The 47,940-nt window shown below is 38.4% G+C and carries 46 protein-coding genes (1 of these 46 only partly in view); 12 read left to right on the forward strand and 34 right to left on the reverse strand.

Going from position 1 to position 47,940, the window contains the following annotated elements; translation table 11 throughout:
- Window positions 1-923 carry the 5' portion of a diaminopimelate decarboxylase gene (lysA, locus tag KIV10_RS08990; RefSeq protein ID WP_214113174.1) on the reverse strand. The gene continues 283 nt to the left of window position 1, outside the view, so only the first 923 of its 1,206 coding nucleotides appear in the window; it begins with the start codon at window positions 921-923; the stop codon falls past the left edge of the window.
- 225 nt (window positions 924-1,148) lie between these two features.
- Here lysA and sucC point away from each other — a divergent pair, with 225 nt between their 5' ends.
- Both sucC and KIV10_RS09000 read left to right on the forward strand, forming a co-directional pair.
- Window positions 1,149-2,339, forward strand: a complete 1,191-nt coding sequence (gene sucC, locus KIV10_RS08995; protein WP_214113175.1) for an ADP-forming succinate--CoA ligase subunit beta — start codon at window positions 1,149-1,151, stop codon at window positions 2,337-2,339.
- Between the two features lie 381 nt (window positions 2,340-2,720).
- Window positions 2,721-3,119, forward strand: coding sequence for a tellurite resistance TerB family protein (locus KIV10_RS09000; RefSeq protein ID WP_214113176.1), 399 nt, complete (start codon window positions 2,721-2,723; stop codon window positions 3,117-3,119).
- Here KIV10_RS09000 and KIV10_RS09005 read toward each other — a convergent pair.
- On the reverse strand, window positions 3,116-4,390 hold the full coding sequence (locus tag KIV10_RS09005) for a DUF2254 domain-containing protein (RefSeq protein WP_214113177.1): 1,275 nt from the start codon (window positions 4,388-4,390) through the stop codon (window positions 3,116-3,118). The genes KIV10_RS09000 and KIV10_RS09005 overlap by 4 nt on opposite strands.
- Window positions 4,391-4,519: 129 nt before the next feature.
- On the opposite strand from KIV10_RS09005, the gene KIV10_RS09010 reads away from it, so the two are divergent.
- The gene (locus tag KIV10_RS09010) at window positions 4,520-4,957 is read left to right on the forward strand and encodes an Hsp20/alpha crystallin family protein (protein WP_214113178.1); all 438 of its coding nucleotides are present in this window, start codon (window positions 4,520-4,522) and stop codon (window positions 4,955-4,957) included.
- 65 nt (window positions 4,958-5,022) lie between these two features.
- Here KIV10_RS09010 and rluF read toward each other — a convergent pair whose 3' ends face one another.
- Window positions 5,023-5,895: a 23S rRNA pseudouridine(2604) synthase RluF gene (gene rluF, locus KIV10_RS09015; RefSeq protein WP_246516239.1), complete on the reverse strand. Its 873-nt coding sequence runs from the start codon at window positions 5,893-5,895 to the stop codon at window positions 5,023-5,025.
- Window positions 5,896-5,971: 76 nt separating this feature from the next.
- Between rluF and KIV10_RS09020 the strand changes: the two genes are divergently transcribed.
- A complete protein-coding gene (locus tag KIV10_RS09020) occupies window positions 5,972-7,501 on the forward strand; it encodes a GH3 family domain-containing protein (protein ID WP_214113179.1) in 1,530 nt (509 codons plus the stop codon).
- Here KIV10_RS09020 and KIV10_RS09025 read toward each other — a convergent pair whose 3' ends face one another.
- From KIV10_RS09025 to rimO, 7 genes are all read right to left on the reverse strand, one after another.
- Window positions 7,502-8,104 (reverse strand): hypothetical protein, encoded by a 603-nt coding sequence (locus tag KIV10_RS09025; protein ID WP_214113180.1) that lies wholly within the window; start codon window positions 8,102-8,104, stop codon window positions 7,502-7,504.
- Window positions 8,105-8,238: 134 nt separating this feature from the next.
- Window positions 8,239-10,236: an excinuclease ABC subunit UvrB gene (uvrB, locus tag KIV10_RS09030; protein ID WP_246516240.1), complete on the reverse strand. Its 1,998-nt coding sequence runs from the start codon at window positions 10,234-10,236 to the stop codon at window positions 8,239-8,241.
- Window positions 10,237-10,357: 121 nt separating this feature from the next.
- Window positions 10,358-10,651 (reverse strand): putative quinol monooxygenase, encoded by a 294-nt coding sequence (locus tag KIV10_RS09035; protein WP_214113181.1) that lies wholly within the window; start codon window positions 10,649-10,651, stop codon window positions 10,358-10,360.
- Window positions 10,652-10,859: 208 nt separating this feature from the next.
- On the reverse strand, window positions 10,860-12,029 hold the full coding sequence (locus KIV10_RS09040) for a glycosyltransferase (protein WP_317194713.1): 1,170 nt from the start codon (window positions 12,027-12,029) through the stop codon (window positions 10,860-10,862).
- 80 nt (window positions 12,030-12,109) lie between these two features.
- Entirely contained in the window at window positions 12,110-12,403 is a 294-nt protein-coding gene (locus tag KIV10_RS09045) for a hypothetical protein (protein WP_214113182.1), read from the reverse strand.
- Window positions 12,403-12,627, reverse strand: coding sequence for an addiction module protein (locus tag KIV10_RS09050; RefSeq protein ID WP_214113183.1), 225 nt, complete (start codon window positions 12,625-12,627; stop codon window positions 12,403-12,405). Before KIV10_RS09050 ends, KIV10_RS09045 begins: the two co-directional genes overlap by 1 nt.
- Window positions 12,628-12,662: 35 nt before the next feature.
- On the reverse strand, window positions 12,663-13,967 hold the full coding sequence (gene rimO / locus KIV10_RS09055; protein WP_214113184.1) for a 30S ribosomal protein S12 methylthiotransferase RimO: 1,305 nt from the start codon (window positions 13,965-13,967) through the stop codon (window positions 12,663-12,665).
- A gap of 204 nt (window positions 13,968-14,171) precedes the next feature.
- On the opposite strand from rimO, the gene KIV10_RS09060 reads away from it, so the two are divergent.
- Complete coding sequence (locus KIV10_RS09060; protein ID WP_214113185.1) at window positions 14,172-16,070, forward strand: S9 family peptidase; 1,899 nt, start codon at window positions 14,172-14,174, stop codon at window positions 16,068-16,070.
- Window positions 16,071-16,180: 110 nt separating this feature from the next.
- Here KIV10_RS09060 and ftsY read toward each other — a convergent pair whose 3' ends face one another.
- The 12 genes from ftsY to KIV10_RS09120 all read right to left on the reverse strand — a co-directional run bounded on the left by ftsY (window position 16,181) and on the right by KIV10_RS09120 (window position 26,758).
- Window positions 16,181-17,134 carry a signal recognition particle-docking protein FtsY gene (gene ftsY / locus KIV10_RS09065; protein WP_214113186.1) on the reverse strand — a complete coding sequence of 318 codons (954 nt, stop codon included), beginning with the start codon at window positions 17,132-17,134 and terminating at the stop codon, window positions 16,181-16,183.
- A 128-nt stretch (window positions 17,135-17,262) separates the two neighbouring features.
- The gene (locus KIV10_RS09070; protein ID WP_214113187.1) at window positions 17,263-17,415 is read right to left on the reverse strand and encodes a DUF4295 domain-containing protein; all 153 of its coding nucleotides are present in this window, start codon (window positions 17,413-17,415) and stop codon (window positions 17,263-17,265) included.
- Window positions 17,416-17,424: 9 nt separating this feature from the next.
- Window positions 17,425-17,607, reverse strand: coding sequence for a 50S ribosomal protein L33 (gene rpmG / locus KIV10_RS09075; RefSeq protein WP_045081706.1), 183 nt, complete (start codon window positions 17,605-17,607; stop codon window positions 17,425-17,427).
- A 26-nt stretch (window positions 17,608-17,633) separates the two neighbouring features.
- Window positions 17,634-17,873 carry a 50S ribosomal protein L28 gene (rpmB, locus tag KIV10_RS09080; RefSeq protein WP_214113188.1) on the reverse strand — a complete coding sequence of 80 codons (240 nt, stop codon included), beginning with the start codon at window positions 17,871-17,873 and terminating at the stop codon, window positions 17,634-17,636.
- 78 nt (window positions 17,874-17,951) lie between these two features.
- Entirely contained in the window at window positions 17,952-19,199 is a 1,248-nt protein-coding gene (locus KIV10_RS09085; RefSeq protein WP_214113189.1) for a CinA family nicotinamide mononucleotide deamidase-related protein, read from the reverse strand.
- Window positions 19,199-19,540: an Hpt domain-containing protein gene (locus KIV10_RS09090; protein WP_214113190.1), complete on the reverse strand. Its 342-nt coding sequence runs from the start codon at window positions 19,538-19,540 to the stop codon at window positions 19,199-19,201. The genes KIV10_RS09085 and KIV10_RS09090 overlap by 1 nt, the downstream gene beginning before the upstream one ends.
- Window positions 19,541-20,152 (reverse strand): fumarylacetoacetate hydrolase family protein, encoded by a 612-nt coding sequence (locus KIV10_RS09095; protein ID WP_214113191.1) that lies wholly within the window; start codon window positions 20,150-20,152, stop codon window positions 19,541-19,543.
- Window positions 20,153-20,163: 11 nt separating this feature from the next.
- Complete coding sequence (locus KIV10_RS09100; RefSeq protein WP_214113192.1) at window positions 20,164-20,937, reverse strand: 3'-5' exonuclease; 774 nt, start codon at window positions 20,935-20,937, stop codon at window positions 20,164-20,166.
- Between the two features lie 100 nt (window positions 20,938-21,037).
- The gene (locus KIV10_RS09105) at window positions 21,038-22,357 is read right to left on the reverse strand and encodes a dihydrolipoamide acetyltransferase family protein (RefSeq protein ID WP_214113193.1); all 1,320 of its coding nucleotides are present in this window, start codon (window positions 22,355-22,357) and stop codon (window positions 21,038-21,040) included.
- Window positions 22,358-22,437: 80 nt separating this feature from the next.
- Complete coding sequence (locus KIV10_RS09110; protein WP_214113194.1) at window positions 22,438-23,559, reverse strand: glycosyltransferase family 2 protein; 1,122 nt, start codon at window positions 23,557-23,559, stop codon at window positions 22,438-22,440.
- A 3-nt stretch (window positions 23,560-23,562) separates the two neighbouring features.
- Window positions 23,563-24,180 carry a recombination mediator RecR gene (gene recR, locus KIV10_RS09115; protein WP_214113195.1) on the reverse strand — a complete coding sequence of 206 codons (618 nt, stop codon included), beginning with the start codon at window positions 24,178-24,180 and terminating at the stop codon, window positions 23,563-23,565.
- An 85-nt stretch (window positions 24,181-24,265) separates the two neighbouring features.
- Window positions 24,266-26,758, reverse strand: a complete 2,493-nt coding sequence (locus KIV10_RS09120) for a T9SS type A sorting domain-containing protein (protein ID WP_214113196.1) — start codon at window positions 26,756-26,758, stop codon at window positions 24,266-24,268.
- 129 nt (window positions 26,759-26,887) lie between these two features.
- Here KIV10_RS09120 and KIV10_RS09125 point away from each other — a divergent pair, with 129 nt between their 5' ends.
- Complete coding sequence (locus KIV10_RS09125) at window positions 26,888-28,369, forward strand: sodium:solute symporter (RefSeq protein ID WP_214113197.1); 1,482 nt, start codon at window positions 26,888-26,890, stop codon at window positions 28,367-28,369.
- On the opposite strand, the gene KIV10_RS09130 is transcribed toward KIV10_RS09125, so the two are convergent.
- The 4 genes from KIV10_RS09130 to KIV10_RS09145 form a co-directional block, all read right to left on the reverse strand.
- Window positions 28,322-28,681: a CoA-binding protein gene (locus KIV10_RS09130; RefSeq protein WP_214113198.1), complete on the reverse strand. Its 360-nt coding sequence runs from the start codon at window positions 28,679-28,681 to the stop codon at window positions 28,322-28,324. The two genes, KIV10_RS09125 and KIV10_RS09130, sit on opposite strands and share 48 nt — an antisense overlap.
- A 325-nt stretch (window positions 28,682-29,006) precedes the next feature.
- Entirely contained in the window at window positions 29,007-30,014 is a 1,008-nt protein-coding gene (locus KIV10_RS09135) for a 3-oxoacyl-ACP synthase III family protein (protein ID WP_214113199.1), read from the reverse strand.
- Window positions 30,015-30,284: 270 nt separating this feature from the next.
- The gene (locus tag KIV10_RS09140) at window positions 30,285-31,592 is read right to left on the reverse strand and encodes an ABC1 kinase family protein (protein WP_214113226.1); all 1,308 of its coding nucleotides are present in this window, start codon (window positions 31,590-31,592) and stop codon (window positions 30,285-30,287) included.
- Complete coding sequence (locus tag KIV10_RS09145) at window positions 31,592-32,266, reverse strand: TetR/AcrR family transcriptional regulator (protein WP_214113200.1); 675 nt, start codon at window positions 32,264-32,266, stop codon at window positions 31,592-31,594. Before KIV10_RS09145 ends, KIV10_RS09140 begins: the two co-directional genes overlap by 1 nt.
- A gap of 257 nt (window positions 32,267-32,523) precedes the next feature.
- Here KIV10_RS09145 and htpG point away from each other — a divergent pair, with 257 nt between their 5' ends.
- Window positions 32,524-34,416, forward strand: a complete 1,893-nt coding sequence (gene htpG, locus KIV10_RS09150) for a molecular chaperone HtpG (RefSeq protein ID WP_214113201.1) — start codon at window positions 32,524-32,526, stop codon at window positions 34,414-34,416.
- A 93-nt stretch (window positions 34,417-34,509) separates the two neighbouring features.
- Window positions 34,510-34,881: a DoxX family protein gene (locus KIV10_RS09155; protein ID WP_214113202.1), complete on the forward strand. Its 372-nt coding sequence runs from the start codon at window positions 34,510-34,512 to the stop codon at window positions 34,879-34,881.
- On the opposite strand, the gene KIV10_RS09160 is transcribed toward KIV10_RS09155, so the two are convergent.
- Window positions 34,861-35,640 (reverse strand): S1/P1 nuclease, encoded by a 780-nt coding sequence (locus KIV10_RS09160; RefSeq protein WP_214113203.1) that lies wholly within the window; start codon window positions 35,638-35,640, stop codon window positions 34,861-34,863. The genes KIV10_RS09155 and KIV10_RS09160 overlap by 21 nt on opposite strands.
- Window positions 35,641-35,847: 207 nt before the next feature.
- Here KIV10_RS09160 and KIV10_RS13945 point away from each other — a divergent pair, with 207 nt between their 5' ends.
- From KIV10_RS13945 to KIV10_RS09175, 4 genes are all read left to right on the forward strand, one after another.
- Complete coding sequence (locus KIV10_RS13945; RefSeq protein WP_246516241.1) at window positions 35,848-36,252, forward strand: alpha/beta fold hydrolase; 405 nt, start codon at window positions 35,848-35,850, stop codon at window positions 36,250-36,252.
- 26 nt (window positions 36,253-36,278) lie between these two features.
- Window positions 36,279-36,785, forward strand: coding sequence for an alpha/beta hydrolase family protein (locus tag KIV10_RS13950; RefSeq protein ID WP_246516242.1), 507 nt, complete (start codon window positions 36,279-36,281; stop codon window positions 36,783-36,785).
- An 81-nt stretch (window positions 36,786-36,866) separates the two neighbouring features.
- Window positions 36,867-38,204: a DUF819 family protein gene (locus tag KIV10_RS09170; RefSeq protein ID WP_214113204.1), complete on the forward strand. Its 1,338-nt coding sequence runs from the start codon at window positions 36,867-36,869 to the stop codon at window positions 38,202-38,204.
- Between the two features lie 81 nt (window positions 38,205-38,285).
- Entirely contained in the window at window positions 38,286-38,999 is a 714-nt protein-coding gene (locus KIV10_RS09175) for a DUF4369 domain-containing protein (protein ID WP_214113205.1), read from the forward strand.
- Here the strand turns inward: KIV10_RS09175 and KIV10_RS09180 are convergent.
- From KIV10_RS09180 to KIV10_RS09210, 7 genes are all read right to left on the reverse strand, one after another.
- Window positions 38,986-39,252 carry a hypothetical protein gene (locus tag KIV10_RS09180; protein ID WP_214113206.1) on the reverse strand — a complete coding sequence of 89 codons (267 nt, stop codon included), beginning with the start codon at window positions 39,250-39,252 and terminating at the stop codon, window positions 38,986-38,988. The two genes, KIV10_RS09175 and KIV10_RS09180, sit on opposite strands and share 14 nt — an antisense overlap.
- Before the next feature lie 68 nt (window positions 39,253-39,320).
- The gene (locus KIV10_RS09185; protein WP_214113207.1) at window positions 39,321-40,295 is read right to left on the reverse strand and encodes a type I phosphomannose isomerase catalytic subunit; all 975 of its coding nucleotides are present in this window, start codon (window positions 40,293-40,295) and stop codon (window positions 39,321-39,323) included.
- Window positions 40,292-40,702 (reverse strand): 6-pyruvoyl trahydropterin synthase family protein, encoded by a 411-nt coding sequence (locus tag KIV10_RS09190; protein WP_214113208.1) that lies wholly within the window; start codon window positions 40,700-40,702, stop codon window positions 40,292-40,294. Before KIV10_RS09190 ends, KIV10_RS09185 begins: the two co-directional genes overlap by 4 nt.
- Entirely contained in the window at window positions 40,699-41,217 is a 519-nt protein-coding gene (gene idi / locus KIV10_RS09195) for an isopentenyl-diphosphate Delta-isomerase (RefSeq protein ID WP_214113227.1), read from the reverse strand. The genes KIV10_RS09190 and idi overlap by 4 nt, the downstream gene beginning before the upstream one ends.
- Window positions 41,218-41,321: 104 nt before the next feature.
- The gene (locus KIV10_RS09200) at window positions 41,322-43,259 is read right to left on the reverse strand and encodes an OmpA family protein (protein ID WP_214113209.1); all 1,938 of its coding nucleotides are present in this window, start codon (window positions 43,257-43,259) and stop codon (window positions 41,322-41,324) included.
- Window positions 43,260-43,272: 13 nt separating this feature from the next.
- On the reverse strand, window positions 43,273-44,226 hold the full coding sequence (locus tag KIV10_RS09205) for a PorP/SprF family type IX secretion system membrane protein (RefSeq protein ID WP_214113210.1): 954 nt from the start codon (window positions 44,224-44,226) through the stop codon (window positions 43,273-43,275).
- A 54-nt stretch (window positions 44,227-44,280) separates the two neighbouring features.
- Window positions 44,281-47,937 (reverse strand): Ig-like domain-containing protein, encoded by a 3,657-nt coding sequence (locus KIV10_RS09210; RefSeq protein ID WP_407650176.1) that lies wholly within the window; start codon window positions 47,935-47,937, stop codon window positions 44,281-44,283.
- Window positions 47,938-47,940 lie beyond the last annotated feature (3 nt).

Consider the following 47,940-nt stretch of genomic DNA (forward strand, 5'->3'; position numbering starts at 1 on the left):
ATCTCGTGTTGTGATCCGTAAAGCATCGGCCTTATTAAATGGTTGAATCCACTATCTACTTGGGCAAAAACGGTTGAAGTAGTTTGCTTGATTACATTTACTTTTACGAGAAATTTTCCCGCCTCACTGACCAAAAATTTTCCGGGCTCAAATGCCAAGGTCAATTTTTTTCCGTAGTTTTTACAAAAATCATTAAAACGCTTGCCGAGCTTTTTCCCTAATTCTTCCACATTCGTTTCAATGTCACCTTCTTTATAGGGCACTTTAAAACCGCTTCCGAAGTCTATAAATTCAAGATTTTCAAAATTTTCGGCAGCATTGAAAAGTATTTCCGAAGCGTAAAGAAAAACATCAACATCAAGGATATCACTTCCGGTGTGCATATGTATTCCGTTGATATTCATACCTGTATTTTCCACGATTCTTTTCAGCAAAGGCATTTGGTGAATTGAAATTCCAAATTTACTATCAATGTGCCCCACCGAAATATTGGTATTTCCGCCAGCCATAACGTGCGGATTTATGCGAATGCATACGGGAGTATTGGGATGTTTAGTTCCAAATTGTTCCAATATGGAAAGATTGTCAATATTTATTTGAACACCCAGTTTTGAAGCTTCTTCAATTTCTTCCATTGAGATTCCGTTGGGCGTAAAAATTATATCCTCAGGCTTTGCGCCGGCCTCAAGGCCCAATTTCACTTCCTGTATTGAAACGGTGTCGAGGCCGCTGCCCATTTTCACAAGCAATTTTAGCACTGAAATATTTGAAAGCGCCTTTACCGCATAGTTGATCTTTAAATTTTCGACCTTTTCAAAAGCACCCTTCAATCGTTTATATTGTTTTTCAATTTTAGCGGCATCATAAACATAAACTGGACTTCCAAATTCCTGTGCAATTGCAAGAAGATCTTGATTTTTCATTTTTGAAGATTATTATTTTTAGTTATAACTGGCAAAAATAGGCAGGAACAAATAACATTAAATACTATTTCCCTTTTTTTTAATGGTTTTATAATTTATGCCTCTTAAGAAGATTATTAAAATGGAATGCCCACAGAAATAATTAGCCAATTCCTATAACATTTATTATTTTTGTTCTCCATAAACAAGTCGGCCTTTTGAATAGGAAGGTTTAAAATAGCTACTATGAATTTACACGAATATCAGGGAAAAGAAATATTAAACAGTTTTGGCGTTGAGATACAACGCGGTATCGTTGCAACTACGCCAGAAGAGGCAGTTGAGGCCGCAAAAAAATTGACTGAACAAACCGGTACAAGCTGGCACGTAATAAAAGCACAAGTTCACGCCGGTGGTCGCGGTAAAGGCGGTGGTGTAAAACTGGCAAAAAACATAAAGGAGGTCGAGGAAATTTCTGGGAATATAATTGGAATGAACCTTGTTACCCCACAAACTTCAAAAGAAGGAAAAAAAGTACACCAAGTATTGATCGCTGAGGACGTTTACTACCCTGGCGATAGCGAGCCGGAAGAATATTACATGAGTGTTCTTTTAAACAGAAGTACAGGTAGAAACATGATTATGTATTCTACCGAAGGTGGCATGGATATTGAAACTGTTGCTGAAGAAACTCCACATTTAATTTTTACCGAAGAAGTTGATCCAGCTACAGGATTATTGGGTTTTCAAGCCAGAAGAATTGCTTTCAACCTTGGCCTAAGCGGAAAAGCTTTTAAGGAAATGACCAAATTTGTCACCGCGCTTTATAAGGCATACTCAGAATCTGATTCTTCTTTATTCGAAATTAATCCAGTTCTTAAAACAAGTGATGATAAGATAATTGCGGTTGACGCAAAAGTATCCTTGGACGACAATGCACTATATCGCCATAAAGATTATGCTGAAATGCGCGATAAGCGCGAAGAAAATCCAGTAGAGGTTGAAGCAAAGGAAAAAGGTCTTAATTATGTAGATCTTGATGGAAATGTAGGCTGTATGGTAAATGGTGCCGGACTTGCTATGGCAACCATGGATTTGATCAAGCAAGCTGGCGGTGAACCTGCCAATTTCCTTGATGTGGGCGGTACGGCAGATGCCGAGCGCGTTGAAGCTGCATTCAAATTGATTTTGAAAGATCCAAACGTAAAAGCAATATTGGTTAATATTTTTGGCGGAATCGTTCGTTGTGATCGTGTAGCCCAAGGTATTGTGGATGCGTACAAAAATATGGGTACTGTAAATGTTCCAATCATAGTTCGTTTGCAAGGTACCAATGCAGATATTGCAAAAAAATTAATTGATGATAGTGGACTGGACGTTCAGAGCGCTATTGAATTTCAGGAAGCGGCAGATAAAGTGCAGCAAGTATTGAAATAAATACGTCAAACTTTTATAAAAAAGCCATTTGAAAATATCAAATGGCTTTTTTTATAATTGAAATTTTGTAGGAAAAATCTTTTTTTAGGAAGGATTTTCCCTCTAAAAAAAAGGGGTTTTTCCCCTCAAAGAAAGGGGGTTTTTCCGAAGGACTTATTTGGAACGATTTTATACATTTGGAATCTAACCAATTAGTTATGAAACTTTTAAAATTTGCCGTATTGTTTTTGATTTTACTGGCATATGCAATTGCCAACATTTAAAAATTATTTTTTCAAATTCTCTTTAAAATATCGTAGCCCCCTCCTCCTTTATTTCTACCTTACTATTTCTTTGTTATTACCATTTTTTCTGTTGGCCATTTTTTTCTAAAATTGCATTATGAACAAAACAAACCACCTTAATCTGTTAAGTGATTTGATTCAAATGGCGAATGCTGATGGAAAAATCACCAGTGCAGAATACGATTTCCTGAAAAAAATCGCAAAAAGACTTTTTATTCCAGAAATAGAAATGGATAAGCTATTTATAAGTCCACATCCTTCCTCCATTCCAAAAAACGAACTAGAGCGTATAACACACTTTTATAAATTGGTTCTCGTGATGAATGTTGATTTGGAAACACACGAAAATGAAGTACAATTGCTTCGTAATTTCGGACTAAAAATGGGAATCAGACCAACTGTAATTGACCGAATTCTTATTGAAATGGTGAAGCACGAAAACTATATTATTCCATCAGAAACATTAGTACAAATTTTTAAAACCTATTATAACTAACTTTCAAGCCCAAGGTTCTTTATCTTCTTTTCATCCGCTTCGGTGTCAAATTCCATGGTATCTAGAAGCGTTTTCAATTCTCTTTTAACGGAGTCTTTATATGTTTCATTTTTACAAGTGATTTCCATTAAATAGTTGAGCATCCATAAAAGTTTCTGAACCACAATTGGGTCGTGCTTACAGTAAGTCCGCAGGGAAGCCATTGAATTGTAGATTAATTCATCAAAATGAATGACCGCCAATTTAATATAGGCAGTACCATCAAAAGCAATGATTCCCGAATCGGATTTTTCCATCCGTAATGCAAATAATTCTGTCAAATAATCTATAGCATTGATTGCCGTTCCCGGATCATTGATTCCTGGCGACATTGCTTTTACCGCGATTTCAGTAATCTGTTTAAAGGCTAACACATAATTATCGCCAATATATTCCCCGCGAGCAAAATTCATATTTGAAAAAATATCTTCCAAAACTTCATCACTCAGGGGTTTTTCAGATTTTAAAATATGTTTTCGCTTAAGCACAAAAAGTCCTTTCGGTATTGTTATGTAAAGCTTCGTGTTGTGTTCTTTACATATTTTAGAAATATTGTCCAGCGAAATATTTTGAAAATATCCTCCTTCTTTGGGCGCATAGCCTACCCAATCTGTTGTATCGGGAAAACTGATAGCTTTTGTCTCCTTTTCTGAATCGATTACAGATTGAAGTCTATCGATAGCTTTATGGTAAATTACATCCATAATATTGTTAATCTGGATACTCTGCGAAATATTATGAATAAAGAATATAAATGCTGAAAGACAAACGATGGTAAATATCACCGCCAAAAGCACCGATAAACCCGGTAGTGTGTATTTTTCTTGGCTGGGTTCAATAGAGAAAAGTGTAAAAATATTGTAAACTATGGTCGCTAAATATAAACCAAGAATTATTTGATGCCGCTTGTTTGAAATCAATCCTGGTAAAAGTCTTGGTGAAAAATTGCTGGAGGCCTGACTTAAAAGCAGCATAACCATAGAAAAACTGAAAACCATCATCGATATCAGTCCACCAATGCACGCACTCAAAACATTAAGAGCTGTATCGCCATCTTGAATAAGCATGAGCGGAAAAAATTCAATTAAATATCTGGAAATGCCCGATTTCTCCCAAATAATCATCACGAGCGCCAAGGCGAAGCCCACCAGCGTCATCAAAGCGGGATAAAAAGCAATCTTATTTTTGATTATGGTGAAAAAGGTTGAAAACCTGAGAAAAATTTTTTTCATAAATTATCTTTTACCGTCAAAATGACTATAAATTTTGTGAATTTAGTGACAAAAAGTCTGATTATTTCGATTGGAATTGTAATTGCCAATAAATTAGAAAATAAATAAAACTTTAAAAAATATAAATATATGAAGACGCTAAACAACATGCACTGGTTGCCAAATATATTTGACAATCTTTATTTTGAAAATAGGCTGGATGCGCCTAAGAATTATGAAACATTTAGCACTCCGAAAGTAAATATTTTTGAGAATTTGGCGAATTTTGTATTACAAATTGCAATTCCGGGATTTGAAAAAAATATGTTTTCAATTGAAGTTGAAGAAGATACACTGAAAATTTCAACTAAACTGAAAAATGAAAATTCGGAAACCGAAAATAACAATGGAAAAGAAAAATTCCTGAGAAAAGAATTTTCTTGCGGAGATTTCAAGAGATCTTTTAAATTGCCCGAGAACGTGAACGGCGAAAATATCACAGCAGATTATGTAAATGGTATTTTGAAAATCACGCTTCCAAAAAAAGAAGAGAAAAAAGAATTTAAGAAAATGGTTGAGATTTCATAATTGAAATTTAATTTGGTTAGTTAGTTGAAAATGGCCGCGTACTACTCAATCGGTACGCGGTTTTTTTATTCCCTTCCCCTTCTTCTTTTTCCCTCAGTCTTTCTTAGTGTATTATTTTTTAAATCAGTTCTTTTTTCAGTTCGTTTAACCTCTGTGGATTTCTCGAATTTCTGATATGTCTTTGGCTGATTATCGCTGTCCGCAACGGATGCTTTTAAAATTTTTAATTCATTTTCCGTAAGATTGCGCCATTCTCCCACTGGTAAATTTCCCAGCTCCAGATTCATAATTCGTATTCGCTTAAGCGCTACTACCTCATAACCCAAATATTCGCACATCCTCCTAATTTGCCTATTCAACCCTTGGACCAATACGATTCGAAATTCAAATCGGCTTATTCTTTCTACCTCGCAACGTTTGGTTATTGTATCGAGGATTGGGATGCCGGACCCCATACGTTTTACAAAGTCGTCCGTCACGTGCCGGTCAACTTTCACAATATATTCTTTTTCGTGTTTATTCCCAGCACGTAAAATTTTGTTCACAATATCGCCTTCATTTGTAAGCAACAGTAGGCCTTCACTGGGTTTATCCAACCTGCCAATGGGGAAAATCCGCTCAGGATGGTTTACAAAATCAATAACATTGTCATCAAATCGAGTATCGGTAGTACAGGTAATTCCCACAGGCTTATTCAACATAATGTACACCTGTGTATCATTTTCGGTTATCAGTTTTCCATCAACCCGCACCTCATCCCCGGGCATAACCCTATCGCCCAGACCACTTTTGTTTCCGTTCACCGTAACCCGGCCTTTTTCAATTAAAGAATCTGCCTCGCGACGCGAACAATAACCGCTATCGCTTATCGCCTTATTCAACCGTGTGGAATCTGGATGGTTCATTTTTCTTGTAAAGATACTTCTACCTATTGACATATGAAAAAGGTTAAATTTCCACTAAACCTTTTCTGCAAATTTTCTAAAAGTAGTAGATTGAAAAAAAATTCTGAAAATGGCAATCTTAGGCTCAATTATTAAAACTGCAATCGATTTGAGAGGTGCGCTCGTTCCTGAAAAATCCCCAATAGAATCTCAAAAGGAAGTTTTGAAAATGCTACTGGAAAAGGCTAAAAAAACCTCCTTCGGAAAATATTACGGTTTTGAAAATATTCTGAAAGCCGAAAACATCGAAAAATCCTTCGCCGAAAATGTTCCGTATTTTGATTACCACGAAATGGATATGGAATGGTGGAGCCAGGTGCAACTAGGAATGGAAGATATTACTTGGCCCGGAAAACCAACTTATTTTGCGCGAAGCAGCGGCACAACGGGTAAATCCTCCAAAAAAATACCCGTGACTGATGAAATGATTGATGCCATTAGAAACACAGGAATCAAGCAAGTAGGAGCTTTGGCGAATTTTGAGGTGCCTTCAGATTTTTACGAAAAAGAAATTTTGATGCTGGGAAGCTCCACACACTTAGTCGAGGAAAACGAATTTTTGGAAGGTGAAATTAGTGGAATTAGCGCGAGCAATATTCCCTTTTGGTTTCGAGGTTATTACAAACCGGGCGAGGAAATTGCCCTAATGGAAGATTGGGATGAAAAAGTTGAAACCATTGCAAAACGCGCAAAAGAATGGGATATCGGTGCGCTTAGCGGCATTCCTTCCTGGATGGAATTGATGTTGAAAAAAGTGATTGAACACCATAATATTGAAAACATCCACGAAATATGGCCAAACCTAAAAGTATATACTTCAGGTGGCGTTGCATTTCAGCCCTATGAAAAAAGTTTCAATCAATTGCTGGCTGAGCCTATAACTGTGATTGACACATACTTGGCCTCAGAAGGTTTTTTAGCATTTCAGGAACGGCCAGAAACCACATCCATGAAATTGGTTACCGATACGGGAATTTACTTCGAATTTGTCCCCTTTTTGCCAGAATATATTAACAAGGATGGTTCGCTATCGCAAGATGCACCCGCACTCACATTGTCTGAAGTTGAAAAGGATACAGATTATGTTCTAATTATAAGCACCGTTTCTGGCGCGTGGCGGTATTTAATAGGTGATACAATTGCTTTTACAGATGTAGAAAAAGCAGAAATTAAGATTACCGGACGCACAAAATTCTTTTTAAACGTGGTGGGCTCTCAGCTTTCAGTCAATAAAATGGAAGTTGCGCTTTGCGAAATGGAAGAAAAATTCGATATAAAAATTCCAGAATTTACCCTTGCAGCAGTTAAAATTGATGACGAATTTTACCACCATTGGTATCTGGGGACGGAAACTTCAATTGATAGAAATGAAATTGCAGAAGCATTAGATTCTGCTTTAAAAGAGGCCAATAATAATTATAAGGTAGCACGCTCAAAAGCACTGAAAGGTGTAAAGGTAACAACAATCAATCCCAATATCTTTCACGAATGGAATGCAAAAAACAAGAAAAAAGGTGGGCAGGTAAAAATGGAAAAGGTAATGGATGAAGAAAAATTTGCTACTTGGGAGGCCTTCGTAAAAGAACAGCAATCAAAATAATCATTTTTGCATTTCGGTAATTTCTGGCTCTTCTTCAACCTTTCCTTTGTTGATGAGCTCCATAACTTCTTCTGGTGAAATATACAATCGGCGGATTCTTCGCTTATATTTTTCTGAAAGATTTGCGTTTTCGAGAATGAAATTTTTAGTTTTAAGAATGTATGCCCCCATACCGTGGGCAATCGCAAACGTATCAGCTGCACGTTCCACTTCTTTTATATGCATCGAGGAAAATAGATACTTAAGACCAAAAATTATCATTCCAAAATTTGTCCTTTCGCTGTAATCCATAAGGTGGCCCAGCTCGTGCCCAATCCAACCAATTTTCACATCAGAAGGAATGTCAGCCATTGTAAATTGCTCTCCTTCAATCTGAATTTTTCTGCTGATTAAAATGATATAATCTCTATTTTCCTTTCGCTTAAAAAAACTCGTGAATTTAGGTTGTGCCTGCATCGTGGACTTTTTGATGTTATCCTTGAATTTAAATTCAATAGAAGTGTCGTAAAGTTCAGGGAAAAATGCCAAAGCCTCCAAAACCTCAGTTTTGATGCTTTCGGGAATTATTTTATTGTCCAGATTTATGCTTTGTGTAGAGATCATTGAAAAAGAAAAATACAAAATAGGTTTTATGATGGAAGTTAAAAGCATTGTAAAATTTAAATTAGGAATTAGCCAAAAGCGATGAGAATATAGTAATAAAACTATCCATAGTACAATAATTATTGTTAATTGTACTACGCGTCCTCCAGTTGCTTTTGGAATGTTTTTATTTTATCCCGAAGTTTTGCCGCCATCATAAAATCCAGATCCTTAGCAGCTTTTTCCATGGCCTTTCGCGTATCACGAATTTTCTTTTCTATTTGGGGTTTTGTTAGATATTCCGTTTCGGATTCTGCTGCCAATGTTTCAGCTGTCTCAAAGGTATAAGCCTCTTGTTTTGCTTTGGTTAACGCATTATGAAACGATTTTTTGATCGCCATGGGCGTAATTCCGTTCGCTTCGTTATAAGCGATTTGCTTTTCTCTTCTGTATTGCGTTCCGTCAATGGTTTCCTGCATGCTTCGGGTAATTTTATCTGCATACATAATTGCTTTTCCATTCAAATTACGGGCAGCGCGACCCACGGTTTGGGTCAATGATCTATTGCTTCTTAAAAATCCTTCTTTATCAGCATCAAGTATAGCCACCAATGAAACCTCCGGTAAATCCAGCCCTTCACGAAGAAGGTTCACTCCCACCAAAACATCAAATAATCCCAATCGAAGATCCTGCATAATTTCCACACGTTCCAGCGTATCCACATCGCTATGGATATATCTACATCGTATCTGGACGCGCGTCATATACTTCACCAGCTCTTCGGCCATTCTCTTGGTCAATGTCGTTACAAGTACGCGTTCATCCTTTTCAACCCGTAATTGTATTTCCTCGAGCAAATCATCAATTTGGTTTAAACTTGGGCGGACTTCAATGGGTGGGTCGAGCAAGCCTGTGGGTCTGATAATTTGTTCAACATACACACCACCACTCTTCTCCATCTCGTAGTCTGCTGGAGTGGCACTCACATAAATTACTTGATTTTGAAGCGCTTCAAATTCTTCAAATTTCAAAGGCCTGTTGTCCATCGCTGCTGGCAAACGGAATCCATATTCCACCAGGTTTTCCTTTCGGGAACGGTCACCGCCGTACATTGCACCAACTTGCGGAATAGTTACGTGGCTCTCATCCACAACCATTAAATAGTCCTTCGGAAAATAATCGAGCAAACAGAAAGGCCGAGTTCCCGGAAGTCGCTGATCCAAGTAACGCGAATAATTTTCAATACCGCTGCAGTACCCCAACTCACGTATCATTTCGAGGTCAAAATTGGTTCGTTCCTCAAGTCTTTTTGCTTCCAAGTGTTTGCCAATTTCCTGAAAATAGGCTATCTGTTTCACCAAGTCATCCTGAATTGCACGAATTGCGCCCTGCAAAACATCGGGTGAGGTTACAAACATATTTGCCGGATAGATATTCAAGCGATCGTACTTGGCTTTAATGTTATTATTGAGCGGATCAAAAATTTCAATTTCCTCGATTTCGTCTCCAAAAAAATGAATTCTAAAAGCATCATCAGCATAACCCGGAAAAATATCTACCGTATCCCCCTTTATTCTAAAACGGCCGTGATTGAATTCGACTTCGGTTCTGGAATATAGGCTTTGCACCAACATATGAAGCAATTTGGTACGGGAAATTGTTTGCCCTTTTTGAAGACTGATTACGTTCTTCTGAAATTCCACGGGATTACCAATACCATAGAGGCACGACACCGAGGAAACCACCAAGACATCGCGACGTCCGGAAAGTAGCGAAGAGGTTGTGCTTAACCGCATCTTCTCAATTTCCTCATTGATGGAAAGATCTTTTTCAATGTAAGTTCCGCTGCTTGGAATAAAAGACTCTGGCTGATAATAATCGTAATACGAAACGAAATACTCCACCGCATTATCCGGAAATAGATTTTTGAATTCTGTATAAAGTTGTGCTGCCAGTGTTTTGTTATGTGCCAAAACAAGCGTGGGTTTTTGAACACTTTCAACCACGTTTGCAACGGTAAAGGTTTTTCCGGAGCCGGTTACACCTAGTAAAGTTTGGTATTTTTCTTCAGAATTTAAGCCAGATGCCAATGCTTTTATGGCTTGTGGTTGGTCTCCGGTAGGTTGAAATTCTGAAGCTATTTTAAAATTCATATATTCTTTTTCGATGCAAAACAAAATTACCTAAAAATAGTCGAAAACGTTTGAATTCGCTTACAATAGCGAAAACAAAGACAACTGTTTTTAGGTAGTTTTAGTAAATTATAATTACAGCTTACTTCGCAGCAAGTACATCAATTTTTTGGATTTTTGGATCTTCAGAAAGTAATTCTGAAGCGTTTTCCATCAAAGCTTTTGCAATTTCTCCGTTTAAATGTGCCTCCCGACCTTCCTCATTTTCAAAAGTGTCGAAAATGCCGAAGGTGTTATTATCAATTTTAAAGCTGTACCACGTAATGGTTTTTTCTTCTTGGCGTGCGAGTTCAATTGCACCTTTGATGAACGATTCCACTTCGGCTTCCTTGCCAGATTTCGCCTTTAACGTTGCCAATAATCCTAACTTTTTCATTATTTATAAATTTTATGGTTTTTGATTCATAAATATAACCTGCTGATATTTAAATGGAGTGAAGCTTTTGTTAAGGTTAACGGGATATGGGATTTGGGATTTGAGATTTGAGATTTAGACAACATTATTCATTATTCATTATTCATTATTCATTATTCATTATTCATTATTCATTATTCATTATTCATTATTCATTATTTATTATTCATTATTCATTATTAATTGCTCTATTTTTCTCCTCTATCCATTTGCTCAAATATTTGGTACTCTGCAATGTGTGATGCTGAAGTACTTGCCCTAAAAAATTTTGATTTCGGTAAAGTTTTAAATTTTTTTGAAGCCATTTGATTTTTACGCTAAAATTTTCAGAGTAATTTTCTTTCAAAAATTTCTTCTGAATAATGTCAAAACCCATTGCCTGTGAAGAATTCCAAAGATTTTCGTTAGAATAAAGTTGGACTGCAGATTCGATAAAATCTTCTTTTAATTCTGCAACAATTCCGCCAAAACTGGAATTCAAGGTCATTCCTTCCGCCCCAATCTCTGTGGTTACGGATGGCAATCCAAGCCGCATGGCATCAAAAAATTTGCCCTTCAATCCTGCGCCAAACCGCAACGGCGCCAATTGCACTCGATAGGTTTTCATCACATCCGAGACATTTTCCGCCCACCCTTTTATATAAAATCCCTCTTTACTATTTTGAAGTTGAAGGATTTTTTGCGGTGCGTAGGTGCCATAGATATGAAGTTCCGCCGTAGGAAGCGCTTTTTTTATTGCTGGCCAAATTTCTTTGAGTTGCATTACTGCATCCACGTTGGGCGCGTGTAGCAAATTGCCGATTGCCATAAAATTTTTACGCTCGCCAAATGTAGGGAGCGCCATTTTTTCTGAAACATTTTCCGCTAAAAAGGGCAAGTAATGAAGTATTTCTGAAGAAATTTTAAAGGTATTTTGAAGCAAATGCATTTCAACCTCTGAAATAATTAGCGAGAGATCGCAACGCAAAATACTCGCAATTTCACGCTTTGCATTTTCAGAAAAAATATTGGCATTTTCAACGGGAATATTATTTTTTACCGCTTCTTCCCTAGCCTTTCGCAGAAAATGCAGATCTTCAGTATCCAGAATTTTGACAGCATCAGGACAAATTTCAGAAACACGCCAACCGAATTGTTCTTCGGTAATATAACGGTCAAAAATGACTGTCTTTGGTTTTAATTCTTTCAAAAAATCATCAAAAGAAGCATCGTTGAGCAAAATGTTTTTCAACGAAATGTTTTTCAGATTTAAATCTGCAGTTCTTTCAGAAATTGTTGCTGTGCTTGCAAAGGTTATTTCGAAATTTTCCGCTAGAAACAAATCAATTAGCTGCATCATCCTGCTTCCAGCCGCTGTGGTTGCCGGCTCTGGATATGTGTGGCCTATTATTAAAAGTTGTTTCAGATTTTTTAAATGATTTAAATTCTATCCAACCAATTTTCTGGATTGCGACTGGTATGGAAAACGGCAATGACCTTTATTACTTTATTCTCCAAAATATAATGAATTGCGTATGGGAAAGATTTACAATAACAAATGTGGACATTCAAATATTTCTTTTGAAATGCCAGTGGGTTTTTCTGTATTAAAACATAAACCTCTTTTATTTCAGCGCGTAAACGACTTGATAAAATTTTGTTTCTTTTTTTATAACATTTAAGAGCATCCAGCGTATCTAAAATAGCAACATCGGAAATTTGAAGTGTAAACATTATTCAGGTTCATTGAGACGATTTTCATATTCGTCTATTGAATAGAAATTCAATTTTCCTTCGTTATTTGCTTTTAATCTATTGTCAAGTTCTTTTTTATGTGCTTGAGAAATTTCGTGGTTTTGATTCCCTGTGAGTAATTGTTTAATCTGCTCTAATACATTTTTATTATCAGAATTCAGCAACATCTGTATTAATTCAATTTTTTCAGCCTCTAATTTCATAATCAATTCTATATTGAACTAAGATAGCAAATTAATTAATTTGCTATTTCCGCATAAAGATCAAAATCTTCGGCGGCGGTTATTTTCACGTTAAAGAATTCTCCTGTACGCAAATAGCCATCTTCGGCATTTATCAAAACTTCGTTATCAACATCTGGACTGTCAAACTCCGTTCTTCCCACAAAATATCCGCCTTCTTTCCTATCAATCACAACACGAAAAGTTTTTCCAATTTTTTCTTGATTCAATTCCCAAGAAATTTGGGACTGTATTTCCATAATCTCATTGGCACGATCCATTTTTACGTCTTCCGGCACATTGTCCTCAAGGTTGTATGCGTGCGTATTTTCTTCGTGGCTGTATGTAAAACAGCCCAAACGCTCAAAACGCATATCCTTCACCCATTGTTTTAAGGTCTGGTAATCTTCTTCTGTTTCGCCGGGATAACCCACAATCAATGTCGTGCGGATTGCCATTCCGGGAACGGCGGCACGAAATTCTTCCAGCAATTTTGTAGTCTTCGCTTTTGTAGTCCCGCGACGCATCGATTTCAAGATGGGATCTGCAATGTGCTGCAGCGGAATATCAATATAACTACAGATTTTAGGCTCGTTACGCATAATTTCCAAAACATCCATCGGGAAACCGGTGGGAAATGCGTAGTGAAGTCGAATCCATTCAATGCCCTTAACCTTTACCAAATTCTGAAGAAGTTCAGCAAGGTTTCTTTTTTTGTACAGATCAAGGCCATAATAAGTCAAGTCCTGAGCAATAAGTATCAACTCCTTCACACCAGTGGCAGCAAGTTTTTCCGCTTCGGTTACTAAATCTTCAATGGGAGTACTGCGGTGCTTTCCGCGCATAATGGGTATTGCGCAAAATGAACACGGGCGATCGCAACCTTCTGCAATTTTTAGATAAGCATAGTTTTTTGGGGTCGTCGTAATCCGCTCCCCTATCAATTCGTGCCTGTAATCTGCACCCAGTGCCTTTAGCAGACCGGGAAGTTCCGTTGTTCCAAAGTATTGATCCACATTGGGAATTTCCTTCTGTAAATCTGGTTTGTATCTTTCAGAAAGGCAGCCTGTTACAAAAACTTTATCAACCAAGCCATCTTCCTTTTTTTGAACGTATTCTAAAATGGTATTTACGCTTTCTTCCTTCGCATTCGCAATAAAACCACACGTATTAATTACTACAATATTTCCTTCCTCTTCGTGCACAACTTCTTTGTTGCTCGCGCGCAACTGGCCCATAAGTACTTCACTGTCGTACACATTTTTGGAACAGCCCAAGGTTACAACGTTGATTTTATTTTTCTTTAAAGTTTTGGTACGCATAACTGATTTTTCGGTTGTCGATTAACGATTTACGAATTTTCTTTTGAATTTTCAAAAGTGCGCAAAGATACCATTAAATTGAATATAGAAATCAAAAACCCAATCCCAATTGCTGCCGGGACTAATTCCCAATTACTGCCAACTGTAACTGAAGACTGCAAACTATTTTAAGTAACTTTACAATTCCTATAAATAAATTCAAAAATGAAAAAAATAACGATTCTGCTGGTTCTTTTGTGCAGCGGATTTTTGTACGCACAAAAAGTGATGACGCCAGAACTTTTATGGCAGGTTAAAAAAGTAAGCCCTATTGGGATTTCGGATGACGGAAAAAAACTTTTCTACAGAGTTTCCATTCCGAATATGGAAGCAAATTCATTCGATTCAAAATATTATGAAATGCCCGTAGATGGGGGGAATTTCAGGGAAATTTCTAAAGACGAAGCGAATGTAGCCAATAAAAACCTCTCGCCTGACGGAAAATTTATGTTAATGGACAAAGCTGTTCCGGTAAATAAAATTTTGGGAAAAGATATTTACAGCGACCTTCCAAAATCTGATACATATATATTTACATCTTTAGATTACAGGCATTGGGACAAATGGAATGACGGAAGCTATAACCACGTTTTCTATAAAGACGTAAATTCTGGACAGGAAATAGATATTACGCCCGCCCAACCATATTATACTCCGCAGGCTCCTTTTGGCGGAGATGAGGATTATATCTGGGGACCAAAAGGCGAGAACATATATTATGTGAGCAAGAAAAATGCGGGAACCGAATACGCAACCAGCACAAATACAGATATATTTCAATATAATTTAAAAACAAAGAAAACCGAAAATCTTACTTCGGAAAATAAAGGATATGACACCCAGCCAGCTTTTTCAGAAACGGGTGCAATGGCCTACCTTCAAATGAAAACGGAAGGTTATGAAGCTGATAAAAATGATATTATTGTTTTAGAAAATGGTGTGAAGCAAAATTTAACGGCACAATGGGATGGAACCGTGAATGGTTTTTCCTGGGCTTCAAATAATAAGCATATATATTTTACAGCGCCAGTTGACGGAACTATTCAAATTTTTAAAGTTGATTATCCGGGAAAAACGAAAAAGATGCCGGTGGTTGAACAATTATCAAGAGGCCAGTTTGATGTAACAGGAATTGTTGCAGAACAAAATGGAAAATTGATTGTTACCAGGACCGATATGAACCACGCTTCAGAAATTTTTTCATTTGATCTGGATAAGAAAACATTCAAGCAGCTTACGCAGGTAAATACTCAAATGTACAGCAATCTTGATTTGCCACAGATTGAAAAAAGAATGGTCACTACAAAGGACAATAAACAAATGTTGGTTTGGGTAATCCTTCCTCCCAATTTTGACAAAAACAAAAAGTACCCTACTTTGCTTTACGCCCAAGGTGGACCACAATCTGCATTATCTCAATTCTATTCTACGCGATGGAATTTTCAATTGATGGCGTCACAAGGATATATTGTCGTTGCACCCAATAGACGTGGAATGCCAGGGCACGGCGTGGAATGGAATGCTGAAATAAGCGGCGATTGGGGTGGCGGTGCTATGCAGGATTATCTTGATGCAATCGATGATATTTCAAAGGAAAGTTATGTGGACAAAGAAAAAATGGGTGCTGTTGGCGCCAGTTTTGGCGGATATTCTGTTTTTTGGCTTGCCGGAAATCACGAGGGTCGTTTTAAAACGTTTATTGCGCACGATGGCGTTTTTGATACCCGAAGTATGTACGGTACAACTGAAGAACTCTTTTTCGTGAATCACGATTTTGGTGGTCCATATTGGGAAAAAAATAATGCCAAAGCCCAAAAAGCTTACAATGAATTCAACCCCATCACTTATGTGAATAAATGGGATACTCCAATTATGATCGTGCAGGGCGGAAAAGATTACAGAGTTCCTATTGAGCAAGGGTTACAAGCATTTCAAGCTGCAAAATTACAGGGAATAAAAAGCAAACTGCTCTATTTACCGGAGGAAAATCATTGGGTTCTCCAGCCACAAAACGCACTCGTTTGGCAACGGGAATTTTTTAGCTGGTTGAAAGAAACGCTTTAGCTTTTAGCAAAACTAAAATCACCACGGATTTACGAATAATAAGAACCTCCAAGGTTTTAAAAACCTTGTAGGAATATTCGTGGATTCGTGGTTTGTTTTTTCTGAAGAAATTATTTAAAAAATGAATCAACAAATTCAAATTTATTGAAAACCTGAAGATCTTCCATTCCTTCGCCCACTCCTATATATTTCACGGGAATTTGAAATTGATCGCTAATTCCAATAACGACACCACCTTTGGCGGTTCCATCAAGTTTTGTGACGGCAAGTGAGGTAACCTCAGTCGCAGCGGTAAATTGTTTGGCTTGTTCAAAAGCGTTTTGTCCGGTTGAACCGTCCAATACCAAAAGCACTTCGTGTGGAGCATCAGGGACTACTTTCTTCATAACTCGCTTCACTTTTGTGAGCTCATTCATCAGGTTTATTTTATTGTGAAGTCTTCCGGCAGTATCAATAATCACCACATCAGCATCTTGATTGGCGGCACTTTTAAGCGTATCAAAAGCAACACTGGCAGGGTCGCTGCCCATACTTTGTTTTACGATAGGCACATTTGTGCGGTCTGCCCAGATTTGAAGTTGGTCAATAGCTGCCGCCCGAAACGTATCCGCAGCGCCTAACACCACTTTTTTGCCAGCCTTTTTAAACTGATAGGCCAATTTGCCTATAGTGGTAGTTTTTCCAACGCCATTTACGCCCACGACCATAATCACATACGGTTTTTTGTTTTGGGGAATTTCAAATTCGGTAGCATTTCCAGAATCAATTTCGCTTAGCAGCCCCGCAATCTCTTCCCGAAGGATTTTATTAAGCTCATCCGTTCCCAGATATTTATCTTTTGAAACGCGATCCTCAATTCTATCAATAATTTTCAATGTGGTATTTACACCCACATCACTTGAAACAAGAATTTCTTCAAGATTGTCAAGTACATCATCATCAACCTTGTTCTTTCCCGCTACAGCCTTGCTCAACTTATCAAAAAAGGAAGTTTTTGATTTTTCCAGACCCTTGTCCAGGGTCTCCTTTTTTTCTTTGGAGAATATTTTTTTAAAAAAACTCATCTTTCAATCATCGATTACAGAATTCAAATTAGTTCAAATTCAAATTCTTGGGAAATTTTCTGAAATTCAAAAATACGAAAAGCCACTTTCGTAAAAAAGTGGCTTTTCATCAATATTATCTAAGCTGGTTATTTTTTGTTCAACCAGTCGTTTACCATTTCTGGAGCCATGATAGCTTCAGTAAAAGTGTAAGCTCCCGTTTTTGGCGATTTAACCATTTTAATCGCTTTGCTTAAACGTTTTGAACCTGTTTGTAAGGATGCTACTGATTTTTTTGCCATGACTCTTAATTATTTTATTTCTTTGTGAACCGTCATTTTCTTAAGAATAGGATTGAATTTTTTCAACTCCATTCTATCCGGTGTATTTTTTTTATTTTTCGTAGTAATATAACGAGAAGTTCCTGGCTTACCAGACTCCTTATGCTCTGTACACTCTAAAATAACCTGTACTCTATTCCCTTTTTTAGCCATTGTAAAAGACTTTATTTATTATGCAATTATTTGTTCAAGAAGCCTTTTTCACGAGCTTCTTTGATAACTGCGGATATTCCTTTTTTGTTAATGTTTTTTATTGCTGAAGCTGATACTCTTAGTGTGATCCATTTGTCTTCTTCAGGGATGTAAAAACGCTTTTTGAGCAAGTTTACATCAAACTTACGTTTGGTTTTATTCATTGCGTGCGACACGTTGTTTCCAACCATCGCTTTCTTTCCGGTAAGCTCACAAACTCTTGACATTTCCTTAACTTTTTTAAGTTATTTTAAAACAGGGTGCAAATTTAAGTAAATAAAATTTGATGTACAACAAAAAGGAATTCAGTTTTTTGAAATTTCTTTCAGAAGCATTTCCAAGGCTTTATTTGTAGCTTTATCAATTACACGGTACCGGTCATTCCCGAAATTGAACATCCCCGATTCCACTCCTTTCGGCGATGCAACTGCAATACAAACCGTACCAACCTCCGCATCAGAGTCGCCTTTTGTAGGTCCGGCAATTCCGGTCGTGGCGATTGCATAATCTGACCCAAATAGTTTATTTGCGTTTTCTGCCATACTCTCGGCAACTTCAACACTTACCACGGAAAATTTATCGATCAAAAACTGAGGAACGCCCAAAATTTTTGATTTTAAAGCAGTTTCATAGGGGATAATGCTTCCTTTTAAAAATGAGGAAACCCCAGCTTCAGAAGTTATTTGGCTTACAATAGCACCTCCAGTACAACTCTCAGCTAAACTTAATGATTGATTTTTATTTTTCAGAAGAACGGAAATTTTCCCCACAATGCTGGTCTCATCTTCGTAACCCACGGCAATATCATCAAGCATTTTATGAAGTGTCTCCATTTGTTTCGCCACTTTACCTTCCAATATTTCTTTGTCCCAACCAGTGGAGGAAAGCCGCAGCCGCACACGCCCAAGCGAAGGCAAATAGGCAAGCTTAATATCCTTCGGTAATGCATTTTCCCACTTTTCAATCCTATCGGCAATTGCACTCTCGCCCAAACCATAGGTTAATAGCGTTTTGTGGAATATGAAGGGGCGATTGAATCGTTTCAAAACACGAGGTAAAACTTCGGTCTGTAAAAGACTCTTCATTTCGTAAGGGACGCCGGGAAGCGAAACAAAAACCGTATTGTCCTCATCCATCCACATTCCTGGCGCGGTACCGTGCAGGTTTTTAAGCACAATAGCTTTGGAAGGAACCATAGCTTGCTGAAAATTGGCCGGCAAGGGTTTCTGTAATTGGTATTTTTGAAAAAGCTCTTTAATATTCTCGATAACCTCAGAATTTTCAACCAAAACATCGTTAAAGAAATCGCAAAAAGTCTGTTTGGTGATATCATCTCGCGTGGGGCCCAATCCCCCAGTGACAATAACTAAGTCCGCGTGTTTTTTTGCTTCGTTAAATGCTTGAAGAATATGATCCCTATCATCCTGAATTGAAGTAATTTGGTATACTTTTACCCCAACTTTGTTTAATTCCTTGGAAATGTAGGCTGAATTGGTATCAACAATTTGCCCTATAAGAATTTCATCTCCTATGGTAATTATTTCGGCAAGCATTACAGTTGAAAATCTTCTTTCAGCTCAGTAAAGACGTGCTTCAATGTTGTAACTATGTTCTCAACGTTGGGTATAATGGTAGCCTTATTTTTTGAAGTTTTTGACCAAGCTTCAATGCTTGTAATATCCTTCAAGCAATCGATACCGAACATTTCAATATTAGGCTTCATTTTGTGGGCAAATTGGTAGGCAAGCTCTCGATTGTCATTTTCCACGGCCTCTTCCAGTGAATTAAGGTCTGGCGGAATTTCATCCAAGAATGTTTGTGCCAGAATTTCTAAAAAATCTTCATCGCCATCAGCGATTTCAGTAAGATTTTGTTTTGCATAATGTCTTGCCATCTATTTAACTTTTATTGAAAACATCTCGGTTTCCTCGATAAACCCTTTTAATTGGTCTTCGGCCGCTACCCTACCTACACCTGCGGGCGTGCCTGTAAAGATAATATCGCCAATTTTTAGTGTAAAATATTTTGAAATATATTCGATTAAAGCATCAATTTTCCACATCATTAGCTTAGAACTGCCACTCTGGACAATCTTTCCGTTACGCTCTAGCCTAAAATTAATATTGTCAATATCTTGAAACGTTTCCTTCGGCAAAAAATTACCTACCACTGCCGCGCCATCAAAACTTTTCGCCTTTTCCCAAGGCAAACCTTTTTCTTTTAAATTGGCTTGGACATCCCTTGCCGTGAAGTCTATTCCAAGACCAATTTCGTCGTAATATTTATGCGCAAATTTTGCATCTATATGTTTACCTATTTTATTGATACGTACCAAAAGCTCTACTTCGTGATGGACATCATTTGAAAAATCTGGGATAAAAAATGGTTGCTTTTTCAAAAGAACTGCAGTGTCCGGTTTCATGAAAATGACCGGTTCCGTGGGAGTTGCGCTTTTTAATTCTGAAATATGGTCAGCATAATTGCGGCCTATGCATATTATTTTCACTTAACTGAAATTTAAATTTTTGTATTCAATTTTTGAAGTCGAATCCTGGTCAACACTTTTTTTGTATAAAGTGGAAAATCTGCATTCAAGAGCCAACCGAAATATCCCGAATCCGTATCCATGATATCACTTACAAGGCTTCCCTTGTATTTTCCGAAAGCAAAAACCTCAGCACCGTCCTTATTAAAGCCAATAAATCCGGCAAAGTCTGCAAAATCCCGGTGGGAGCTAAATTCAGAAAGGAAAGCAATATCATTTTCCAAATCTTCATAAGTATCCAATTGCGACTTTAAAACTTCGTAGGTCGCGTTTGTATCGGCTGCGGCGCTGTGTGCATCTTTTAATTCTTTTCCGCAGTAGAATTTATAGGCAGCTTCCAGTGTCCTTTTTTCTTTTTTATGAAAAATGGTCTGCACATCTACAGCAAGTGCTTTTTTTAGATCAAAGTCAATATCGGCGCGCAAAAGTTCTTCGGCCAAAAGTGGAATATCAAATCTATTTGAATTAAAACCTGCCAAATCTGAATCTTTTATCAAGGCATAAACTTTTGGTGCCAATTCCTTAAAGGTGGGTTCGTTAGCTACCATCTCATTAGTGATTCCGTGGATTTCAGAAACCGCTTTTGGAATATCCATTTCCGGATTTACGCGCCAGGTATAACTTTCTTTATTTCCGTTGGGAAAAACTTTAAGAATAGCTATTTCAACAATTCTATCTTTTGAAACATTGGTGCCCGTGGTTTCCAGGTCAAAAAAAGCGATTGGTTTTTTTAATTTGAGTTCCATTTTTAATTTTTGAATCACGGCTGTTTACATAAACAGCTTTTTTCATTTAAAATATAAAGGGGACTTGATTGCTCAATCCCCTTTTGCATTTTGCGAGTTTTTAATATTCCCTGTTTACATCCCAGGCTTCAAGATAATCTGCCACTCTTTTTACAAATTGCCCACCGAGCGCTCCATTTACGACTCTGTGATCATAACTGTGGGAAAGAAACATTCTGTAGCGAATACCAATGAAGTCTCCCTCGGGAGTCTCAATAACCGCGGGCACTTTCCTAATAGCACCGAGGGCCAAAATACCAACTTGCGGCTGGTTGATGATGGGCGTACCCATAATACTTCCGAAAGTACCCACGTTGGTAACCGTATAGGTTCCACCTTGGATTTCGTCTGGTTTCAACTTATTTTCTCGGGCGCGGTTCGCAAGATCGTTCACTGCTTTACTCATTCCCACAAGATTCAATTGGTCCGCATTTTTAATTACGGGAACAATTAAATTTCCATCGGGAAGTGCTGCCGCCATCCCCAGATTTATATTTTTTCTTTTAATAATTTTATCTCCATCTACAGAAATATTCATCATTGGAAAATCCTTCAGCGCTTTGGCCACGGCTTCCATAAAAATGGGCGTAAACGTGAGATTTTCACCTTCACGCTTCGCGAAAGCAGCCTTTACTTTATTTCTCCAATTCCAAATATTGGTAACGTCGCATTCAACAAATGACTGTACGTGCGCAGATGTTTGCGTACTATCCACCATGTGATGGGCTATAAGTTTGCCCATTCGAGTCATTTCAATTATTTCATCGCCACTGTTTACCGCAACTGGTGTTTTTGGTTTTTCCGGTTTCTGGGCTTGGGCTGAAGCTGGATTTTTCGCTTCAATTACAGTCTGTGGCTGCGCTTTTTGTGAGGAACGATTTTCAACGTATTCCAAAATATCATTTTTGGTAACACGGCCGTCTTTTCCTGTGCCCGATATGGCATCCAACTCTTGTTGGGAAATTTTTTCTTCCGCAGCAATATTTTTTACCAGTGGTGAATAAAAGCGATCTGCGGTACTTGCCACAGGTATAGCAGGTTGGGTAGTTTCTTTTGCCGTTTCAACTTGTTTTTTAACTTCCTTTAAAACTTCTTTTGGAGGCTGGTTTTTTTCTTCGGATTTTGGTGCATCCGATCCTCCTTCGGTTTCAATTATGGCAATGGTCTGGCCCACTTGCACTACATCATCTACATTGAAAAGTTTTTCAACCAAAACGCCATCCACCTCACTGGGCACCTCGCTATCAACTTTATCAGTAGCAATTTCGAGTACCGCTTCGTCGGCCTCAATTTTATCGCCAACTTCTTTAAGCCAATTGGTCAAAGTTGCCTCTGCCACGCTCTCGCCCATTTTTGGTAGTTTCAATTCAAATTTTGCCATAACAATATTTAGGTGTGCTTTTTTATTTTTAAAGTGATGCAAAATTAGTTAAAATTTGTTCGCCAAAGGTTTCAAAAATCTTAAAAAACCAATACACCGCCCTTTTCATCACTTTTATCGCTACCAATTATGAAGTTGCACCCAAAGGGCTTTATTCTGAAGATATTTCCTTTATTTTTTAGTTGTTTCATAAGCGAAAATATCTCGGAATAACCCATATAATCTGAATCAAAAATGAGCAAACTATTTTGCATTGAAACCAGCGGATGCACATTTTTTGAAGCCATTTGCAAAGGAACCGCGAGCGCGTCCATCAATTTTTCGACCAAGTCTATATTTTCAGTGAATATGTAATGCTTATTGATGGATGAAGCCGATTTTTTCTTCTTATTCTCTTTAAAAATTCTTGTTTTTTTTGCCAATGAAACGCCTGTAGCCACAGATTTATCGAAGAGAATATTGGTGTCAAAATGCTTTCTGTAAAAAATTTGCATTGCCCCATAAAATCTATCGAAATACGCATCGTCCCTTTGGGTACTTTCGCCCTTGTAGTGGAGGATAGTTTCGCTTCCCAAATAATAATTCTTGTAACCCGCACGCGTTATTTTGTAAGATAAATCTATATCCTCTCCATACATAAAATAATCTTCGTCAAAACCACCAACTTCATTATAAACCTTGCGTTTCATAAGCATAAATGCACCCACCAACACATCGATAGCTCCGTTCGCGGTCTCGAAGACCTGCGTAGCGTAATATTTTTGCGTAAAACCCGTAAGTTTTAAAAGGGATACCGCGGGAGTTGGTAAATTCCTCTTGCTTTCGGGAAGAAAATTTCCTGTGCCATCCATAAGATAAACGCCCAAAGCGCCCAGGTTTTTTTTTGCATCGACAAAATTCAATGTTTCAGAAAAAATATCTTTTCCTACTGCGGTATCTGGGTTCAAAATGCAGACATATTCACCGCTTGCCACTTTTACTGCCTGATTGTTGGCTTTGCTGAAACCAACGTTTTCCTTGTTTTCAATTAAAATAACATCAGGGAAATGCTTTTTGACCATTTTGCAACTTTCATCGGAAGAATTATTGTCAACGACAATAATTTCGGCATCCAAATTTTCTATTGCTTTTTGAACAGAAAGAATGCATTGATGCAAAAAATAGCAAACGTTGTAATTAAGAATTATTACCGAAAGTTTCAAAAGCTAGCTCTTAAGGGAAGTTTCAAAAGGAATACGGTGCAGGATGCTTCGGCCCAACGTAACCTCATCTGCATATTCCAGCTCGTCGCCCACCGAAATTCCACGCGCAATGGTAGTAGTAACCACGTTGAAGTTTTCAATCTGCCTATAAATGTAAAAATTGGTTGTATCACCTTCCATCGTTGAGCTTAGCGCAAATATTATTTCATTGATTTTTCCATCTTTTACTTTCTCAACAAGTGATGTGATGTTCAAATCGCTGGGACCAACGCCATCCATCGGTGAAATTTTTCCGCCCAAGACGTGGTAATGGCCACGGTACTGACTGGTATTTTCAATGGCCATAACATCACGAATATCCTCAACCACACAAACAATTTGTGAATCGCGCCGAGGGTTCGCACAAATTTCACAAAGTTGTGAATCACTAATATTGTGGCAATTTGTACAGAAATTGATAGTTTCTCGCATTTTGAGAAGACTGGAACTTAATTTTTGCGTTTGTTCTTCGGGTCTTTTCAATAAATGAAGAACTAACCGAAGTGCTGTTCGCTTACCGATTCCGGGAAGCTGGGACATTTCATTTACTGCGTTTTCAAGAAGTTTTGAAGAGAATTCCATGGTGTTTTTCTGGGGCGAAAGATAAAAAAAATGCTTCAGAAAAAATACATTTTCCGAAGCATTAAGAATTCTTAAAATTCTAAAATTATCCTTTTATGAGTTTTTTTGTTACCATACCGTTTTCAGTATTCAAGCGCACAAAATAAGTACCTGGATTTAAAGAAGATACGTCCATAGTATAGCTTTTTGATGAAAAAGCATCTGCTTCATAAATAAGAAGTTTACCCGTAATATCAAAAACCCTTACATCTGCCAGCATATTTTGCGGCAAAGATATGGTTACTTCAGATTTTGCTGGATTTGGATATAGGGCCACGCTATTTTCTGTTACCCTATCTGCTGTACTTAAAGTGCTCTCAACAAGTGGTGAAGCCCAAAGGCCACGACCATAGGTTCCGGCATATAGCATATTTGTTTCGTTGTTAATTTCAAGCTCATTGATGATTACGTTTGGAATCATATTGCTGTACGGTTGCCAATTCTCAAAAGTATTATCGATGTAATAAATACCGTAATCCATACCCAAATAAAGCCCATCTTTCCCATTGTTGTCCCATACCAACGCCAAAGAACTGAATTCTGGTAAGTTTTTCTTGTAATTGATCCAAGTATCGCCACCATCTTCTGATACCATAACCCTATTCCCGCTTGTAATTGCCACTGCAACTTTATTGGGATTTGTGGGATGAATCGCAATTGAGTTTATACTTCCACCGGGAAATGTTGTTTGAACCCAATCCGTAGCTCCGCCATCCGTGGTTCTGAACAAAAATGGACCACGGCTTGCATATATCACTTGATTATTGGAAGGTGCAATTTTTAAATTGTCCAAATTCACTTGAAAATTTTGGGAGATAGAAGTCCAAGTATTTCCTGAATTTACAGATTTATAAACCATATTATACCCCAAATAAAGGGTATTTGTTTGAACAGGATCTTGCTCGAAAGGCGTTACCCAATTCCCGGAACCATTTCCGGGTTCATTTATATCAAGGTATGAATTACCGCCGTTTAATGATCTATACAATTGCCCAAATTGTGATGTACCATAATAGATATTTGAATTTGTTTTATCGATAAACGTTTCCATACCATCTGCACCAAGCCAATCTCTCCAGCCACCAGCCTGCGTATAAAAGGAAGTTCCATTGTCTTGGGAACCTCCAGAAACTATAACATCCTGTGTTTGGGAAACACCAATTTTATAAAACTGACGAATTCCCATTCCAGATGTCAAATCTTCATAATAGTTTGCGTTTACGGTATTTGTAGTTTCAGCTTTAAAAATTCCTCCGTCCGTAATAGCAAATAATGTTGACCCATTAAAAAGAAGATCATCCACATCTGCGTGGCAATAGCCTATATTTTGTCCAGCAGCACTTCCAGGTATCCAATCTGAGGTTATTGAAAAATTTACACCAGCATTTGAAGATTTCCAAGTAAGAATTCCCGCAATGTGAACTTCATCCGCATCAGCAGGATTTACAGCAATTGCCATATCTCGGGGAGCTTGTCCAGAATTATCGTTACCTGTGGTACTGTAACCAAAAAAGTTAAGACCTCCATGATTGAGTAGTGTGAACGAGTCTCCACTGTTTGTTGAACTATAAAAGCCACCAAAAACATTATTGTTTGCTTGAAGTACATACACTCTATTGGGATCATCTGCGGAAACACCAATCATTTTTGGACCGTTTCCAAAGCCACTTATAGTAGTAAAAGTTGCACCACCGTCTGTAGATTTATGGAAGCCGCTTCCTGAAACATATACCGTATTAAGATTACCGGGTTTAAATTCAATATCATATCCTCTATTGTCCGTAACTGCTTGGGTCCAAGTTGTACCGCCATTTGTGGACCTATAAATGCCTGCATTTTCAGCGGTTGCAAACATAGTATTGACGTTTGTTGGATTGATAACAATTTTATTCACAATACTATTGCCAATAGTTCCCAACAAATTCCAAGTTGCTCCCGCATCGGTTGATTTAAAGATTCTTCCGTTTGTAGATCCGAAGAAATATGTATCATCATCCGTAGGATCAATTGCAACTGAATAAACTGAAAGGTTTGAGAAATAATCGCTTAATGGAGTCCAGGTTTGGGCACCATCAGTTGTTCTCCAGACTCCACCCGTATTGGCACCGGCAATCATATGATTACTGTTATTTTCGTCAATTGCTAAGCCTGTGATTCTTCCAACGCCGGGATTCCAGCCAGAAGTGGCATTCCATTGCGTTGGCCCTAGCTCTTGCCAATTGTCAGGAAGTACCATTCGGCTTTCTGCGGTATTATTCAAATAAGCATTCCAGTTTTGGAGCTCGATCAAGCGTTCTTTCGTTGTGGGCAAATAACCATTTTCCTTCACCATTCGCAGGGCATTGTATTCCCATCTTTTGAACTGTTTATATCCAGAACCCCTGCCTTTGTCCTTATCTGCAAAGTATGCTTCGGCGTTGTCAATAATTTGCTGGACGGTGTACGTACCATCATCAATCATCTGAAGATATTCTTGGGCTTGCGTATGTAAGGTTCCCAAAAATAACGTGGCAATAAATAAAATTTTGAATCGCATCATTTTAATTTCAAACTAGTTACAGTGAATTTTTTAAGAATTTCAAAAGTATTAAAAATTAAAATGTAAAAGTATCCAAACTTTGTATTTTTACCGAACACAGGAATTTCAACCAAATCCTTTAAACGCTTTATGCAACCTATCCACATTTTGCTGTTGATTGCAGCATACTTCGCAATTCTTATTTTAATCTCATATTTTACAGGTAAAAATGATACCAATGATGCATTTTTTAAGGGCAATAACAATTCACCTTGGTATGTTGTAGCATTTGGTATGGTGGGCGCATCGCTTTCTGGCGTTACTTTTATTTCGGTACCGGGGTGGGTTCGGGATTCGCAGTTTAGCTATATGCAGGTGGTTATCGGGTATTTAATTGGCTATCTGGTGATAACCTTCATTTTGCTACCTATATATTATAGTCTCAATGTTACGTCCATTTACGAATATTTAAAACAGCGCTTTGGAAATGTGAGCTATAGAACCGGCGCTTTTTTCTTCTTTCTTTCCCGTGTTTTGGGCGCCTCCTTCCGTTTGTTTCTAGTTGCCGTCGTGCTTCAGTATTTTGTTTTTGAAGCGTGGAATGTACCGTTTGTTGTTACCGTGATTCTGTCCATTTTACTTATTTGGATTTATACTGCGCGCGGCGGAATTAAAACAATTGTTTGGACAGATACGCTGCAGACCTTCTTTATGCTTGGCTCCGTGGCAATCGCCATTTATTTTGTGTCAACAGAACTCAATTGGGGTTTTACTGATTTATTTACCGCTGAAGAATTAAAACCCTACACAAAATTATTTTTCACCGATAGTTTTTTGGATAAAAATTATTTTTGGAAAGCCTTTTTCGGAGGTATGTTCATAACAATTTGCATGACAGGCCTTGACCAAGATATGATGCAGAAAAACTTGACTTGCAAAAATTTGAAGGATGCGCAAAAAAACGTTCTCTCGTACAGTTTGGTTTTCGTACCGGTAAATATTCTGTTTCTATTTTTGGGCGCTTTACTTTTTATTTATGCCGAAAAAAACGGAATTTCCGTTCCTATGCTCGATGGAAAGGAAAAAACCGATTTACTTTTCCCTGAAATCGCACTTAACGGCGGAATGGGGATTGGGCTGGGAATCATTTTTATTTTGGGATTGATTGCCGCAGCGTATTCCAGCGCAGACAGTGCGCTTACTGCACTTACCACAAGTTTCTGTATCGACTTTCTAGATATAAAAAAGAAAGAACTTTCCAAGCAAACGGGAATTCGCAAAAAAGTGCACGTAGGTATAAGCATACTTTTGGTAGTGGTAATTATCGCTTTCAAATATTTATTGGACAGCAGCGTTATCGACCTCCTGCTAAAAGCGGCGAGCTACACATATGGACCACTTTTGGGACTTTTCAGCTTCGGGATTTTTACCAAAATTCAAATTAAGGATAAATGGGTAGGATTGGTCGCCATACTTTCTGTGGCAATTACCTATTTAATAGGAAGTATTCCCGCGGAATATCTGGGTGGTTATCAATTTAATTATGAATTGTTGATCGTAAACGGCGCACTTACATTCTTAGGTTTAATATTGATTAGTACCAAGAAGGACCAGCGTACAAGCAACCTCTGATTCTATATTTTTTTCACGAAGAATTTTATACAATTCGGGGTTTTCTGTACCGGGATTGAAAATTACGCGCTTCGGTTTCAGTGAAACTATATAATCATAATATTCACCTTGTCTTTTTGGATTCATATAAAGCGTAACCGTATCTATGCCATCAAAATTTTCTTTGTCGGTTGAAATTTCCACTCCGGCCACCTCGCCCTTTTTGAGTCCGATGGCTTCCACTTCGTGACCGTACCGCACCAATCTATTGATCGCAATATTCGAATATCTGCCAGGATTAAGGCTTGCCCCTATTACCAATGTCTTTTTCATTTCAATGTTTTTCTTAAAATTACAATTCAACACGTATTTGGGCTCATAAAGCTACGTTAAAATGAAAATGCCGTGAAACATTCTAGTAATATTGTCGTCTTCTATTATGTGAATAAATTCTTTACCGTGACAATTTTTACGTTGATGGTTAGTGTTATTAATAGCGGTAAAGAGCCAAACCCGAAGCAGTTGCTCCGGGTTTGTTTTTTTTATAATGAATGTGAAACATTCTAAAATTTGCTTCGTCTATAGTGTAGAGAATTTCTTTGTATTGAATCAGCAATAAAGGCCTTTTCAGAATTTCATTTTTGAAGGGGCTTTTTATTTACCAGCGAATGATCGCGCTTCCCCAAGTGAAACCACTTCCAAAAGCTGCCAATACAACCAAATCACCTTCTTTAATTTTTCCCTCCTCCCATGCTTCAGTTAGCGCAATAGGGATGGATGCTGCGGTAGTATTTCCATATTTCTGAATATTGTTGAAAACCTGCTCATCACGTAGCTTCATTTTTTGCTGAATAAACTGTGAAATGCGAAGATTGGCTTGGTGCGGAATCAATAAATCGATGTCCGAAACTTTCAAATTATTCGCATCAAGGCCTTCCTGAATAACTTCCGCAAAGCGCACAATGGCGTGTTTGAATACAAATTGCCCATTCATATACGGGTAATACGGAATATCTTCCTGTGGATTTTCAGCAATTATCTGCGGCACCCAATATTCCGTACTTGGACCTTGCAGTGATAATTCGTCTTTATGTTTTCCTTCGCTATGAAGGTGGGTAGATAAAATTCCGCCCTTGCCACTTTCATTTCTTGAAATTACGGCTGCGCCGGCGCCGTCTCCAAAAATAACCGACACACTTCTTCCGCGATCGCTGAAATCCAGACCTCCGCTATGATTCTCGCTTCCTATTACCAAAATATGCTTGTACATTCCAGTTTTTATAAACTGATCTGCCACAGAAATCGCATAAACAAATCCGCTGCATTGATTGCGCACATCCAGAGCTGGGATGGTTCGCATTCCCATCATTTCCTGCACCTCAACTCCACCACCGGGAAAATACATATCCGGACTCAAAGTGGCAAAAATGATCATATCGATAGCATCGGTGCCAAGGCCGGCACGCTCAAGCGCAATTGTTGCAGCTTTTACACCCATGATCGATGTGGAATTGCCATCGCCTTTCTTAATGTGCCTGCGTTCTTTAATTCCAGTTCTTTCTTGAATCCACGCATCGTTGGTATCCATTAATTTTGAAAGATCGTCATTGGTAACCACATTTTCGGGAACGTAATGACCCAATCCGGTAATTTTTGAAGTGTACATTTAAGAAGATTTGAAATACGGGTGAAAGATAACTATATCGGGCATTACGTGGAAACTTTTACACTTCAGATAATATGCGCGCATAGTTTTTTATCCTTTTATTCGCATAAAAAAAGGGTGCGGAATCCGCACCCTTCTTAAACAACCTAACCAATTAAATAATAGAATATTTTACTCTTTCATAGCAACTATTTCTATTATCAGTGGCATAAAGATACCACTCTTTGCTGCCGTAAACTGTTAAGGCGCTAACCAAAGTTTTGTTAAAGTTTAAATGTAGTTTTTATAGCTGTTTATTTGCACATTTGCGCCCAAATCATTCATTAAATTGTAGAGCCCAAAAAACGTTCGATTGATGTATAAAAAATGTTTGGATCCTCTATTACCGTTCATTTTTCTGATTTCTGTGTCCTTTGAATATTTCGAACTTAGCTCTGCAATTTTCCCAAAGAAAACTTCATCTGAAAAATCAAACGTTTCCCCGTGAAAAGGCTTGGTAAAGAGACTCAACATTTCGTGGAACAATTCTGAAAAAAACTTCACTTCTTCCGGAGAATCTGTGTCCTTCAAAATTTCAAGCGCATACATTTTCTCAAGAAAAATTTCAGGATCATCAATATTTTTTGGCTCTGCCAATTCAAAGTAAGGTTTATAAAATTCCTCAGGAACCGTTTTTACGCAGCCGAAGTCTATTGCAATTAAGTTAGAATCTGCATCAACCAAGAAATTACCGGGATGGGGATCTGCGTGGACGCGCTTTAAATGATGCATTTGGAACATGTAAAAATCCCACAGTGCCTGGCCAATTTTATTACCCTTTTCAGTATCGGTATTTGTTTTTGAAAATTCTGAAAGATGCTTGCCATCCATCCAATCCATTGTAATAATCCGTTCGCCGGAAAGTTCTTCGTAATATTTTGGAAATTTAAGGTTAGGGATATTTTTACAAGCTTTACTTATCTCCTTGCTTTGCGCCACTTCCAAGACATAATTGGTTTCCTCCAGCAATTTACCTTCCATTTCCTGAAAATATTTATCGCTGTCCTTTCCCTTTATATTGAACATTTTCATCGCCACAGGTTTTACCAGAGCCAAATCGCTACTGATACTTTCCGCAACGCCGGGATATTGTATTTTCACGGCAAGTTTTTTCCCATTTTTTGTAGCTTGGTGCACTTGCCCGATACTAGCAGCAGCTACCGAATCTGCGTTGAAGGTATCATATAATTCCTCCGGATTTTTACCAAAATATTTTTTGAATGTCTTACGTACCAACGGCGCGGACAACGGCGGGACCTGAAACTGCGCCAATGAAAATTTTTCAACATATGCCTTTGGCATAATGTTTTTCTCCATGCTCAGCATTTGGGCAACTTTCAGCGCACTTCCTTTCAAATCCTTTAAACTATCGTAAATATCCTCAGCATTATTTTTATTGAGTTCGTCCTTCGTGGTTTCAGGATTTACAAGCTTTTTGCCATAATATTTTAAATAATTTCCGCCCACTTTTACGCCCGTAGACATCAATTTTGAAGCACGTTGAATTTTATTCGTGGGAATTTTATCGATTGATTTCATTAGGCCATTTTCTCCTTCCATAAAAATTTTCCGAAATCCAAAACACTTTCCAGCGGAGTGGTTTCAAAAACATCAAAAATTGCTCGAACGGATTTTTCGATAACCAAATCCGTATTTTCAAAACCAGCAGAATTATCGTCCATCCAGTATTTCAAAATGAAGAGCGTTTGTAGCCAAGCTCCCTCAGAAAAAACCGTCACGGAATGCTTCAATACTTTCACTTTTTTCTCATCATTTTTTTCGCGAATCAATTCTGAAGCAAAATCTTTCACGTTTTTACGGAGTCCTTTTAACTGTTCCAAATTTTTCAAAACATTTTTGTTCTCTTTTAAGGCAAAGAGCACGTAACTCCGATTCATTGTCAACAATTCAAAAAAGGTATAGAAAAATGTGAGCATTTTTTCTTTATTCGTATAGGTTTCAAATGCCGCATCTTTATTGATTAAAAGAATTGTTTGCTGGTAAAATGAATTCCAAATTTCCTTTCGTAAACCATCAAACGAGCCAAAGAACTCATAAAATTCAGCTTCTGTAATATTGTTTTCCTTACAGAATTTATAGACACTCGTTGGTACGTGTTCGTGTTCCAAAACGCTTTCCATGTAAATGGAGATTATTTTTTCTGCGGTTATTTTAGATTGTTTTGCTTTATTTTCAACTTTTTTAGCTACCATAATTTATATGTATTTAACAGACACTGTGCTGATTATTCTTTTTTAATTTTATCAAAGATACTTAATGTTTAATTTTTTTTGAATAACGTTAAACAGAAGGTTCTGTTAAAATTTTTTCTAAAAATTATGACATCGTGTCAGCAACTCCTGCGTGGTATTTTATTTGAATTGTTTTATCCCAGAAAAATTCAAATCATTTGTAACAAATTTCCTGCCCAATTTTTTTTGAAGCTGGGAAATAATAAACCTAAAAAAATATGAGTAAAGGAACTATTAATGTATCTGTGGATAATATTTTTCCGCTGATTAAAAAATTTCTGTATAGCGACCACGAGATTTTTCTCCGTGAATTGATTTCAAATGCAACCGATGCCACCCTCAAATTGAAACATTTGGCAAATATTGGTGAAGCTGAAGGAGTGGAATACGGCGAACCAAAAATTGAGGTCAAATTGGACAAAAAGAAAAAGCAACTCCGCATTATTGACCAAGGAATTGGGATGACCGGCGAGGAGGTTGAAAAGTACATCAACCAGATTGCATTTTCTGGCGCGGAGGAATTTATTGAAAAATACAAAGACAAAAATGGCAAGGATGCCGGAATTATCGGCCACTTTGGGCTTGGTTTCTATTCGGCATTTATGGTGGCCGAAAAAGTTGAAATCATTACCAAAAGCTATAAAGAGGAGCCCGCGGTGCATTGGATTTGCGACGGTTCACCAGAATTTACTCTGGAGAAGTCGGACAAAAAGGAGCGCGGTACCGAGATTATACTTCACATCGCCGAAGATTCTACGGAATTTTTGGAAGAAAATAGAATCAAGGAACTTTTGGTTAAGTATAACAAGTTTATGCCAATTCCTATTAAATTCGGCACAAAAACAGAAACTCTACCAAAACCCGAAGGTGCAAAAGAGGACGAAAAGGCACCTACAAAAGAGGTTGATAATATAATAAACAACCCTAATCCAGCTTGGACAAAGCAACCAACTGAACTCGAGGATAAAGACTACAATTCATTTTACAGAGAGTTGTATCCAATGCAATTTGAGGAACCGCTTTTCCATATCCATTTGAATGTTGATTATCCATTTAATCTTACGGGAATCCTTTATTTTCCAAAGATGACGAATGATATGAGCATTCAAAAAGATAAAATCCAGCTCTACCAGAATCAGGTTTTTGTAACCGATAATGTAGAAGGGATTGTTCCCGAATTTTTGACGATGCTCCGCGGGGTTATTGACAGTCCGGACATTCCGCTGAATGTTTCAAGAAGCTATTTACAGGCAGATGGAGCAGTCAAGAAAATTTCGAGCTACATAACGCGCAAGGTTGCGGACAAACTGAAAAGTTTATTCAATAACGATCGAGAAAGTTTTGAGAAAAAATGGAACGACATAAAAATTGTGATTGAATATGGAATGCTTACAGAAGATAAATTCTTTGAAAAGGCAAAGGATTTTGCGCTGTACCCCACTGTAAACAATCAATTTTTTACATTCTCTGAATTAAAAGAAAAAATAAAAGACAGTCAGACCGATAAGGATGGAAAATTGGTTGTGCTATACGCTTCAAATAAAGAAGAACAGCACTCATATCTTGCTTCCGCAAAGGAAAAAGGCTATGAAATCTTACTTTTGGATTCGCCGATTGTAACGCATTTACTTCAAAAAATTGAAAGCTCTGAGGAAAACATTTCATTCGTACGCGTAGATAGTGATCATGTTGATAATTTAATCAAAAAGGACGACACACAAATTTCAAAGCTATCTGATGATGAAAAGGAAACATTGAAAACATTTTTGGATGAAATAATTCCAAAAGAAAAGTTCAGCGTTCAGTTAGAAGCTATGGACAGCACCGCAAATCCATTTATAATTACCGAACCAGAATTTATGCGTAGAATGAAAGATATGCAAAAAACCGGCGGCGGCGGGATGTTCGGAATGGGAGGCTTTCCAGAGATGTATAATTTAATTGTGAATACCAATCACCCTTTAGTTGGCGAAATTCTTAATACGAAAACTGAAAAGAAAAAAGAACGGTTGGTAAACCAAGCGCTCGATCTCGCCAGATTGAGCAAAAACCTCCTAAAAGGTGAAGAATTGACTGCGTTCATTAAGCGGAGTTATGAGATGATTAAATAGATAAAATGCCCCCGCAAATTGCGGGGGCATTTATTTTAATTGGCATATCTTTCGTTTTTTAAACATATTTTTATAAACCTAAAAATTTTTATTATGCTTCCTTGGCACCAATATCTATTTGGTATTATTTTTATCTTAGCTGGAATGAACCATTTCAGAAAACCTAAATTATATAAAAGAATTATGCCGCCCTATATTCCGGCGCACAGCACTATGGTTCTTGTAAGTGGAATTGCAGAAATGGCTCTGGGATTTATGATCCTAAACCCTAAAACTCAAATCTTCGCGGCCTGGTCTATCATTTTAATGCTTGTTCTTTTTTTGCCAGTTCATCTATATATGTTACAAAATGAAAAAGCCGCAATGAAATTACCAAAATGGGCATTGATTGCAAGAATACCACTTCAGTTTGGTCTTATGTACTGGGCATATATATACGTAGCATTACCCATAAATATTATTTAAGAGAGCAGCCAGACGTATGCCGCCTTTTTGAAGTTGTGACCGCAATACATTCATATATTTATACATGTACTCGTAACCCAACTTCTCTCCCACTTTTGTGTTTTCATAAATATTTTCGCACAATTTCCGGCTATCATACATCCAGTCTAATGGCGTCCCCTTTTGTATTGCTTCTAATTGTCTTTCCGAAAGTACGTCAGCATTTTTTGAAATTTCAGAATAAGACATCTGGTAACTTTCCAATATAGAAGAATCCCACACCGTATGCAGATTTGTCCCTTCCCCAAACCAGCGTACCTGAAAATCATTACCTCCCTTATCTTCAGCCAAGCCTATGTGAAGGGGTTGGTGCAAATCTCCCATGAAATGAACTAACATCTTAAGATAGAAAACCTTGTCCTCGCGGCTACTCCTATCATCTTTCAAAATTGTAATACATTTATTTATGCCTATAATAATATCGCCTTTTTCACTTTTAGGAGAATCTTCATAACGCGCACCAAATGGAAAATTCACATAATGCCACGGACCGAAATGATCAAATTTCGCATCGCTCTTTATATCATCACCAAAATTTGAAACAAAAGCCAAAGAATGCGCATCCAATAATTTTGAAATTTCTTTCTTGGCCTTTTTAGACAAATATTTTTCAGCTATCTCGCCCGTAACGCGGTGTCCTGTTTTTCCCCAATCATCCGCAGCACGAAGGTTTGCAACAGAAATTATCAAAAAACTGAACGCAAAAATATATTTCTTCATAAGTGTATTTTTATTGCAAAGATAATGGGATCGCATTTTTATCTTCAGTAAAATCATTTTCTATTAAAAATTTAATGATTTCATAATTAAAGCTAATTTGGACAAATCTATTTTCAGAAGAATTTCATATCTTTTTTGAAACATTAGTTTTCATATTAAATTTTCCCGCACGGAATCATTTCTGCATCAATTTAAATATTTTCAATTATGAAATATATTCTATCATTTCTACTACTTTGCTTCGGAATTACAACCGCTCAAAAAGGAAATTTTAATTCCGAAGACCTAAAAATTACGCCACTTATAGATGGAACGCTCATAATTCCCGAACAACCGGCAAAAATGCCCTTAGCAATCATTATTGGCGGAAGTGGCCCCACAGACAGGAACGGTAACCAGATGATGATGGTCAACAATTCCCTTAAATTTCTGGCCGAAGGTCTTTATGCCGAAAACATTGCTTCTTTTAGATACGATAAGCGCATCGTTAAACAAATGAAAAGCAATAGTTTGAATGAAGAAAATATAGATTTTTCACAATTTATTGCTGATGCCGAAGCAGTGATTTCGTATTTAAAAAAGACAACAGATTTTCAAAAATTTACATCATAGGCCATAGTCAAGGTTCACTCGTTGGGATGGTTGCCGCACAAAAAGGTGCTGATGGATTTATTTCCATAGCCGGAGCCGGTCAAGAAATTGATGACGTTATTGTAGATCAAATTGAAAAACAATCACCTGGGTTGAAAGAAAATGCGCGTCAGGCTTTTGATGATTTGCGCGTTAACGGTTTCACGGAAAGCTATAATCCACTTATAGCTTCTATTTTTCGAAAGTCACTACAACCGTTTCTATTTACTTGGATCCAATACAATCCTCAAGAGGAAATAAAAAAACTGAAAATTCCTGTACTCATTTTAAATGGTGATCAGGATATTCAAGTGCAAGTTTCTGAGGCAGAAAAATTAAAGGCCGCAAAGCCAGATGCAGAATATAAAATCATTGAAAATATGAATCATATTTTTAAAGAAATAAAAAATGATGAAAATAATCTGGAAAACAGCAAATCCTACAATCAGTTTGATCTTCCGGTTATGCCTGAATTGATCGAGACTATCAGTAATTTTATCAAAAAGCATAATTGATCCCGTCGCTTTATTCAAATTATACTTTTACGCCTATTTATTTTTGAATGAAAAAATGTATTTTGCAGCAAAACCAATCCAATGCAAGAAAATACTTCAGAAATAGTTAGGGACACCACTCCATTTTTCACGGATGATACCATTGTATTCGGAATTTTAATGGTCCTCATCGGATTCATTTTTTATACTTCAAATAAAAAAACTGGATTTTGGAATAAATTTTACGCTATTGTTCCCTCGCTTTTCATGGCCTATTTTCTTCCGGCACTCCTTACAACTGCCGGAATTATTTCACCAGAATGGATTTCCATAGCTGAAACTGGCGAACCGGTAGCCGGAACCTCAGACCTATATTTTATGTCCAGCCGTTACCTGTTACCGGCCGCGCTTGTTTTGATGACACTTAGCATAGATTTGAAGGGAGTCTTTAATCTTGGGCCAAAGGCATTGATCATGTTTATTACAGGTACTTTTGGAATAATCATCGGCGGGCCCATTGCCGTTTTATTGATTGGAACATTTTTTCCCGAAGCCGTGGGCGGTGCTGGGGCAGATGCGGTATGGCGCGGACTTTCCACTCTAGCGGGCAGCTGGATAGGCGGCGGCGCAAACCAGACGGCTATGTTAGAAATTTACGGCTATAATCCCAGACTTTACGGGGGAATGGTATTTGTTGATATTGTTGTCGCAAATATCTGGATGGCCGTAATTTTATTTGGCATAGGGAAAACCGATAAAATTGATAAGTGGCTGAAAGCTGATACTTCTGCAATTGAAAGTTTAAAAGAAAAAGTTTCCACATACGCCAAAAAGGTTGATAGAAACCCAACACTTACAGATTTGATGATCCTCTCGGCAATCGCATTTGGAACGGTAAGTTTTGCACATTTTGGAGCAGAATACATCAGTGCATTTTTCAGCTCAATTGTGGCCGAAATTCCCAAAGGAATAACGCGCAATATTTTTACGTTTTTGGATTCAAGCTTCTTTTGGATGATTACCATCACAACAATCATTGGAGTGGCGCTTTCTTTTACAAAAGCGAAAAGTTATGAGGGTGCGGGCGCGAGCAAATTTGGCAGTGTGTTTATTTATATTCTGGTAGCTACAATTGGAATGAAAATGGACTTAACCCTTATTTTCGAAAACAAAATGCTTATTCTCATTGGTTTGGTTTGGATGGCAATACACGCTGGACTTATGATTTTGGTCGCCAAAATGATTCGGGCGCCATATTTCTTTCTCGCCGTGGGAAGTCAAGCAAACGTGGGCGGTGCAGCTTCAGCACCTATCGTAGCCTCGGCATTTCATCCCTCACTCGCCACAGTGGGCGTATTATTGGCCGTATTTGGCTACGCCATTGGCACGGTAGGAGCAATTCTGTGTACTGTGTTGATGCAGTTGGCATCGGTTTCGTAATGTGTCAAAATTTAAACGAAGCTGAAAATAGTTTCAAATAGTATTTATTTTTTCATCTTTGCAATCGCAAATTTTTTCAGAATGAAATATTCTTTTTTCGCAATAACGGTTATACTTTTTTTGATTGGATGCGCTTCAGAAAATAATTCCATGAATCTCACTGGTAATGTGAAGGGCCTCAAAAAAGGAACACTATTACTTCAAAAAATTGAAGATACCGCTTTAATAACCGTGGATTCAATTGTAATTAATGGCGATTCCAATTTTTCCTTTTCTGAAAAAATTGAAAGCCCGGAAATCTATTACCTATATGTAAGGTTGAAAGATGGAACTTTGATGGATGACCGCATTACTTTTTTTGCTGAAAATAAACCCATTAACATCAATACCAAACTTGAAAGATTTGGTAGCTCTGCGGTAGTTACTGGTTCCGTGAATGACAGTATTTTAAAGGAATACAATAAATTGATGCAACGCTACATAGATAAAAACTTGGAAATTATTCAAAACAGGCTCACCAAGACCGAAGGCAACGACTCACTATCTGCGATTTACGAAAAACAACAAAATTCTCTGCTTTCAAGTAAATATTTCGCGACCATCAATTTCGCAATGAATAAAAAGGAATATGAGGTTGCACCTTACGTCATATTGAGTGAAGCCTATAATGCCCGGGTACAATATTTGGATACCGTATACAAAGCACTTGCCCCAAAAATAAAAGACTCTAAATACGGAAAGGAATTAGAGTCTTTTATAAAGGAAAGAAAAAAGCTGGATACTATAGCGCGTTGATTTTATCAATCAATTTTCTGCCTTTTTCCTCCAATTCATTATTCACTTCATTGAAGTGTTTTTTCTTATTTTCGACACCTCTTTTGTTCACTTTTGAAATCAGTTCATCAAAAGTTGCAATTGCCTCATCGATAATTTCCTGTGATTTTTTGTTGTCTTTCTTAGGGTTTGTAAGCTCCCAGATATAAACAGCTTCAATGATATCGCCCAATACGTAGTTAATGTCCTTTTTTAAGTTGCGTACTTTTGCCATAATCTTTTCCGCTTGCGCGGTCTCGGTTTTAAATTATTTTATGAAATTGAGCCCAAAGGTACAAACATTTAGGGAATGTAGACCTCTAATAATTTTACAGAAGATGTGGCGATACCAACTTCGGTACAAGCGGCCGGAATAAGCATAGTTTCGCCGGACTCAATACTTTCAGCAATTCCATTTACGGTAATCGTGGCATTTCCCTCCGCACACATATACACGCTAAAAGAATCACGGCGCGAGCAATCCACAGAAATATTTTGCTTCAATTGAAGCATATTTATTTCAAAATATTTTGAAGAAATAATTTTTGATGGTTCATTTTCTTTGGTCACATAATCAAGTTTTGATTTTTTATTGAAAAAATCAATGGCTTGAAGCGCCAAATCTGTGTGCAATTCGCGCAAATTGCCCGAAGCATCTGGCCTATCCCAATCGTAAATTCTATAGGTTATATCTGATGTCTGCTGAATTTCGGCCAGTACAATTCCCGAGCCAATGGCGTGTACGGTACCTGGCGAGATGAAAAAAGCATCTCCGTTATTCACATTTTCGGAATGTAATATTTCGGTAATTTTATGGGCGGAAAGAGCGTTTTGATATTTTTCCTTTGTCATTTTTTGATTGAAACCCAAGATTAATCTACTATTTTCTTCAGCATGCAGAATATACCACATCTCGGTTTTTCCGAAAGCATTGTGCCGCAAAGCCGCAAGTTCATCATTAGGGTGTAATTGAACTGATAAATCTTCGTGGGCATCTATGAATTTAAATAGAAGCGGAAACGTAGTTCCAAATTTATCAAAAACCTTTTTTCCAACTACAGCCTCTTTGAAATTTTTAAGAAGCCAACGCAAATCTCTCCCTGAAAATTTACCATTTTTAATTATTGAAATATTTCCCTCGACACCGCTGATTTCCCAACTTTCACCAATTGTATTATTAGCATTTTTATTGAAATATGTTTTCAATTTATTTCCGCCCCAAATTTTTTCCTTTAAAATGGGTTCAAATTTTATAGGATAAAAATCTGATTGTTTCATTTGCCTGTATAAACAACAAAATTGCGCGGTGTTTCAAAAAGTTTTACGGAAATTTTATACTTAGAATCCAGTCGTTTTCTTATTTTCTCCCAAATAAATATGGCAATATTCTCAACAGTTGGATTTAAATCCATAAATGCTTCTACTTCAACATTTAGATTTTTATGGTCCAGTACATCCTCGACTTCTTCTTTCAAAATATTTTTCAGAATTTCAATATCAATTAAAAAACCTGTTTCTGGATCAATTTCACCAGTTACGCCTAGTTCCAATTCATAATTGTGCCCATGAAAATTGGGATTGCTACATTTTCCAAAAACCTGGAAGTTCTTAGTTTCGCTCCAATCCTTGCGATAGAGTCTATGCGCAGCGTTAAAATGTGTCTTTCTATATACCGTGAGGCTCATATGGTGATGTGATGTTGAAATTTATCAAAAATAATCTTGAACCAAGCTGTATAACTATCGGGATTTTTCTGAATATCCTCTTTAATATCTTCGAGGCACATCCATTTCCAGGAGGCAACTTCATCCGAATTAATTTTTGGATCTTGATTATAAGTACCTATAAGAATATGATCAAACTCATGCTCTGTGAGACCATTGTCAAAAGGCGCCTTGTATATGAAAGAAGTAGTTTTTTTTAAGGAAGTTGAAAAACCCATTTCCTCCTGAAGCCGCCTCATTCCAGCATCGAGCGTACTCTCACTATCTCTTTGATGACTACAACAAGTATTGGTCCATAAGCCAGGTGAGTGATATTTATGAAGCGCGCGTTGCTGCATCATAAGTTGCCGTGAATCATTAAAAACAAAAACGGAAAATGCCCTATGCAATATCCCCTTTTCGTGAGCTTCCTGCTTTGGCATCAATCCTATTTGCTCATCCTTATCATTTACAAGGATAACTTTTTCTTCTTCAATCAAGGCTTTCAGTTTTGCCCAAATGTACAAAATAGGATATTCTTTTAAAAGCAAAAAGCGCCCAATAGCTTGTATTGGACGCTTGTTAAAGTATATTTGGTTAATTAGTTCTTTATAATAAACATCGATCTTCTGTTTAGCTGATGCTCTTCTGCGGTGCAATCCACACCATTTGAACATTGATTAACAAGTTGGGATTCGCCATAGCCTTTAGCAGTTAAACGTGACGGATCAATACCTTTTCCAACCAACCATTTTAATGTTGATTGTGCACGTCTTTCAGATAATTGCATATTATATGCGTCGTTTCCTCTTGAATCTGTATGAGATTCTATATGAATGATAATTTCTGGATACTCGCGCAGCGCCGCAAGGATTTTTGCAAGCTCAATCTCAGCATCTTTACGAATGTTTGATTTATCGAAATCAAAATAGATTGGCTGAAGATTCAATCTACAACCTAAATCATCTGGAGGACAAGGGCCCACACGTTGCAGTGGTAATGGAACGTCAACAACTCCAGTTGCTGATGGAGTTTCAATGATTTTCTCATACGGATTGTAACCATCTTTGATCCCGCGGACAGTGTATTGCTTGTTGCAGTCTGCTGTAAAATTGTAAGTACCGTCTGTAGCAGACATAGTTTTATTTAGCAATTTGTTGTTTTCATCAAGTAAGGTTACTTCGGCATCTGCAATAACATCTCCTGATGTGGCATCTGTAACTACCCCTTGGATGGTTATAGTGCACATTTCCTTCACCAAATAAATATCATCTGCAATACTGCCTTCTCCGCTTCGGTTTGAGGACACATACCCTACTCTATTTTCTTCATTTATTATGAAACCGAAATCATCTTGCGCACTATTTGTTGGAGCGCCAAGGTTTGTAATTTCACCTGGTTTTCCATCTTTATCTAGTGGAGTTACGAAAATATCATAACCACCCAATCCCGAACGACCATCTGTTGAAAAATACAGATTGTTTTTATCGCTAATGAAAGGAAAAGATTCCTTTCCTTCCGTATTGATATCTGGGCCTAAATTTACTGGTTCCCCATAACTGTCATTGCCAAGAATATCAACATACCATAAATCCGACATACCTTCTGTACCGGGCATGTCTGAAGAAAAATATAATCTTTTTTCATCTAAACTCAGCGCTGGGTGCGCAATGGAATATTCCTTACTGTTAAAAGGCAATGCAACTATATTTGACCAAGTATTTTCCCCAGTTTTAGTGGCTTTGTAAATATTTAAACGTAATGTTTTAAAATCTTTGGTTTTATCTCTGCCTTTTTTACCATCCAAAAAGTTATTTCTGGTGAAATAAACAGTCATTCCATCTTTGCTAAATGTTGTGGAAGATTCGTGATATTCAGTGTTGATATCGCCACCTAATTTTGTAGGATTGGAAAGCTGTCCATCTGCATCAACATCTGCAATATAAAGATCCAAAAAGGGCTGTTGGGTCCAGTTGTACACTTTTCCATCTCCCGCGCCGGCGGCAGTTGCATAAACCACTTTATCTTTCATATAAAAAGAGGGTCCAAAATCTGATAATTCTGAATTAACTTTGACTTTTGCCAATTGGAATTCTCGAGATTTAAATACAATACTTTTAAGGTAATTGGGATCATCCTCAAATTTTTTGATAACCAACCCTTCACCTCCCTTGGCCTTGTAAGTGTCCAGCAATCTATTGGACTCCTCATATCTACCCAAACTTTTCAAAGATTGCGCCGCACGATAATAATATTCCGCATCGGTTTCATCCGGAAATTTTGTTACAAGTTTATCATACCATTTGGCCGCGTTAGTATAATCACTATTGAAATAATAGGTATCACCCAGCCTTTCGTATATCTCGGCTGATTCGTATCCATCTGCAACAACCTTTAGATATATCTCCCTTGCATCAATATATGCGAATCTATCAAATTCCTTATTTGCCTTTCTAATATCGCCTTTCTGAGCAAGCGTGCTTCCCGCGGTCAAAACCACAAATGATAAAAGAAATATGTTACGTACTAATGTATTCATAGTCTTATTTTTTTTAGAAGAATCTTGGAGTTAACACTCTTTCTGGTCTGTTGAATAATTCAAAACGAAGCATAAACTCGTATGATCCGTCGCTGTAATCTTCAATATCCGTTGTTTGATAATCATAACCAAATCCAAGAAAAATTTCATCTGTAAACTGAAATCCAACCAAACCGCTGAACGCCGCACTCCATCTATAGGCAGCTCCCAAAGTTAGCTTATCATACAACAAAAAGTTAGCTGAAACATCTGCCTGTAATGGAGAACCGCTAACCATTTTGAAAAGTGTTGCTGGCTTAAATTTTAAATTATCACTAATATCAAAAACATAACCTGCTATCAAAAAATAGTGCATGCGCTCTGCTGGAGTTGTTTCCAATTGAGTATTGGCTAAACTACCTCTATCAAAATGTTTTGTAGTCAAAAAGTTAGGCACAGAAAGTCCGGCATAAAATTTCTCAGTGTTATAATAGACCCCTGCCCCTATTTGTGGCTGCAGTTTGTTATCGATATTATTGTTTTCAAAGAAAGGATCTTCGCCCGCGGGATAGTTAGGCAGATTCAATTTATTAAAATCTACATCAAGCAGATCAACACCCGCTTTAAGTCCAAAAGATAGCTTGGCAGTTTGTGATGTTTGTATTGAATAGGAATAATCAACATTAACGTTGGTTTCAATCGATGGACCTATTTCATCACGAACAATAGATAACCCAAGCCCCATATTATCAAAAATACCAACAGGTGAACTCACTGTAAATGTTCCAGTTTTCGGAGCACCTTCAAAGCCTACCCATTGTGTACGGTATAATAATCCAAAGTTTAAGGTTTCCCTATTTCCAGCGTAAGCGGGATTTACCACTTGAGTGTTATACATATACTGGGTATACTGTGGATCCTGCTGCGCCTTACTTGAAAACGTACCAAGTAAAATCAAAATTATGACTGTTAAATAACTGTGTTTCATAGTTACGTATTTTAAACCCGGGAGGGAAAACTCTCCCGGGATTTTTTGATTTTTCTATCTATTAATATATAAATATCCATTATAACTGCTCTTACCAGGATTCTCAGCTGGGAACGTAAGAATGTAGTAATAAGTTCCCGTAGGCAATTCCTTATTTTGTTGAACAGTTACACGTCCTTCTGAAATCCCTCTAAAGGTATTTTCACTATCATCATCGCCTCTACCATAACCGTCAGTCTCGTAGACCAGTACTCCCCATCGATTATATATCTTAACATTGTTATTTGGATAGTTATGAATTCCTTGTATCCAGAAATAATCGTTGTAGCCATCTCCGTTCGGAGTTATACCATTGAATATTTCAAAGTTGCCTGCTTCAACAACCGGTAAAATAACTACCGTAGGATCATCAGGCTCCCCATCGCCTTCTAAGTCTTCATTGGTTAAGTCCGTCGGATCATCAGACAAGTCTGAAACCTCATTATTATCTGGATCTGTTGCGAAAACATTAGCTTGGTTTACAACTTCTCTATTGATAATATCCTGCTGAACTAAAGTGTAAACAGCCGTAAATGTCGAGCTATCTGTTTCTCCAGGCAACAACTCTGCAATTGGACCTCCAGATATTATAATTCCTGGCAATTGATCATCTATTGTTATATTATATAATGGAACATTTCCAGTATTTGTTACGCTGAAAACATAACTTACAGTTTCACCTGCACTAGCAGATAAGTTACCGTTATTATCATCAAACACACCTGTTTTCTCCAAGGTTATTGAAGGTTCCACCGGTGGAAGATCACATAAATCAACTACTGTAGGATCATCCTCTAAATAACTACTGTCGTCAGAAATATCTATCACAACACCTCCATTATATGAACCTTCAGCTGTAGCTTGATTTTCAACCAATCCTAAATCTACATCTACCTGTGTAACTGTGTAAATCGCTGAAAAGGTTGTAGTATCATTGGCTCCTGCTGCAAGTGTAATTGGTCCACCAATCACAGCAACCAGAGGATCTGTAATAATCACATCTGTTAATTCCACATTTCCAGTATTCTTAACATCGAAAGTGTAAACAATCGTTTCACCTAAATCAGCACACCCATTCCCATTCTCATCAGAAGGAGTTGCTATTTTAATAAGTGCGATCGCAGGCTGCTGGCACAGGACGGTAACCGTCGGGTCGTCAACGCCCACAGAGCCTCCGGAGGCATCGCTCACAAGGGTCCCGTCGGGGGCGGTGGCCTCCGCCGTGGCGGTGTTCACCACCTCCCCCGCGTCGATGTCCGCCTGGGTGATCGCATAGGAACCGGTATATATCCACGTCTCGTCCACGTCGAGCTCGCCGTCGCCGTCGGTATCGCCGCTGACCGGGCCGGGCACGTTGCCGCCAAGGAGCGCGTCGTCAACGGACACCGCGGACAGGCTCACGTTCCCCTGGTTGGTCACCGAGAAAGTGTACTCGATAAGCTCGCCAGGCTGGCTGCAGTCCCCGCCGTCGTCATACGAAGAGGTCTTCACTATGTCGATCGCAGGCTGCTGGCACAGCCCAATTACAGTAGGATCATCCTCAAGAATACTATTTTCATCAGAAAGATCCGTTACAATAGTTTGGTCTGGACCTGTTCCTTCTACAGTTGCTTGGTTGCTTATTTCCCCCGAATCAATATTGTTTTGAGTCAAAGTAAAATTCGCTTCAAATATCCAAGTTTCTCCTTCTTGTAATATTCCATCTCCATTATCTCCAGAAACAAGTACAATTGGTACAATTGGATTTGGAGTTTCTAACAATGGATCAGTTACTGAAATATTATCTAATGGAACATTCCCTTCATTAGTTACGGTAAATGTGTAGGTAATTGTTTCAGCAACATTTGTACAATCATCTCCATTCTCATCATTGAACACACCAGTTTTGATAATTGCTATCGCAGGAGCAGGTGTTTCTTCAATAAGAATATAAACCGTTGCTTGGTTTGTTGCAACAGGGTTTCCATTATCAAATATAGAATATACAAATTGATCCGTACCAGTAAAATCGGTATTAGGAGTGTAAACAAATGATCCATTACTATTAATAGTCACTGTACCATTATTTGGACCACTAATTGGTGATAAATTAACATCAACGGTTTGAGTATCACCCTCTGGATCACTGTCATTAATAAGGACATTTCCATTAATAGGTTGATTTATTTCGGTATAATATGAATCGTCATTTGCAACAGTAATATTTCCTTCATCAGCTATAATGTAAATTGTTACAATAGCCGTGTCACAAAGTGCAGGATTGCCGTTGTCACAAATTGTATATTCAAAAGTGTCTTCTCCAACATAACCTAAATTAGGAGTATATATATAAGTTCCGTCAGGGTTTAATACAACTGTTCCGTTTATTGGGCTTGTATTCTGCGTAATAACAATAGGATCATTATCTAAATCATAATCATTCACTATAACGTTTCCACTAACTGGAACATCTATTTCAGTTACATTAGTATCATTATTTGCAATAGGTGGATCATTTTCCAATATTGGATCGCCTACAACTTTAATAGTTACCGTCGCGGTGTCGCACGCGACCGGGCTGCCACCGTCGCACACCTGGTACTCGAAGCTGTCCGCGCCGAGGTAGCCGCCATTGGGCGTATAGGTATACGTGCCGTCGGCGTTGAAGACGAGCGCGCCGTTCGAGGGGCCCGACACCAGCGTGAACACCTCCGTGCCCGCCGGGCCGTCGGGGTTCTGGTCGTTCGTGCCCACGTCCCCGCTCACGGGCAGGTCAACGAACGTGTCGTTGATGTCGTCGATGGCCAATATCTCGTTGCCCCCCGCGTTCGGGTCGATGATGATGTAGACCGTCGCCTGGTCGGTGGCCACGGGGCTGCCGTCGTCGCTCACGCTGTAGACGAACTGGTCCGTGCCGCTGAAGCCGGCGCCCGGGGTATAGGTGAAGCTGCCGTCGGCGTTCAGCACGAGCGTGCCGTTGGCCGGGCCGCTCACGGGAACCGTGCTAACCGTCTGGGCGTCGCCCTCGGGATCGCTGTCGTTGTCGGATACGTTGCCCGTGATGTCGGCATCCGGGTACCCGTAGTACGAGTCGTCGTTGGCCACGGTGATGTTGCCCGCGTCGGGGACCACCGTGATCGTTACCGTGGCGGTATCGCACAGTGAAGGCGCGCCGCTGTCGCAGATCGTGTACTCAAAGGTGTCCTGGCCCTCAAAGCCGGGCGCGGGGGTGTAGGTGTAGGCCCCAGTCACAGGGTCGATCACCACGGTGCCGTTCGAGGGCGCCGTGTTGCCCGTGACGGTGAACGTGTCGCCGTCGGGATCATAGTCGTTAGACAGTACGTTTCCGCTGACGGGGACGCCCACCTCCGTGGTGTTCGTGTCCGCGTTAGCGACCGGGGGGGCATTGTCGGGGCCGCCAAGGGGCTGCACCTCGATGTAGACCGTCGCGGTGTCGCACGCGACCGGGCTGCCACCGTCGCACACCTGGTACTCGAAGCTGTCCGCGCCGAGGTAGCCGCCATTGGGCGTATAGGTATACGTGCCGTCGGCGTTGAAGACGAGCGCGCCGTTCGAGGGGCCCGACACCAGCGTGAACACCTCCGTGCCCGCCGGGCCGTCGGGGTTCTGGTCGTTCGTGCCCACGTCCCCGCTCACGGGCAGGTCAACGAACGTGTCGTTGATGTCGTCGATGGC

Source organism: Aequorivita echinoideorum (assembly GCF_018476645.1).
GTDB classification, from domain to species: Bacteria; Bacteroidota; Bacteroidia; order Flavobacteriales; family Flavobacteriaceae; genus Aequorivita; species Aequorivita echinoideorum.

Bases quoted from the DNA above. Each gene is read 5' to 3' on its own strand.
- sucC (WP_214113175.1), top strand. From the start codon at position 1,149: ATGAATTTACACGAATATCAGGGAAAAGAAATATTAAACAGTTTTGGC.
- KIV10_RS09000 (WP_214113176.1), top strand. From the start codon at position 2,721: ATGAACAAAACAAACCACCTTAATCTGTTAAGTGATTTGATTCAAATG.
- KIV10_RS09005 (WP_214113177.1), bottom strand. From the start codon at position 4,390: ATGAAAAAAATTTTTCTCAGGTTTTCAACCTTTTTCACCATAATCAAA.
- KIV10_RS09010 (WP_214113178.1), top strand. From the start codon at position 4,520: ATGAAGACGCTAAACAACATGCACTGGTTGCCAAATATATTTGACAAT.
- rluF (WP_246516239.1), bottom strand. From the start codon at position 5,895: ATGTCAATAGGTAGAAGTATCTTTACAAGAAAAATGAACCATCCAGAT.
- KIV10_RS09020 (WP_214113179.1), top strand. From the start codon at position 5,972: ATGGCAATCTTAGGCTCAATTATTAAAACTGCAATCGATTTGAGAGGT.
- KIV10_RS09025 (WP_214113180.1), bottom strand. From the start codon at position 8,104: ATGATCTCTACACAAAGCATAAATCTGGACAATAAAATAATTCCCGAA.
- uvrB (WP_246516240.1), bottom strand. From the start codon at position 10,236: ATGAATTTTAAAATAGCTTCAGAATTTCAACCTACCGGAGACCAACCA.
- KIV10_RS09035 (WP_214113181.1), bottom strand. From the start codon at position 10,651: ATGAAAAAGTTAGGATTATTGGCAACGTTAAAGGCGAAATCTGGCAAG.
- KIV10_RS09040 (WP_317194713.1), bottom strand. From the start codon at position 12,029: ATGATGCAGCTAATTGATTTGTTTCTAGCGGAAAATTTCGAAATAACC.
- KIV10_RS09045 (WP_214113182.1), bottom strand. From the start codon at position 12,403: ATGTTTACACTTCAAATTTCCGATGTTGCTATTTTAGATACGCTGGAT.
- KIV10_RS09050 (WP_214113183.1), bottom strand. From the start codon at position 12,627: ATGAAATTAGAGGCTGAAAAAATTGAATTAATACAGATGTTGCTGAAT.
- rimO (WP_214113184.1), bottom strand. From the start codon at position 13,967: ATGCGTACCAAAACTTTAAAGAAAAATAAAATCAACGTTGTAACCTTG.
- KIV10_RS09060 (WP_214113185.1), top strand. From the start codon at position 14,172: ATGAAAAAAATAACGATTCTGCTGGTTCTTTTGTGCAGCGGATTTTTG.
- ftsY (WP_214113186.1), bottom strand. From the start codon at position 17,134: ATGAGTTTTTTTAAAAAAATATTCTCCAAAGAAAAAAAGGAGACCCTG.
- KIV10_RS09070 (WP_214113187.1), bottom strand. From the start codon at position 17,415: ATGGCAAAAAAATCAGTAGCATCCTTACAAACAGGTTCAAAACGTTTA.
- rpmG (WP_045081706.1), bottom strand. From the start codon at position 17,607: ATGGCTAAAAAAGGGAATAGAGTACAGGTTATTTTAGAGTGTACAGAG.
- rpmB (WP_214113188.1), bottom strand. From the start codon at position 17,873: ATGTCAAGAGTTTGTGAGCTTACCGGAAAGAAAGCGATGGTTGGAAAC.
- KIV10_RS09085 (WP_214113189.1), bottom strand. From the start codon at position 19,199: ATGCTTGCCGAAATAATTACCATAGGAGATGAAATTCTTATAGGGCAA.
- KIV10_RS09090 (WP_214113190.1), bottom strand. From the start codon at position 19,540: ATGGCAAGACATTATGCAAAACAAAATCTTACTGAAATCGCTGATGGC.
- KIV10_RS09100 (WP_214113192.1), bottom strand. From the start codon at position 20,937: ATGGAACTCAAATTAAAAAAACCAATCGCTTTTTTTGACCTGGAAACC.
- KIV10_RS09105 (WP_214113193.1), bottom strand. From the start codon at position 22,357: ATGGCAAAATTTGAATTGAAACTACCAAAAATGGGCGAGAGCGTGGCA.
- recR (WP_214113195.1), bottom strand. From the start codon at position 24,180: ATGGAATTCTCTTCAAAACTTCTTGAAAACGCAGTAAATGAAATGTCC.
- KIV10_RS09120 (WP_214113196.1), bottom strand. From the start codon at position 26,758: ATGATGCGATTCAAAATTTTATTTATTGCCACGTTATTTTTGGGAACC.
- KIV10_RS09125 (WP_214113197.1), top strand. From the start codon at position 26,888: ATGCAACCTATCCACATTTTGCTGTTGATTGCAGCATACTTCGCAATT.
- KIV10_RS09130 (WP_214113198.1), bottom strand. From the start codon at position 28,681: ATGAAAAAGACATTGGTAATAGGGGCAAGCCTTAATCCTGGCAGATAT.
- KIV10_RS09135 (WP_214113199.1), bottom strand. From the start codon at position 30,014: ATGTACACTTCAAAAATTACCGGATTGGGTCATTACGTTCCCGAAAAT.
- KIV10_RS09140 (WP_214113226.1), bottom strand. From the start codon at position 31,592: ATGAAATCAATCGATAAAATTCCCACGAATAAAATTCAACGTGCTTCA.
- KIV10_RS09145 (WP_214113200.1), bottom strand. From the start codon at position 32,266: ATGGTAGCTAAAAAAGTTGAAAATAAAGCAAAACAATCTAAAATAACC.
- htpG (WP_214113201.1), top strand. From the start codon at position 32,524: ATGAGTAAAGGAACTATTAATGTATCTGTGGATAATATTTTTCCGCTG.
- KIV10_RS09155 (WP_214113202.1), top strand. From the start codon at position 34,510: ATGCTTCCTTGGCACCAATATCTATTTGGTATTATTTTTATCTTAGCT.
- KIV10_RS09160 (WP_214113203.1), bottom strand. From the start codon at position 35,640: ATGAAGAAATATATTTTTGCGTTCAGTTTTTTGATAATTTCTGTTGCA.
- KIV10_RS13945 (WP_246516241.1), top strand. From the start codon at position 35,848: ATGAAATATATTCTATCATTTCTACTACTTTGCTTCGGAATTACAACC.
- KIV10_RS13950 (WP_246516242.1), top strand. From the start codon at position 36,279: ATGGTTGCCGCACAAAAAGGTGCTGATGGATTTATTTCCATAGCCGGA.
- KIV10_RS09170 (WP_214113204.1), top strand. From the start codon at position 36,867: ATGCAAGAAAATACTTCAGAAATAGTTAGGGACACCACTCCATTTTTC.
- KIV10_RS09175 (WP_214113205.1), top strand. From the start codon at position 38,286: ATGAAATATTCTTTTTTCGCAATAACGGTTATACTTTTTTTGATTGGA.
- KIV10_RS09180 (WP_214113206.1), bottom strand. From the start codon at position 39,252: ATGGCAAAAGTACGCAACTTAAAAAAGGACATTAACTACGTATTGGGC.
- KIV10_RS09185 (WP_214113207.1), bottom strand. From the start codon at position 40,295: ATGAAACAATCAGATTTTTATCCTATAAAATTTGAACCCATTTTAAAG.
- KIV10_RS09190 (WP_214113208.1), bottom strand. From the start codon at position 40,702: ATGAGCCTCACGGTATATAGAAAGACACATTTTAACGCTGCGCATAGA.
- KIV10_RS09200 (WP_214113209.1), bottom strand. From the start codon at position 43,259: ATGAATACATTAGTACGTAACATATTTCTTTTATCATTTGTGGTTTTG.
- KIV10_RS09205 (WP_214113210.1), bottom strand. From the start codon at position 44,226: ATGAAACACAGTTATTTAACAGTCATAATTTTGATTTTACTTGGTACG.